Annotated in this window: 49 protein-coding genes, 1 tRNA gene and 4 pseudogenes (2 of these 54 only partly in view); 31 read left to right on the top strand and 23 right to left on the bottom strand. The window is 72.4% G+C overall.

Annotation, left to right across the window (positions count from 1 at the left end):
- A protein-coding gene (locus tag ABGB06_RS18390) for a TIGR03621 family F420-dependent LLM class oxidoreductase (protein WP_347590646.1) crosses the window boundary here: on the top strand, positions 1-228 show its final stretch. The gene continues 726 nt to the left of window position 1, outside the view; the window shows 228 of its 954 coding nt (coding positions 727-954); the start codon falls outside the window, past its left edge; its stop codon occupies positions 226-228.
- 31 nt (positions 229-259) lie between these two features.
- Positions 260-754: a hypothetical protein gene (locus ABGB06_RS18395; RefSeq protein ID WP_347590648.1), complete on the top strand. Its 495-nt coding sequence runs from the start codon at positions 260-262 to the stop codon at positions 752-754.
- A 7-nt stretch (positions 755-761) separates the two neighbouring features.
- On the opposite strand, the gene ABGB06_RS18400 is transcribed toward ABGB06_RS18395, so the two are convergent.
- The 3 genes from ABGB06_RS18400 to ABGB06_RS18410 form a co-directional block, all read right to left on the bottom strand.
- Positions 762-2,543 (bottom strand): serine hydrolase, encoded by a 1,782-nt coding sequence (locus ABGB06_RS18400; protein WP_347590650.1) that lies wholly within the window; start codon positions 2,541-2,543, stop codon positions 762-764.
- 173 nt (positions 2,544-2,716) lie between these two features.
- Entirely contained in the window at positions 2,717-3,988 is a 1,272-nt protein-coding gene (locus tag ABGB06_RS18405) for a DUF1343 domain-containing protein (protein WP_347590652.1), read from the bottom strand.
- A 36-nt stretch (positions 3,989-4,024) separates the two neighbouring features.
- Complete coding sequence (locus ABGB06_RS18410; protein WP_347590654.1) at positions 4,025-5,875, bottom strand: glycoside hydrolase family 3 N-terminal domain-containing protein; 1,851 nt, start codon at positions 5,873-5,875, stop codon at positions 4,025-4,027.
- A gap of 169 nt (positions 5,876-6,044) precedes the next feature.
- On the opposite strand from ABGB06_RS18410, the gene ABGB06_RS18415 reads away from it, so the two are divergent.
- From ABGB06_RS18415 to ABGB06_RS18440, 6 genes are all read left to right on the top strand, one after another.
- Positions 6,045-6,305: a CopG family transcriptional regulator gene (locus ABGB06_RS18415; protein WP_347590656.1), complete on the top strand. Its 261-nt coding sequence runs from the start codon at positions 6,045-6,047 to the stop codon at positions 6,303-6,305.
- A complete protein-coding gene (locus ABGB06_RS18420) occupies positions 6,302-6,745 on the top strand; it encodes a PIN domain-containing protein (protein ID WP_347590658.1) in 444 nt (147 codons plus the stop codon). The genes ABGB06_RS18415 and ABGB06_RS18420 overlap by 4 nt, the downstream gene beginning before the upstream one ends.
- A gap of 351 nt (positions 6,746-7,096) precedes the next feature.
- Positions 7,097-7,846 carry a (5-formylfuran-3-yl)methyl phosphate synthase gene (locus ABGB06_RS18425; RefSeq protein WP_347591068.1) on the top strand — a complete coding sequence of 250 codons (750 nt, stop codon included), beginning with the start codon at positions 7,097-7,099 and terminating at the stop codon, positions 7,844-7,846.
- A gap of 16 nt (positions 7,847-7,862) precedes the next feature.
- Complete coding sequence (locus ABGB06_RS18430) at positions 7,863-9,266, top strand: aldehyde dehydrogenase family protein (protein WP_347590660.1); 1,404 nt, start codon at positions 7,863-7,865, stop codon at positions 9,264-9,266.
- Positions 9,267-9,268: 2 nt separating this feature from the next.
- Positions 9,269-10,360 carry an NAD(P)-dependent alcohol dehydrogenase gene (locus tag ABGB06_RS18435; RefSeq protein ID WP_347590662.1) on the top strand — a complete coding sequence of 364 codons (1,092 nt, stop codon included), beginning with the start codon at positions 9,269-9,271 and terminating at the stop codon, positions 10,358-10,360.
- Positions 10,361-10,388: 28 nt separating this feature from the next.
- Entirely contained in the window at positions 10,389-11,294 is a 906-nt protein-coding gene (locus ABGB06_RS18440; protein ID WP_347590664.1) for a class I SAM-dependent methyltransferase, read from the top strand.
- Positions 11,295-11,362: 68 nt separating this feature from the next.
- On the opposite strand, the gene ABGB06_RS18445 is transcribed toward ABGB06_RS18440, so the two are convergent.
- A complete protein-coding gene (locus tag ABGB06_RS18445) occupies positions 11,363-12,253 on the bottom strand; it encodes an NAD(P)-binding domain-containing protein (protein WP_347590666.1) in 891 nt (296 codons plus the stop codon).
- Between the two features lie 60 nt (positions 12,254-12,313).
- On the opposite strand from ABGB06_RS18445, the gene ABGB06_RS18450 reads away from it, so the two are divergent.
- From ABGB06_RS18450 to ABGB06_RS18470, 5 genes and pseudogenes are all read left to right on the top strand, one after another.
- Positions 12,314-12,718 (top strand): MerR family transcriptional regulator, encoded by a 405-nt coding sequence (locus tag ABGB06_RS18450; RefSeq protein ID WP_347590668.1) that lies wholly within the window; start codon positions 12,314-12,316, stop codon positions 12,716-12,718.
- A gap of 379 nt (positions 12,719-13,097) precedes the next feature.
- Positions 13,098-13,442 carry a hypothetical protein gene (locus ABGB06_RS18455; protein ID WP_347590670.1) on the top strand — a complete coding sequence of 115 codons (345 nt, stop codon included), beginning with the start codon at positions 13,098-13,100 and terminating at the stop codon, positions 13,440-13,442.
- A 6-nt stretch (positions 13,443-13,448) separates the two neighbouring features.
- Positions 13,449-15,518, top strand: coding sequence for a caspase family protein (locus ABGB06_RS18460; RefSeq protein WP_347590672.1), 2,070 nt, complete (start codon positions 13,449-13,451; stop codon positions 15,516-15,518).
- A gap of 181 nt (positions 15,519-15,699) precedes the next feature.
- A pseudogene (locus ABGB06_RS18465) lies at positions 15,700-15,788 on the top strand (addiction module toxin RelE); the annotation flags it as partial.
- 299 nt (positions 15,789-16,087) lie between these two features.
- Complete coding sequence (locus ABGB06_RS18470) at positions 16,088-16,699, top strand: hypothetical protein (protein WP_347590674.1); 612 nt, start codon at positions 16,088-16,090, stop codon at positions 16,697-16,699.
- A gap of 36 nt (positions 16,700-16,735) precedes the next feature.
- On the opposite strand, the gene ABGB06_RS18475 is transcribed toward ABGB06_RS18470, so the two are convergent.
- Together ABGB06_RS18475 and ABGB06_RS18480 are read right to left on the bottom strand one after the other, a co-directional pair.
- Entirely contained in the window at positions 16,736-17,836 is a 1,101-nt protein-coding gene (locus tag ABGB06_RS18475; protein ID WP_347590676.1) for a hypothetical protein, read from the bottom strand.
- 1 nt (position 17,837) lies between these two features.
- The gene (locus ABGB06_RS18480; RefSeq protein WP_347590678.1) at positions 17,838-18,341 is read right to left on the bottom strand and encodes a SigE family RNA polymerase sigma factor; all 504 of its coding nucleotides are present in this window, start codon (positions 18,339-18,341) and stop codon (positions 17,838-17,840) included.
- Positions 18,342-18,688: 347 nt separating this feature from the next.
- Here ABGB06_RS18480 and ABGB06_RS18485 point away from each other — a divergent pair.
- Positions 18,689-18,873 (top strand): annotated as a pseudogene (locus ABGB06_RS18485) (IS5/IS1182 family transposase); the annotation flags it as partial.
- A 292-nt stretch (positions 18,874-19,165) separates the two neighbouring features.
- On the opposite strand, the gene ABGB06_RS18490 reads toward ABGB06_RS18485, so the two are convergent.
- On the bottom strand, positions 19,166-20,290 hold the full coding sequence (locus ABGB06_RS18490; RefSeq protein ID WP_347590680.1) for a hypothetical protein: 1,125 nt from the start codon (positions 20,288-20,290) through the stop codon (positions 19,166-19,168).
- 717 nt (positions 20,291-21,007) lie between these two features.
- Between ABGB06_RS18490 and ABGB06_RS18495 the strand changes: the two genes are divergently transcribed.
- The 3 genes from ABGB06_RS18495 to ABGB06_RS18505 all read left to right on the top strand — a co-directional run bounded on the left by ABGB06_RS18495 (position 21,008) and on the right by ABGB06_RS18505 (position 22,239).
- Positions 21,008-21,157 (top strand): hypothetical protein, encoded by a 150-nt coding sequence (locus ABGB06_RS18495; protein ID WP_347590682.1) that lies wholly within the window; start codon positions 21,008-21,010, stop codon positions 21,155-21,157.
- A 429-nt stretch (positions 21,158-21,586) separates the two neighbouring features.
- Positions 21,587-21,838 carry a type II toxin-antitoxin system prevent-host-death family antitoxin gene (locus tag ABGB06_RS18500; RefSeq protein WP_347590684.1) on the top strand — a complete coding sequence of 84 codons (252 nt, stop codon included), beginning with the start codon at positions 21,587-21,589 and terminating at the stop codon, positions 21,836-21,838.
- On the top strand, positions 21,826-22,239 hold the full coding sequence (locus ABGB06_RS18505) for a PIN domain-containing protein (protein WP_347590686.1): 414 nt from the start codon (positions 21,826-21,828) through the stop codon (positions 22,237-22,239). Before ABGB06_RS18500 ends, ABGB06_RS18505 begins: the two co-directional genes overlap by 13 nt.
- 314 nt (positions 22,240-22,553) lie before the next feature.
- On the opposite strand, the gene ABGB06_RS18510 is transcribed toward ABGB06_RS18505, so the two are convergent.
- Together ABGB06_RS18510 and dcd are read right to left on the bottom strand one after the other, a co-directional pair.
- Positions 22,554-22,627, bottom strand: a tRNA-Gly gene (locus ABGB06_RS18510).
- Between the two features lie 44 nt (positions 22,628-22,671).
- Positions 22,672-23,247, bottom strand: coding sequence for a dCTP deaminase (gene dcd / locus ABGB06_RS18515; protein ID WP_347590688.1), 576 nt, complete (start codon positions 23,245-23,247; stop codon positions 22,672-22,674).
- A gap of 97 nt (positions 23,248-23,344) precedes the next feature.
- On the opposite strand from dcd, the gene ABGB06_RS18520 reads away from it, so the two are divergent.
- Positions 23,345-23,782 carry a DUF3574 domain-containing protein gene (locus ABGB06_RS18520; RefSeq protein WP_347590690.1) on the top strand — a complete coding sequence of 146 codons (438 nt, stop codon included), beginning with the start codon at positions 23,345-23,347 and terminating at the stop codon, positions 23,780-23,782.
- 40 nt (positions 23,783-23,822) lie between these two features.
- Here the strand turns inward: ABGB06_RS18520 and ABGB06_RS18525 are convergent, their stop codons facing one another.
- Positions 23,823-24,572, bottom strand: a complete 750-nt coding sequence (locus ABGB06_RS18525; protein ID WP_347590692.1) for a Yip1 family protein — start codon at positions 24,570-24,572, stop codon at positions 23,823-23,825.
- A 2-nt stretch (positions 24,573-24,574) separates the two neighbouring features.
- The gene (locus ABGB06_RS18530; RefSeq protein WP_347590694.1) at positions 24,575-26,803 is read right to left on the bottom strand and encodes a (Fe-S)-binding protein; all 2,229 of its coding nucleotides are present in this window, start codon (positions 26,801-26,803) and stop codon (positions 24,575-24,577) included.
- Between the two features lie 170 nt (positions 26,804-26,973).
- Between ABGB06_RS18530 and ABGB06_RS18535 the strand changes: the two genes are divergently transcribed.
- The 9 genes from ABGB06_RS18535 (at position 26,974) to ABGB06_RS18575 (ending at position 36,244) form a co-directional block, all read left to right on the top strand.
- Positions 26,974-28,104 carry an LCP family protein gene (locus tag ABGB06_RS18535; protein WP_347590696.1) on the top strand — a complete coding sequence of 377 codons (1,131 nt, stop codon included), beginning with the start codon at positions 26,974-26,976 and terminating at the stop codon, positions 28,102-28,104.
- Positions 28,105-28,142: 38 nt separating this feature from the next.
- Complete coding sequence (locus tag ABGB06_RS18540; protein ID WP_347590698.1) at positions 28,143-28,568, top strand: DUF488 family protein; 426 nt, start codon at positions 28,143-28,145, stop codon at positions 28,566-28,568.
- A 61-nt stretch (positions 28,569-28,629) separates the two neighbouring features.
- Positions 28,630-29,274, top strand: coding sequence for an NAD(P)-binding domain-containing protein (locus ABGB06_RS18545; RefSeq protein ID WP_347590700.1), 645 nt, complete (start codon positions 28,630-28,632; stop codon positions 29,272-29,274).
- Between the two features lie 332 nt (positions 29,275-29,606).
- Positions 29,607-30,560, top strand: coding sequence for an N-acetylmuramoyl-L-alanine amidase (locus tag ABGB06_RS18550; RefSeq protein ID WP_347590702.1), 954 nt, complete (start codon positions 29,607-29,609; stop codon positions 30,558-30,560).
- 6 nt (positions 30,561-30,566) lie between these two features.
- Complete coding sequence (locus ABGB06_RS18555; RefSeq protein ID WP_347590704.1) at positions 30,567-31,703, top strand: PP2C family protein-serine/threonine phosphatase; 1,137 nt, start codon at positions 30,567-30,569, stop codon at positions 31,701-31,703.
- Positions 31,704-31,867: 164 nt separating this feature from the next.
- A complete protein-coding gene (gene dnaK, locus ABGB06_RS18560; protein WP_347590706.1) occupies positions 31,868-33,733 on the top strand; it encodes a molecular chaperone DnaK in 1,866 nt (621 codons plus the stop codon).
- Positions 33,730-34,524: a nucleotide exchange factor GrpE gene (gene grpE, locus ABGB06_RS18565; protein ID WP_347590708.1), complete on the top strand. Its 795-nt coding sequence runs from the start codon at positions 33,730-33,732 to the stop codon at positions 34,522-34,524. Before dnaK ends, grpE begins: the two co-directional genes overlap by 4 nt.
- A 72-nt stretch (positions 34,525-34,596) precedes the next feature.
- Positions 34,597-35,790 (top strand): molecular chaperone DnaJ, encoded by a 1,194-nt coding sequence (gene dnaJ / locus ABGB06_RS18570; protein ID WP_347590710.1) that lies wholly within the window; start codon positions 34,597-34,599, stop codon positions 35,788-35,790.
- A gap of 4 nt (positions 35,791-35,794) precedes the next feature.
- Positions 35,795-36,244 carry a helix-turn-helix domain-containing protein gene (locus tag ABGB06_RS18575; RefSeq protein WP_347590712.1) on the top strand — a complete coding sequence of 150 codons (450 nt, stop codon included), beginning with the start codon at positions 35,795-35,797 and terminating at the stop codon, positions 36,242-36,244.
- Positions 36,245-36,661: 417 nt separating this feature from the next.
- Here the strand turns inward: ABGB06_RS18575 and ABGB06_RS18580 are convergent, their stop codons facing one another.
- From ABGB06_RS18580 to ABGB06_RS18595, 4 genes are all read right to left on the bottom strand, one after another.
- Positions 36,662-38,533 carry a Dyp-type peroxidase gene (locus ABGB06_RS18580; RefSeq protein ID WP_347590714.1) on the bottom strand — a complete coding sequence of 624 codons (1,872 nt, stop codon included), beginning with the start codon at positions 38,531-38,533 and terminating at the stop codon, positions 36,662-36,664.
- A 197-nt stretch (positions 38,534-38,730) separates the two neighbouring features.
- Entirely contained in the window at positions 38,731-41,166 is a 2,436-nt protein-coding gene (locus ABGB06_RS18585) for a sodium-translocating pyrophosphatase (protein WP_347590716.1), read from the bottom strand.
- Between the two features lie 149 nt (positions 41,167-41,315).
- Positions 41,316-41,735 (bottom strand): ATP-binding protein, encoded by a 420-nt coding sequence (locus ABGB06_RS18590; RefSeq protein WP_347590718.1) that lies wholly within the window; start codon positions 41,733-41,735, stop codon positions 41,316-41,318.
- A gap of 184 nt (positions 41,736-41,919) precedes the next feature.
- Positions 41,920-42,261, bottom strand: coding sequence for an STAS domain-containing protein (locus ABGB06_RS18595; RefSeq protein WP_347590720.1), 342 nt, complete (start codon positions 42,259-42,261; stop codon positions 41,920-41,922).
- A 127-nt stretch (positions 42,262-42,388) separates the two neighbouring features.
- Between ABGB06_RS18595 and ABGB06_RS18600 the strand changes: the two are divergent.
- Positions 42,389-44,786, top strand: a pseudogene (locus ABGB06_RS18600) (DEAD/DEAH box helicase).
- 99 nt (positions 44,787-44,885) lie between these two features.
- Here the strand turns inward: ABGB06_RS18600 and ABGB06_RS18605 are convergent.
- The 6 genes and pseudogenes from ABGB06_RS18605 to ssd all read right to left on the bottom strand — a co-directional run.
- Positions 44,886-45,212: pseudogene (locus tag ABGB06_RS18605) on the bottom strand (Rv3654c family TadE-like protein); the annotation flags it as partial.
- Positions 45,196-45,549: a TadE family type IV pilus minor pilin gene (locus ABGB06_RS18610; RefSeq protein WP_347590722.1), complete on the bottom strand. Its 354-nt coding sequence runs from the start codon at positions 45,547-45,549 to the stop codon at positions 45,196-45,198. The gene ABGB06_RS18610 and the pseudogene ABGB06_RS18605, both read right to left, overlap by 17 nt.
- On the bottom strand, positions 45,536-45,769 hold the full coding sequence (locus ABGB06_RS18615) for a DUF4244 domain-containing protein (RefSeq protein WP_347590724.1): 234 nt from the start codon (positions 45,767-45,769) through the stop codon (positions 45,536-45,538). The genes ABGB06_RS18610 and ABGB06_RS18615 overlap by 14 nt, the downstream gene beginning before the upstream one ends.
- 75 nt (positions 45,770-45,844) lie before the next feature.
- On the bottom strand, positions 45,845-47,200 hold the full coding sequence (locus ABGB06_RS18620; RefSeq protein ID WP_347590726.1) for a type II secretion system F family protein: 1,356 nt from the start codon (positions 47,198-47,200) through the stop codon (positions 45,845-45,847).
- 207 nt (positions 47,201-47,407) lie between these two features.
- Positions 47,408-48,781 carry a TadA family conjugal transfer-associated ATPase gene (locus ABGB06_RS18625; protein ID WP_347590728.1) on the bottom strand — a complete coding sequence of 458 codons (1,374 nt, stop codon included), beginning with the start codon at positions 48,779-48,781 and terminating at the stop codon, positions 47,408-47,410.
- Positions 48,778-49,851 (bottom strand): septum site-determining protein Ssd, encoded by a 1,074-nt coding sequence (gene ssd, locus ABGB06_RS18630; protein ID WP_347590730.1) that lies wholly within the window; start codon positions 49,849-49,851, stop codon positions 48,778-48,780. Before ssd ends, ABGB06_RS18625 begins: the two co-directional genes overlap by 4 nt.
- A 381-nt stretch (positions 49,852-50,232) precedes the next feature.
- On the opposite strand from ssd, the gene ABGB06_RS18635 reads away from it, so the two are divergent.
- Complete coding sequence (locus tag ABGB06_RS18635) at positions 50,233-51,084, top strand: HAD family hydrolase (RefSeq protein ID WP_347590732.1); 852 nt, start codon at positions 50,233-50,235, stop codon at positions 51,082-51,084.
- A gap of 331 nt (positions 51,085-51,415) precedes the next feature.
- On the opposite strand, the gene ABGB06_RS18640 is transcribed toward ABGB06_RS18635, so the two are convergent.
- Positions 51,416-52,264, bottom strand: a complete 849-nt coding sequence (locus tag ABGB06_RS18640; protein ID WP_347590734.1) for an oxidoreductase — start codon at positions 52,262-52,264, stop codon at positions 51,416-51,418.
- Positions 52,265-52,375: 111 nt separating this feature from the next.
- Between ABGB06_RS18640 and ABGB06_RS18645 the strand changes: the two genes are divergently transcribed.
- The gene (locus ABGB06_RS18645) at positions 52,376-53,377 is read left to right on the top strand and encodes an ATP-binding protein (RefSeq protein WP_347590735.1); all 1,002 of its coding nucleotides are present in this window, start codon (positions 52,376-52,378) and stop codon (positions 53,375-53,377) included.
- On the opposite strand, the gene ABGB06_RS18650 is transcribed toward ABGB06_RS18645, so the two are convergent.
- Complete coding sequence (locus ABGB06_RS18650; protein ID WP_347590737.1) at positions 53,374-54,741, bottom strand: hypothetical protein; 1,368 nt, start codon at positions 54,739-54,741, stop codon at positions 53,374-53,376. The genes ABGB06_RS18645 and ABGB06_RS18650 overlap by 4 nt on opposite strands.
- Positions 54,742-55,037: 296 nt before the next feature.
- Between ABGB06_RS18650 and ABGB06_RS18655 the strand changes: the two genes are divergently transcribed.
- Positions 55,038-56,804, top strand: partial view of a SulP family inorganic anion transporter gene (locus ABGB06_RS18655; protein ID WP_347590739.1) — the 5' portion only. It continues 657 nt past the right edge of the window; 1,767 of the gene's 2,424 nt are visible here — the first part of the coding sequence; its start codon is at positions 55,038-55,040; its stop codon lies off the right edge, out of view.

Below are 56,804 nucleotides of genomic sequence, written 5' to 3' on the forward strand. Positions count from 1 at the left end.
AGCGACGCCCGGGGCGAGGCGGGTAAGCGGGTCGCCGAGCTCCGCGCGCGCACCGGCGTCGAGCTCACCGTCGAGGAGATCATGCAGTCCCCGCACGTGTTCATCGGTTCCGTCAAGGAACTGACGCAGAAGTTCGTCGACCTCCGCGACCACCTCGGCATCAGCTCCTTCCTCGTCGACGACATGGAGACGATGGCCCCGATCGTCGAGGAACTGGCGGGACGTTGAACGGGGCGTTGAACGGGACGCTGAGCGGGACGTGACAGCCGCAGCAGGCCAGGCGCACCGCCGCTGGCGTGCCCGCGAGGCACCCGACGGTGACTTCGTCCTGTTCGGCGACGGTTCCCTCGTGGTGATGGACCTCCTGCGTCTTCGCCCGCCGAGCGGATCCGAGGAGCCACGGGCCGAGCGGTGGCAGTGGGTCGAGCTCCTGCGGGCGACCGAGTGGAGCGCGGTCAACTGGGTGGACGTCGACGCCGTGCTCGCCTCGCACGCGCACGCCGGAAGCCGTGCCGTGGCGGGCGAGTCGTGCGCGCACGGGAGCATCGGCTACGTCGCCCTGACCCGGGCCGACGACGAGGACGCCCTGGAATGGCTCGCGGTCTCCCGATGGTCCAACCCCTTCTGTGAGGTCGCCGTCGACGAGACCACGGTGACCGCCGTCAGCACCGCGGGCCGCGTCTGGGCCTTCCCTCGGAACGCGCCCCAGCGGGTGGTGATCACCGAGGACCTCGCCAACCCGTGGCGTCTCTGACTCCGACTCAGTTCTCGGAGTCGTGCCAACCCTCGGCGACGATGAGCGCGGCGTCGGAGGGGCGCTCGCTGTCGAACACCAGGGCGTCGTCGCGGAGGACGCGGACGCGGTCGACGTACACGCCCCGCCCGAGGTAGTCGGCGTCGGTGCGGTACGTCCACCTCAGCCGCGTGGTGCCGGGCGGCAGGTCCGCCGTGGCCCGGAGCCAGCGCCGGGCCGCGTAGCCGTGCACGGTGCCGTCGGACTCCCAACGGTGCCCGCCGGTGCGGGTGCGGAGGGCGAGCGGTACGGGGCGGAAGGTCCCGGCGTCGTCCGTGGCGGCCTCGACGGTGACGGTGTCGTTCTCCGGCTCGGTGTCGTACCAGAGGTCGAAGCCGACCGTCGTGCCGGTCGCGGCGGGGACGGTGAGCCGGGCGGCGGTGGCGTCCGTCATCCCCGCGAACCACGCGCTGCGGCGCGGGGCAGAACTCACCGGCAGGGAGCGGGCGAAGGCGCGGGCGGGGCGGCGGCGGTAGACGCTCTCGGTGCCGCGCTCCCGGGTCGGGTGCACGCGGTTGGTGAGGAGGACGAACACCATCCGGGAGACGGGATCCACCGTGACGCTGGTGCCGGTGTAGCCGGTGTGGCCCGCGGTCACCGGGGAGCAGAGGGCGTCCATGAAGAAGCGCTGGTCGACCTGCCAGCCCAGGCCGCGCGGGGACGCCCCGATGTCGGCGTTGTGGTTGGTCAGGACGGCACGGACGGTGTCCTCGGCAAGGACGCGGGTGCCGGCGTAGTGCCCGCCGTTCGCCAGCATCTGGGCGAAGACCGCCATGTCCGAGGCGGTGGAGAAGATGCCGGCGTGGCCCGCGACGCCGCCGAACGCCCAGGCGTTCTCGTCGTGGACGCTGCCTCGGATCATGCCGCGCCCGGTCCACGGCTGGTACTCGGTGGCGGCGATGCGGGAAACCAGGCTGGACGGAGGGTTGAACCGCGTGTCCGTCAGACCCAGCGGGCCGGTGACGCGGTCGGCGACGAGGGCGTCGAGCGGGTCGCCCGTGACGCGTTCGAGCAGCACGCCGAGGGTGATGAGGTTGAGGTCGGAGTACTCGTAGCCGCTGCCGGGTTCGCGCTGGAGGGGCGAGTCGTAGATCGCGGCGAGGCGGGCCTCGTTGTCGGGCAGGTCCGCGTAGAGGTTGAGCCACGAGACCAGCCCCGAGCGGTGGACCAGGAACTGGCGCACCGTGACGGCCGCCTTCGCCGGATCGGTGGCCGCGAACTCCGGCAGGTAGTCGGCCGCCGGCGCGTCGAGGTCGATGACCCGCTGCTCGCTCAGCTGGACGGCGACGGTGGAGGTGAAGAGCTTGGTGACCGACGCCATGTCGAAGAGGGTGTCGGTGGACATCGGCACCCACTCGTCCTCCGGCAACTCGACGGCCGTGGCGGTCTCCTCGTCCCAGGAGGCGTAACGCAGCGCGTGGCCGCGGGCCTCGTGCGCCACGATCACGCCGTCGCGCACCGCGATCAGGGCGAAGCCGGGGATGTCGGGAAGGGCGGCGGCCTCGTCGGCGATCCGGGCCACGTGCTCGGGGAGCAGCCCGGCCTCCTGCGCGGTGCCGGGGCGCAGCGGGCGGGAGTGGGCGGGGAAGCGGATGTCCTCGGGCGTGGTGGTCGGCGGGCCGGCGCGGTGGGCCTCCCCGGCGACCGGTGCGGCCTGGGCGCCGGGGGTGGCGATCCCGGGGAGCGCCGGCCCGACGGTGGCGAGGCCGGTGAGGCCGGGCAGGCCGTAGAGGAACTGTCGCCGTCTCATCGCGTGGTGTCGCCTCTCGTCTCGGCGCCGGTCTCGGCGTGGGGGTCAGCGGTGGGTCTCGGCGCCGGTCTCGGCGTGGGGGCGTCAGCGGTGGGCCTCGTCGGTGGGTCTCGGCAGGAGGTCTCCGCGCCGGAACTCAGCGCCGGAACTGCGCCGGGACGCAGCGCCGGAACTCAGCGGTAGAGGAGGTAGCCGCGGCGCAGCCTGCGGAACGCCGCGAGCTCGTCCTGCCAGATCCGCGGGATGTCGCCGGGATCCGCGCCGTCCTCGACGGCGAGCCGGACGCGCGAGTCGCCGCTCAGCTTGTCCAGCCAGAAGGCGCCGTCGCCGTCCTGGCTGCGCCAGCGGTACTCGGGGAAGAGGCGCCACTGTTCGGTGATCATGGTCAGCGCGGTGAGGATGGGATCGTGGGCGTCGACGTCGGTGACCTGGACCTCCACGCCGCCGCACGTCTCGGCCTGCCACTTCGAGAACGTCGGCGTGAAGTACGCCTCCCGGAAGCGGACGCCGGGCAGCGCGCGGGCGTTGAGCGCCTGCTCCCAGCGATGGTCGATGCCCGGCGCGCCCAGCAGCTGGAAGGGGAGCGTGGTGCCGCGGCCCTCGGAGAGCGCCGACGCCTCGAAGTAGCAGGTGCCGACGTAGAGTTCGGCGGTGCGTGGGGTGGGCATGTTGGGCGACGGCGCGACCCAGGGCAGGCCGGTGTCGGTGAAGCGCTGCGCACGGCGCCAGTTGACCAGCCGCTCGACGTGCAGGTCCGTCCGGCGGCCGCCGGTGGCCTCGGGGACGAACACGTCGTTGAACAGGCGCGCGAGTTCGCCGACGGTCATGCCGTGCTGCTGGGCGATGGGCTTCAGGCCGACGAAGCTGGAGTACTCGGCGTGCAGGACCGGCCCGAAGGCGTCGCGGCCCGAGAGCGGGTTGGGGCGGTCGAGGACGACGAAACGCAGGCCGAGGCGTGCCGCCGCCTCCATCGCCAGGTACAACGTCCAGATGTAGGTGTAGAAGCGGGAGCCGACGTCCTGGATGTCGAAGACGATGGTCGTCAGCCCCAGGTCCGCGAAGTGCGCCTCCATCTCGGCGGAGTCGTTGTAGGCGTCGTAGACGGGCAGGCCGGTCTTCGGGTCGGTGAAGAAGTCCTCGCCCTCGCCGGCCTGTGAGGTGCCGCGGAAGCCGTGCTCGGGACCGAAGACGGCGTGCAGGTCGACGCCGCCGTCCGCGACCATGACGTCCACGATGTGGCCGAGGTCGCGGTCGATGCCGGTGGGGTTGGAGATGATGCCGACGCGTTGTCCGGCGAGCGAGGCGTAGCCGCTGGCGCGCAGGGACTCGAACCCGGTGCGCACCGCGCCGTGATCCGGCCGGGCCCGGTCGCCGGCGTGGACGGGGGAGCTGGCCGCCAGCGGCGCCAGGGCGGCGGACGTGACCAGGAGGTCTCTGCGACGCATCGTTTCTCCACGCGGGTCGGGTGGGGCAGGGGTGGGTCAGGGGTAGGTCAGGCCGTGGCCGAGGGGGAAGAGCGGGGTGTCGGGGTCGTCGGCGACGGGGACCATCACCGGCAGCGAGCCGCCGGGATCCGTCTCGCCGAACAGCACCCGGGTCGCGGCCTCCAGCGCCACCGGCACGGTGGAGTACGTCGCCAGATGGGTGCCGGCGCGGGGGTAGTGGGCGATGTCGTACGGCAGCCCCGTGGCGATGGTGACGACCGGCTTGCCGGTGGCGATCAGGGCGTCGACCAGCGCGGCCTGCCCGGGACGCGCCGCGGCGTCGTTCGTGGTGACGACGATCGTGTCGGCGTCCGCGGCCGCCGCCACCGCGGCGTCGATGGCGGCGGGGTCCGGGTCCGCACCCGCGTGCTGGCTGGTGACGGTCACGTCGCGCTCGCCGATGCGCGCGGACAGGGCCTCGGTGGCGGACCGGCTCGGTCCCGACCCGGCCACCAGCACGTTCTGGCCGCCGGCGGAGAGCGGGAGGACGGCGTCGTCGTTGCGGACGAGGGTGGTGGTGCCGTCGGTTATCTCCTGGGCGGCGCGCTCGTGGTCGGCGTTGCCGACGACCTCGGGGACCCGGTCGGGATCGGCGAAGGGGGCGGCCACGATGCCCTGCTCCCGCTTCAGCGTCAGGATGCGGCGCACGGACTCGTCGATGCGCTCCTCGGTCAGCTCACCGGAGGCGACCGCGTCCAGCACGGCGTGGTACGCCAGGTCGAGGTCGGGCGGCATCAGCAGCAGGTCCACCCCGGCCTGGAGCGCCCGGACGGGCACCTCCGCGTCGGGGTACGCCTGCCGCACGCCCTCCATCAACAGTGAGTCGGTGATCACCACGCCGTCGTAACCCAGCTCCTCGCGCAGCAGGCCGGTGACGATCGGCTCGGAGAGGGTGGCCGGGTCGCCCGACGGGTCGAGCGCGGGGAACTGCAGGTGGCCGGTCATGATGGCGCCCGCGCCCGCCTCGACCGCCGCGCGGAACGGCGGCGCGTCGATCTCCCGCCACTCCTCCAGACTGTGGTCGACGGCGGGCAGCTCGTCGTGGCTGTCCTCGTCGGTGTCGCCGTGCCCGGGGAAGTGCTTGGGGCTGGCGACGACGCCGGCCTCCCCGCCCGCCTCGTGGCCCTCCACCTGCGCCGCCGTCAGCTCGGCGACGGCCTGCGGATCGCCGCCGAAGGAGCGGATGCCGATGACGGGGTTGGCCGCGTTGACGTTCACGTCGGCGTCCGGCGCGTGGTTCATGGTGATGCCGACCGCGCGGAGCTCCTCGGCGGATATGGACGCCGCCTCGCGGGCGTCGGCCGCCGAGCCGGAGGCGCCGAGCGCCATGCTGCCGGGGAACAGGGTGGCCGGTGCGCCGAGGCGGGTGATGGCGCCGTGCTCCTGGTCGGTGGTGACCAGCAGCGGTACCCCGGCGGGCTGGTCGACGGCGGCCCGCTGGAGGCCGTTGGACAGGCCGACGACCTGCTCGGGGTTGTCGAGGTTGTCCGACCAGCCGAAGTAGATGACCCCGCCGAGGTCGTAGCGCTCGACGGCCTCCCGGCCGTTGTCCACCCCGAGCCACTCCTGGTTGGCGGCCACGTCCTCCTCGCGCCGGGTGTCGGCGGTCTCGCCGTAGACGTAGGTGACGAAGAGCTGCCCGACCTTCTCCTCCAACGTCATCGACCGCAGCGTCTCCTCCACCCAGCCGTCCCGCGCGGGCTCGGACTGACTCCGCGGGGTGGTCGACGGAGCGGACGGAGCGGAACACCCGTCACCGGAACAGGCGGTCACCGCCGCCGTCACCAGCGTCAACCCGGCGGTCACCACGACCATGGCGAGGCGTCCGCCGTTTCGGGAAAGGACCATCGCGCACTCCCTGGCATGGCTCGGCGTGGGGGACAGGAGTGAACCACCGCTCCTCGAAGCCTGGCGTAAATCGCCGCCAAATCAAGAGGCCCGCGACGGGAAGTTTCTCCCTGGAGCGATACGAGCGCCCAGACATACACCAGAACGGTACATGGGCTAGCCTTGGTACATGTCCATGAAGCGCACGAACGTGTACGCCGACCCCGAGGACCTGGCGATCATCAAGGAGGCGGCCAGGCGCCGGGGCGTGAGCGAGGCCGAGATCATCCGCCAGGGGATCCACCTCGCGGCCATGGCGAACCGGGTCTGGGACGAGCCGCTGTTCTCGCGCACCTTCGAAGGGCCGGGCCGTACGCCGTCCAGGGTCGAGGTTCGTGACGCGGTCGCCGACGCCGTCCACCGCGAGTCGGACCCCGGAACGGCACCGTGATCATCGTCATCGCCGACACGTCCGGCCTCCTGGCGGCCCTCGACTCGGCCCACCCGGAACACGGGGCGGCGAACGAGGCGATCATGGCCGCGGGACTCCTGATCATGTCCCCGCTCCTGCTGGCCGAGCTCGATCATGTTGCCACGCGCGCACTCGGCCGTGAGGCCGCCCTCAGCGCGGTCGACGACATCCGGCGCTGGATGCGAGGGGGCCGCGTCGTCGTTCCGGAGATCACGGAGGGCCACCTGGGCTCCGCCCAGTCGATCCGGGCCCGCTACCGCGCCCTGGACCTCGACCTCGCTGACGCGGTGACCGTGGCCCTGGCCGCCGACTACGACACCGACGCGATCCTCACCCTCGACCGGCGCGACTTCCGCGCGGTGCGCCCGATGGGCCACCACAAGGCGTTCCGGGTACTGCCCGACGACCTTCCGCTCTGAGCCGGATCCGACGGTCGCCACTCGTACCCCTGTCGGGCATGACATCCGCGAGGGCTCGTTCGACCATCGCGCGAGGTGTCGCTGTCGACCGTGGGCGGCGCCCAGGGCTGGTCGAAGCGTGACGCGACCACCGCGACCGGTGGCGCTTGACGTGGACGATGGCCGCCTCGGGGGCCGAGCTGAGGCCGCCAGTGCGCCGGCGCATTGCACATGGCTACGAGCGCCCCCTGCGGGCGCCGCGCGCTCTACCGGCGCCCCCAGGCGGCGGAAATGATGAGCACACCTCACATGAACCTGGTGGCCCGCACCCCTGCCCTCGGCCAGGCGGACATGCGGCGGAAGGAGCCCATGGTGTTGCTTCTCATCTCCCCGGACAGCGTGGAGGAGGCCCTCGACTGTGCGAAGGCGGCGGACCACCTTGACATCGTCGACGTCAAGAAGCCCGACGAGGGCTCGCTCGGCGCCAACTTCCCCTGGGTCATCAGAGAGATCCGCGAGGCGGTCCCGGCGGACACACCGGTGTCCGCCACCGTGGGAGACGTCCCGTACAAGCCCGGCACGGTGGCTCAGGCCGCGCTCGGCGCGGTCGTCTCCGGCGCCACGTACATCAAGGTCGGCCTCTACGGATGCACGACGCCAGACCAGGGCATCGAGGTCATGCGCGCGGTCGTCCGGGCGGTGAAGGAGCATCGCCCCGAGGCGCTCGTCGTCGCCTCGGGCTACGCCGACGCCCACCGGGTCGGCTGTGTCAACCCGCTCGCCGTGCCCGACATCGCCGCCCGCTCCGGCGCCGACGCGGCCATGCTGGACACCGCCATCAAGGACGGGACGCGGCTGTTCGACCACGCCCCGCCGGACGTCTGTGCCGAGTTCGTCCGGCTGGCCCACGCGTCCGGTCTGCTCGCCGCCCTCGCGGGCAGCGTCAGCAAGACCGATCTCGGTCCGCTGACCCGGATCGGCACGGACATCGTGGGTGTGCGCGGAGCGGTCTGCGAGGGTGGCGACCGCACTGCCGGGAGGATTCAGCCGCGTCTGGTGGCCGCCTTTCGGGCGGAGATGGACCGGCAGGCCCGGGAGCACGCGGCCGGCGTCCCGGCCTGACGTGCCCACCGGAGACATGCCGACCTCTGAGCCCGACCGCGTCCCCGGAGGCCGGGCCGCATGTTTCGCCGTCGTCGACCCGGCCACCGGGGAGACCTTCGACGAGGCCCCCGACCAGCATCCGGACGACTTGGACGCCGTGGTCGGCCGGGCCCACCGGGCCTGGCACGGCTGGCGCGCCGACCCCGCCGCCCGCACCACGGCGTTGCGCGTGGCGGCCGACACCGTGGAGAAGGCCGGCGACGACCTCGCCCGGTTGCTCACCCGGGAACAGGGCAAGCCCCTGGCCGAGTCCTACGCGGAGATCGCCCGTACGGTGGCCCGCCTGCGCTACTTCGCGGACCTGGCCCCGAGAACCCGGCGGATCACCGACGGCCGGCCCGTGCACAGCGAGATCCGCTGGCGATCCCTCGGACCCGTCGCCGCGATCGTGCCGTGGAACTTTCCCCTTCAGCTCGCGGCGGCGAAGTTCGCACCCGCGCTCGCGGCGGGCAACACCGTGGTCCTCAAACCGTCCCCGTTCACCCCCCTCGCCACCCGGCTGCTCTGCTCCCTCCTGGCCACCGTCCTGCCCGAGGACGTGCTGACCGTCGTCACCGGCCACGAACCCCTCGGCGCCCGCCTCGCCTCCCACCCGGGCATTCGCCACGTCACCTTCACCGGTTCGGTGCCTACGGGGCGGTCCGTCGCCGAGGCGGCGGCGGCCCCGCTCGCCCGGGTCACCCTGGAGCTGGGCGGCAACGACGCCGCCGTCCTGCTGGACGACGTCGAGGTGGACCGGATCGCGGACCGGCTGTTCTGGGCCGCGTTCCGCAACTGCGGGCAGGTCTGCATGGCGGTCAAACGCGTCTACGCCCCGGCCCGGCTCCATGCCGAGGTCGTCGAAGCCCTCGCCCAGCGCGCGAGGACCGTCGCCGTCGGGCCCGGCCTCGACCCGGCGACCCGGCTGGGCCCGGTCAACAACGCCCCCCAGCTGGCCCGGGTCGAGCGGCTCACGAAGCAGGCCGCGGCGGACGGCGCCCGGGCGGCGGCCGGCGGCCACCGCATGGACGGCCCCGGCTACTTCTTCGCGCCCACGATCCTCACCGATGTCCCGCCCGGCAGCCCGGTGGTGACCGAGGAACAGTTCGGACCGGTCCTGCCCGTGTTGCCGTACCGAAGCCTCGACGAGGCCGTCGACGCCGCCAACGGCACCGGCTTCGGACTGGGCGGCTCCGTATGGGGCACCGATCTCGACCGGGCCGAGGCGGTCGCCGACCGGCTCGAATGTGGCACGGCCTGGATCAACCACCATGCCGAAACGTCCCTCGCCCAGCCCTTCGCGGGGGCCAGGAACAGCGGTGTCGGCGTCGCGGGCGGACTGTGGGGGCTGTACGGCAACCTCCGGCCGTTCGTCGTCCACCGTCCGCAGGAGCCGTGACGATGAGGTTTCGGGCCGCCGTACTGCGCTCGTACGAGGACCCGTTCGCGGTCGAGGAGGTGACCCTGCGCACGGAACTCGCCGTGGGGGAGATCCTCGTCGAGATCGCGGGTTGCGGGATGTGCCGGACCGATCTCGCGGTCCGGCGATCGGCCGGCCGCAGCCCGCTGCCGGCGGTGCTCGGACACGAGGGGTCCGGGGTGGTGGTGCGGACGGGCGGCGGCCCGGACACCTCGATCGGCGTCGGTGACCACGTCGTGCTGAGCTTCGACTCCTGCGGACACTGCCCGAACTGCCGTGGTGCGGCACCCGCCTACTGCGACTCGTTCGCCACCCTCAACCTCTTCGGGGGGCGCCAGGAGGACGTGCCGCGGCTCACCGACGCGACCGGGGGAGCGCTGGCCCCCCGGTGGTTCGGCCAGTCCTCGTTCGCCGAGTACGCGCTCGTCCCGGCCCGCAACGCCGTCCGAGTGGACCCCGCACTGCCCCTCGAACTGCTCGGGCCGCTCGGCTGCGGCTTCCTCACCGGTGCGGGAGCCGTGCTGAACGCCTTCGGGGTCGGACCCGGCGACACCCTCGCGGTCTTCGGCGCGGGAGCGGTGGGCCTGGCGGCCGTGATGGCGGCCACCGCCGCCGGCGCGCTGACCGTGGCCATCGACAGGCATGCCCAACGACTGGCCCTTGCCGAACGGTTCGGCGCGATCCCGCTGTCCGCCACAACGGCCGGACTGCCCGAGCGAATCCGGCGGCTGACCGACGGCGGCGCGCGGTACGCGCTGGACACCACGGCCTCGTCCCCGCTCATCAACGGGGCGCTCCAGGCGCTCCGCCCCACCGGCAGCCTCGGCCTGGTAGCGCGGCTCCACACCGCGCTGCCGCTCGACCCTGGCACGCTGGACCGAGGCCGCGGCATCCGCCACATCAGCGAAGGGGACGCCGTACCCGGACTGCTGATCCCGCTGCTGACCGGGCTGTGGCAGACGGGGCGCTTCCCCTTCGACGAGTTGATCCGCACCTACCCGCTGGCCGACATCAACGAGGCCGAACGGGACTGTGACGCGGGCCGCGTGGTCAAACCCGTCCTGCTCCCGTAACCCCCTCACCCCCGCCAATGGAGGAAACATGGTCGGCATGGCCCCGCGGCACCCGGACGTGGCAGGCGTGGACCGAGGCGTGGGTCTGACCGCCCTCCTCGTCGCCGCGGCACGGGCGATCGAGACCCACCGCCACGACAGCCTGGCCCAGGACACCTACGCGGAACACTTCGTGCGTGCCGCCCCGGCGTGCGCGGACTGGCCGGTGCGCATCCAGCAGGTCCCGGACGGGGACGACGACCCGCTGTGGGGGCGCTTCGCCCGCTACTTCGGCCTGCGGACTCGGGTCCTCGACGACTTCCTCCTCCGGTCGGTCCGCGCGGGCGCTCGTCAAGTCGTCCTGCTGGGTGCCGGGTTGGATACCCGAGCCTTCCGGCTGGGCTGGTCCTCCGACTGCGTGGTCTTCGAGATCGACCGGCCGGGCGTCTTGGCGTTCAAGCACCAGGTGCTCACCCATCTGCCGGCCACCCCGCGGGTGAGGCGCGTCCCCGTGCCGGCCGACCTGTGCGCCGACTGGACCACCGCGCTGACCACCGCCGGCTTCGACCCGGCCGCGCCGAGCGTCTGGCTGGCCGAGGGACTGCTCTTCTACCTGCCGAGCCCCGCGGAGACGCGGCTCATCGACACGGTGGACCGGCTGGCCACCGCGGGCAGCGCACTGGCCTTCGAGGCCAAGCTGGAGAAGGACCTGCTGCGGTACCGCGACAGCGCGATCTACACGGCGACGCGCGAACAGATCGGCATCGACCTGCTCCATCTCTTCGACAAGGACCCACGACCCGACTCCGCCGGCGCCCTGACGGCCATGGGCTGGTCCATCCGGGTCCACACCCCCTTCGACTTCACCCACCAGCACGGACGCGGCCCTCTCCCCGAGCCGAACGACGCGCTGGAGGGCAACCGGTGGGTGTTCGCACACAGGCCCCGGCCATGACCTCCGCCCAGCGCCGCCATCCGGTACACCGCCCGGACCTTGCCGTGACCGCCGTCGTCACGAACCGGTCAGGGGGTGCGGGGTTTGCCGAACTCCTCGATCAACACGGGATACTGCTCCCCGCCGTGTCCGGCGGCGATCGCGCGGTCGGCCATCGCCTTGATCCACCTCGGCAGTTCGGCGTTCACCCCCACCGCCTCGCTCTCCGCGATCAGGTGATCCATCGCGCGCGCGTCGGTCTCCAAGGCCGACACCTCGGCCGGGAAGGAGCCGCTGTCGATCTGCTCGGCGTATCCAGGCAGCCAGGTGGCCACGACGGTGGCAAGCTGCTGCGCGAACGGCGCATACGTCGCGGCGTCGATCCCGGCCGTCCTGAGCAGGGCGGTGCCCTGAAGCCAGGCGTTCAGGACGCTCCACATCATGGCCAGGCCGGCGACGTCGTACAGGGACGCCAGCCCGTGGTCCGCCCCGAGGTAGGTGAGGGTGCCGAGCGCGTCGAGCGCCGGCTTGTGCGCCTCGAAGTCCGACCGCGGCCCGCTGTGCAGGATCACCGCTTCGGGCGTCCCGATCGCCGGCGGGATGGCCATGACGGCGCCGTCCAGGTAACGGGCACCGCGCCGCTCCGCCCAACGGGCGGCTTCCCTGGCCTGGGCGGAGTCGCCCGAGGTGAGGTTGACCAGCGTGGTGCCGGCCAGCTCGACATCGCTCGCGCCGAGCAACTCGTACACGACCTGGTAGTCGGCGACGCAGATGATCGTCAGGGAACCCGTCCCGAGCGCGTCGCCGACGGTCGGCGCCAGCCGCGCGCCCCGGGCCACCAGCTGGTCGGCCTTGGACGCCGTACGGTTCCACACGGTCGTGGGATGCCCGGCCTTCAGGAACGCGCCGGCGGATGCCTGACCCATCGGTCCGAGTCCGATGACGGTAACGGGTGTATCGGCTCTGTTGTTGTCGTCCATGGCACGATCGTCAACGTTGATGCCGGTGTGAAGGTCAAGCGAAGCTCAAGCGAGGTCTCGATGCGGATCGGGGAACTGAGTCGACGGACGGGCGTCAACGCCCATCAGCTCCGTTACTACGAGGCCCACGGCCTGCTCGAGGCGGGCCGCCGCACGAACGGCTACCGCGAGTACGACGAGAGCGCCGTGCTGCGGGTGAAGCAGATCCGGCACCTGCTGGGTGCCGGTCTGTCCTCCGAGGACATCGCGTACCTTCTGCCCTGCGCGGTCGGAGAGACTCCGGAACTGCTCGGATGCCCCGAACTGCTCGCCGCGATGCGGTCACGGCTGCAGCGACTGGACGATCAGATGAACAGACTCGCTCAGGCCCGCAGCGCCCTCGCCACCTACATCGACGCGGCCGAGCACCTGGGCAAGGAGACCTACCCACCCTGTGCCGATGCCGACCTCAAATCCTCGGCCTGAGCGGCCCGTCGTCCACGAGACCACCGTCGACGCCCTCGGCCTGGCCACGAACCTGGGGGATACGGAGCAGCACGCTGCACCGGGTTGGCAGCGACATCCTCATGCTCCTTGCTGAGGCGGAAAGGTCGGACCGCCTTAGCGTCGGTTCAGGAGCCCCGTCCTGTTGTTCGTGCGCGGTGAGTCCCGTCTGACGGGACTGCACGCGCACGATGTCCCGGTGATCAACGACCACATCCCCAGGACGGCCCGCCATCACCCGGCCAGGCCAAAGGCGGGCCGGCTGAGAGACGGACTGACAGTGGCGCCGACGGCGCCCTCTCTGCACCTCCCACTATCACGCGGCTACGATGCCTCCGGGATGCAACTTTGGGGGCGGTTGATGAGAATTCGTATCAGCATGGACGGGGCGGGCGCGGCCGAAGAGTTGCGCTCGTTGCGTGAATGGCTGAACGACACCCCCGAAGTCAGCCGGAACGCGATCATCTCCTGGGAGGCCTCTCCGCCGAAGGCGGGGCGGATGGGCACCGGGGCGATGGACTGGATCCAACTGGTCACGGGCAACGCCTGGAGCGCGGCCAGTTTCGCGTTGGCCTACGTGGCCTGGCGGCGCAGCCGCCGCGCCACTCCCACGGCGAGGATCGAGCACGACGGTGTCGTCCTGTCCTTGGACGGCGCCGACGACGAGACCATTGTCCGCATCACGCGCGCTCTCACACAGGAATAGCCGGACGTGGTACTCCCCGATCCCGACCGATCACGTGCTGTCCTCATCGGCGTCAGCAAGTACCGACACTTCGGCTCTCTCCCAGCCGTGCACAACAATGTGACGGCACTTAACGGGATGTTGACCTCATCCTTGTCCTGGACGCTGCCACAGAAGCACTGCACGGTCGTCCGCGACCCCAGGACGATCCCCGACGTTGTCGCACCGGTGGCGAAAGCGGCGCAGGAGACGACCGATACGCTCCTGGTCTACTTCGCCGGACACGGCTTCACGGACCCTGACGACGGCACACTCTGCCTGACGCTGGTCGACTCGCGGGCAGGCGAAAGCTACACGACCGTCCCCTACAACGAACTGCGCAAGCAGATTCGTCACGCCGGCACCCGTGCCCGGAGGCGGATCGTCGTCCTCGACTGCTGCTACGCCGCCAGCGCCTTTCCCCGCATGGCAGACCCGCGGACCGGGCTGGCGGATCTGGCCGCTGTCGAGGGCACGTACGTCATCGCGGCGGCCGGAGCCACCCAGGAAGCGCTGGCCGAGGACGGAGAAGGTCATACAGCCTTCACCGGCGCGCTGCTGCGTCTGCTTCGTCAAGGCATTGCTGGGGGCTCCGAGTTCCTGAGCCTGGACACGGTCTTCGTGCACCTGCACGCGGAGATGCTCGGGACGTCCCGTCCGCTGCCGCGCCGGATGGTCAGGGACTCCCCCGGAGACCTGGCGCTGGCCCGGAACCCGGCCGTTTCCCCGCGGGCCGCAGCGGAGCGACCCAACCAGATGACGGAGGATCCCCAGCCGGAGCGCCCGGTCGTTCCGCCAGCCGCGGGACGCACGTCCTTTCATCGCGTCGCCCCTCCCACGCCAAGGGGGTCGGTGCGCCGGTCGCGGTTCCCCTCGGCCAGGTCCATCCCACGTGTCCGACCCGCCCGAGGCCATTCACGAGGCAGGGACACAACGCGGTTCGCCCGCTTCCTCGTGGCCGGACTATCCATGCTCGGGTTACTGGCTCTGGGCCCGGCCACCCCCGCCCCGAATCCGTTCGGTGGTGCGGAACGTCGGGTTCTCTTCACCGATGACGAGAACAATGCCGATTCGGTGAAATTCAGCCCGGACGGCACCAGGATGGCCGTCCTTGACGTCGATGGCAGCACTGATCTGTGGGACCGGCCGGGGCGCCCGCGAACCGTTGCCTTGTCCGGCACGATCCAGCTGTGGGATCCCGTCACCGGTGCGCGCGTCGGCGGACCCATCCGTACCGATCACGCCCTCGATGTGATGTTCAGCGCGGACGGCACCGCACTGCTCAGCCGTGACGACATGGAGGACATGCTCCAGACGTGGAACACCACCAGCGGCGAGCGGATCGGTAATCCCATCATTACGGACGCTACCCCCCAAGGACTCAGCCGCGACGGCACCAAGCTGACCACCTCGAACGTCGATGAGGCGGGTGGCACACTTCAGCTGTGGGATACCGCAAGCGGCGAACAGATCGGCGAGGTCTCCATCGGGCCGGATGCCAGCTGGGTCGTCGGTCCTGACACCATCGTGGCCGTTCGATACCCGAACTCACTGGAGTTGTGGGACCTCGCCACCGGCACACCGGTCGGTGACCCCATCGACACCCAACACGCCCTTGAACTCGAGTTCAGCCAGGACAACTCCCTGGTGGCCGTTGAATACCCGAACTCACTGGAGCTGTGGGACCTCGCCAACGGCGAACAGGCCGACTTTCCCAACGACAGCTACGTCCCGCGCCTCGTGCTCATCCAGGATGGAACCGCGCTGGCCACCCTCGACGACGATGCCCGACTCCAGCTGTGGGACCTCGACACGGGCGGACCGGTCGGCTACCCCGTCGACACCGACGCCCCTGCCGTGGCGTTCAGCCCAAACAACGCCACGTTGGCCACCCTCGACGACGACGCCCGATGCCAGCTCTGGGACCTCGACACCGGCGAGCAGATCGGCGACTCCGTCGAAACCGGGGACGTGGTGTTCACCCAGGACGGCACCATGCTGGCCGCTTCCGCCCGCACCGATGGCACGGTGGAGTTGTGGCAGTGGCCCCCGGGCTAGTGTCCTGACCCAGGGAACCCAGCGGGAACCGGAGTGGAATCCTCCGGCCACCAGGGCGACCACGCGTGAAGTAACCACCTAGCTTAGGAGTGGGTACGGGCGAACGAGAGACCGTGAGCCGGAGCACGGCGGCGGGCCGCCACGAGTCCCTCACACGGCTGAGCGTTCTCGGTCCGTCCGCGAGATCCGCATACTCTTCGTCTTCGCCCCCGTCCGGCGGCGGTGCTCCTGGTCGCGGGCGACAAGGCCGGCAACTGGCGAGGCTGGTACTCGCCGATCTTGGAACCAGGGAGTACGAATGAACGCGGTCAGCTGGGAGGAGACCAAACGCAGAGCACGCGACCGTCGCGAAGCCGCTGGGCCGCCCGTGCGGTCCCCGGAGCAGAAGCGTGAGTCGATGGATCGGCCCGTCGCCGAGGTGCACGGCGGTCCACCCGAGCCGGTCAAGCGATGAGGCCGCATCCGTCCTAGCCGCGGGCCCGGTTGCGGGCCTTGCCGAGGAACCGCACTCCGCCGGTTCGTGGCAGTAGCTTCTTCAGGTGATCGATTCTCTCCCGCCCGGCGGCGCTGTGCTCGACGACGACGAACTGAATGCCCGTTGGGCGGACGCCTGGCGGCCGGAACAGGTCGCGGAGCGTTTGAGTGGCGTCGATGTGCCCTGGTACATCGCGGCGGGGTGGGCGCTGGATCTGTTCCGCGGGGACCAGTCACGGCCGCACGGCGATCTGGAGATCGCGGTTCCTGCGGCGGGGTTCGCGGAGGTCCGGGACCGCTTCCCCGAGTACGTGTTTGACGCGGTGGGCTCGGGGCGGATCTGGGCAGCGGCGGAAGCTGACGCGCTGGCGGTCACGCACCAGACCTGGCTGCGGGATCCCGCGAGCGGTCAGTTCCTGTTCGACGTCTTCCGCGAGCCCCACGAGGGCGGGACCTGGATCTGCCGGCGCGACAAGCGTCTGCGGCTGCCGTACGACACGATCATCGAACGGACGGCGGACGGGATCCCGTACCTGACACCAGAGCTGGTGCTGCTGTTCAAAGCGAAGGCACCGCGCCCCAAGGACCAGACGGACTTCGACGCGACCCTGCCGCTCCTGAGCCGGACGCGCCGGAACACCCTCAGCGGCTGGCTGAGGCGCGTACACCCCGGACACCCCTGGCTGGAGGAACTGACGCCTTCGTGACGCGGGCCGGCTTCCGCTGGTCCGGAGCGGGAACGCTCAGGGGACGTCGATCGCCAGGCACTCCTCCTCGCGGATGCTGCATCGTGCCAGCCCCGTCGGGCTTCCGTCGGTGTGCAACTCGGCGAGCAGCAGGTCATCGTCCTCCCAGGTCATGAGGAGGAGTTGCCGGTTGTCGGGTGGCTTCAGTGTGAGCTGTCGGCTGCCGTCGACCGTCTGCGCCGTGATCTCGGGGATCGTCTGGGACTCGCCGCCCCAGGCACCTCCGTACCCGAGCCAGGTGCCGGACGGATTGACCTCGACGTCTTCGCCCGGCAGCGTCCGCAACCGACTCAGCGTCCCCGAGTTGGTGGCCTCCGCCAGGTATGACGCATCGCGCTCGCCGTCCCTGGTGCTGTCGAACACGATCAGACCGGCGGTGGTGCTGCCCTGCACCCACTGGTCGGGCGCGGTGGTGTCGAGGTCGACAGTCTCGTTGCCCTCGGCCGCCAGCCACATCAGACGCCGGCTGTCACTCTCGAGGAAGACCTTGGTGTCCTCGGTGACCGCGACGACGCCGAGAGCGTTCGGATCGCCCGGCCCGGTCGCATCAATCTGCAGCGTGTTGACCGTCTCACCGGACTGCGTGTCGATGAGCAGCACCTGCCCGCCGTCCTGCGTGGTGCCGACCGCCAGCAGTCTGCCGTCGGGAGAGAGCCGGGGCTGCAAGATCACCGTGCCGGAGATGGCGTGTTCCTCGGCACCGGTGCCCCACCACCAGGTGTCGTCGTCGCGCTGCGCGGCCCAGGCGCCACCGGCCTGGTTCACGGTCCACCAGGTCCCGGGCAGTTGCTCTCCCCCGACGTACAAACGGCCGTCGAACACGTAGGGTACCGTCGGCGCGTCAGCAGTGAGGGGACGGACAGAGGGCCTCTCCGTGGCCGATGTCGCCGGCTGCGGTCTTCCCCCGTCCCGGTACGACAACACCACGGCGACCGCGCTCACGACGACGAGGGTCACGGCGGCGGCGACCAGCAGTGGCCGCCAGAGACGTTGGCTGCGGACCGGCTCCCGCGGCATGGGCGGACGTACCGGAACCCGCAGGTCGGAGGCAACCTCACGGAACTCACGCCTGAGGATCTCTTCGACGTCGACGTTCATGTTAGTTCTCCCTCCCGTCGGTGCGTTCTGAGTAGAGGGCGGCTCGCAACGCCTTGAGTGCGTGATGTGCGGTGGACTTCACGTTGCCGCGGGAGCAGTCGAGGACGTCGGCGATCTCCTGCTCGCTCAGATCCTCGTAGTAGCGCAGCACGATCACCGCGCGCTGGCGCGGCGGCAGTGACTTCACATGCGGCCAGAGCATCAACCGGTCCTCGGGCGCGTGCGGTGGCCGCGCGGCGTCGGGCTCGGGCGGGGTGTCGGTCAACAGCTCCAGCCGCCGCTTCTTCGGGCGGCGGCCCGACAAGAACACGTTGGTGAGCACGCGCCGCAAGTACGCGTCCAGCGAGTCCGACCGGATGACCCGCGACCAGGAGCGATACGCGTTCAACAACGTCTGCTGAGCGATGTCCTCGGCGTCTGCGTGGTTGCCGGTGAGCAGGTACGCGCTGCGGTACAGCGACGGCCAGATGACGCCGGCGTACGCCTCGAACGTCGGTGCGTTCATGCTGCTGGTCTCGGTGTGCATTGTCTTACGCCCCCCTTCATCTGGCCTGACTCCGGAGACGGTCATAAGGTTGGGTCAGCCGCGAGTGGCCCTGAACAGATCGACCCAGGCCAGCAGCGAGCGGACACGCACGGTGAGCGGCCTGGGCGAATCACAGAGAATCGTTGGTTCTGGCCCGCGGCTGTTGACACGCGGCCGGACTGGTCTGCGTGCACGGGGAATGGGCTGGTGGACATGTGCCCCGCACGCGACGGTCGGCCGTCCTGCCGCCGCAGATGCCGGCCGCGACGGTGGTGTTCCGGCACCGGCCGCAGCGGTCCTCGGATCCGGGGCGGATGTCCACCCGAGTCAGGGAGGGCGTGACCGCCACCGGCATCCTGCGCGGAGGCGGCGGCGGGCGCTGGACTCCACGGTGTTCGACGACGCGGTGGCCGCCCAGGACACGGTCACCCAGCTGATCTCGGCAGTCCGCCGGGTGATCCGAGAGGCGCCCGGCGCTGCCGACGTCGCCGCCGCGTACTGCACCGCTCACGACCAGGCCCACCGCCGCAGCTGCGCATGGAGCGGACCTGGCCCTGGGCCTCACCACCAGCTGGAAGCGGATCAATGACCTGACGACCCCGTCCGGCGCCCACACGCACCGAGACGGGGGAGCCCGTACCCCTCGAGCCCGTGGAAACCCGGCGCGGACCGCGGCGGCGGCGAAGGCCCCGCCTCAACCGAAGTGGAACACAACGGGTGAATCGCGGGACCGATCGGCGACCGGACCTCGCTGACGCATCGAGGCTGATGTCCGGCACATCGGTCGGCGGTGCCCCCTCATGTCAGGGAAGTTCCGTGTAGGCGGCGAAGCCGGTGAACACGTCGATGTTTCCGCCGGCCACCCAGAGCCGTCCGGCATCGGCGTCGGCACTGGTCAGCACGACGGCGTTCGTGGTCGGACTCGCGACCTGCACCAGGCGTGGACGCTCGGCGCCGAGCTTGGTCGTGAGCACCAGGGGGGTCGAGGCCCAGTCAGGATCGAGTTCCTCGCCGACGACGACGGGCTGTCCCTCGGCGATCGTCACGTCGTAGACCTGTGCCGAGACGTTCGGCGTCCGCACCTTGCTCCACTCCGTGCCGTCGTAGTGCCAGGCGATCGGCCGGATCGCGCCGTCGGTGGGCTGATGACCCGCCGCCCAGATGTCGGTGCTGTCGACAGCGGCGATGCCGCTCAGGATCTGCGATCCGTCAGCGGGGAACTCGTCGACCATGGTCCAGGAGATGCCGTCGAAGTGTGCCAGGCCGGGGTTGAGCGCCAGCCACGCGTCGTCGGGCGCCAGCACCGTCAGGCTGTTGCCGTTGATCGCGCCCTCGAGACCGTCGGCGTACTCGGTCCACTCGCCGTCGGCGTACTGGTACACGACAGCGGGTTCGGCGGAGCCGATCCGAGCCCAGCCGGTCACCCAGACAGTGCCTTCCGCATCGACGACGACGTCGTCGAACGCGCCGATCTCCGCCGGGCTCGGGATCTCCGCCCACGTCGCGCCGTCCCAGTGCGTCACCAGAGGACTGGTCGTTCCCTCGTCGGAACCGTCCCAGCCGACCGCCCAGACGTCGTCGGCAGCGGCGACGGCCACCCCCACCAGGTTGTCCCCCGAGACGTCCGGCGTCGCGTCGGTCCAGGCGTCGCCGTCACGACGCAGCGCCACCAGCCGCTCGCCGTTCTCGGAGCCGACGGCCCAGGCGGTACCGTCGGCGGCGTCGACGTCCTCGATCATGAGGCCGGGCTGGCCGATCGGCGTCTCGGTCCAGGTGTACGGATCGACGCTCGGCGCTGCCGCGCTCGAAGCTGGTATCCCCAACATCGCAGCCCAGACGAGCGTCAGAGCCGAGGCTCCGATCGCCCACCGCAGGCGTCTAGCCGGCAGACCTCGATCTTCGATCCGCGCTACCGTCACGTTCGACATCCACACTCCACTGATCACAGGCACGTCCGGCGACGGAGCCTTCTGAAGTTATTGATGCGGCCGCAGGGGCTGTCGGTTGTGCGTGGTAGCAAAGGTGTTGGGTCTCCACGTTCGTTCTCGCGCGCCAACGTGCATGTAGAAGTCGTGGTCTGGCGCTCGCCCTTGGCGGGGCCAGCGACCACCAGCCAGTGGACGCCGGGCGCCGGCGTCCGCGTGTGGGGGGTGGCGTGGTCGAGGTGGTCCTGGACGTCCTTGGCGGTGGCGCCGTGGGCGTAGAGGAACATGGCGGAGGCGGCGCGTAGGTCGTGCCAGCGCAGGTCGGGGCGTCGCCCTGCCGCCGCGTGGCGTACGTCCCTGGCGCTGCGTACCGCCGTTTCCCGTGGGTGTAGCGAACCGCCACCGGCCCGACGGCAATCGATCAATCCCACCTCGTGCCCGACGCCGACGCACACTTGCCTCCCGCCTCCGTAGCCCGGCAATCAGCCATGGCTGGTCCATCACCGCAACGGCGGTGCGGGCCGGCTTGTGCTTGGTCTGAGGCAGCTGGGAGGAGACCAAGCGCAGGGCACGCGAGCGTCGCGAAGCCGCTGGGCTGCCCGTGCGGTCCCCGGAGCAGAGGCGTGAGTCGATGGATCGGCTCGTCGCCGAGGTGCGACCCACCGACTTGCCGAGATCCGCCGGGAACAGGCCCTGGCACAGCGAGCGGTTGCCGACGCCATGGGCGTGTCCGCTTCCCGAGTGTCGGCGATCGAACACGGAGACGTCAGCCATACCGCGCTGGCAACGCTCCGCTCCTACGTAGAGGCCCTCGGCGGCCAACTGCGCGTCGTAGCCGACTTCGTCGACGCGGAGTTCACCGTCGCCTGACCTCATCTGGCACGCGGCTCACGAACCGGCCTGGACAACACCACGGCCCAGGTGGGGGATTGGGTCCCTGACCTGGGCCTTCAACGTTGGAGCGGGCGACGGGAATCGAACCCGCGCTCTGAGCTTGGGAATCACCGCGCCCCTCGGTCCTCACAGCCCACCTGGCCTGGCCAAACACCGCCCGGCGAGCACTCCTGGCCCACCCGCGGAGGCCCGTGGTTGACCCCGATTCCCCACCCCATCGGGCACCCATCGGGCACGGTCTCCGGGGGAGGCGGGCGGCTCGCCCGCTGTCTCCACTGCGCTCCAGGCGGCGAGCCTACTCGTCGAGTGAGCTGAGGACGAGCAGGGCTCGGACGGGGTGAGTCGGCGATCGAGACATTGGCTAGTCAGGCTGTTTGACCAGCATGGTTCTGATATTCTGAAGCCATGAGAACGATGAGTGCGAGTGAGGCGTCCAGAAACTTCGCCTCGGTGTTGGACCAGGCGGAGCACGGTGAAACGATCGTGATCACCCGCAATGGCAGGCGTCTGGCGGTCCTCGGCCCTGTGCCGAGTGGGAACGGGGCCGAGCTCGCTGACGTACTGGAGCGGCACGCCACGGACCTGGATAAGGACTTCGCGTCCGACGTGATGGGGACCCGGGAACTGCTGACTCTGGAGGACCCATGGGACGGGTGATTCTCGATACCGGTGTCCTCGCCGCTGCTGATCGCGGTCGAGTGGAGTTGGCTGAGCTGCTGCGCACGCGGGACGACGATGTCTCCATTGCCGCGGTCACCGCGGCCGAGTTGCTTCAGGGCGTGGAACTCGCGGGCGACGAACTCATCGCACGCCGCCGCCAGGCGTTCGTCGACGCGGTGCTCGCCGTGGTCCCCGTGGACGACTACACGTTGGACGTGGCCCGGGCGCACGCCCGCCTGCTGGCTCACGTCCGCAGGTCGGGTAAGCCTCGTGGCGCGCATGATCTGATCATCGCGGCGACCGCCGTCGTCACCAACCGGACGTTGATCACCACCGACGTCAAGGCGAACTTCGACGAACTGCCTGGCATCACCGTGGAGGCGGTCGGCCTCCCTTAGCTCAGGGCAGTGGGCGCTGAAGCATGCGGACTCAACACGACCACTGTCTTCACGCTCCAGACCGATTGCGCGTCTCCCCGACGCCGGGGGATCGTGCGCGGTGAGTCCCGTACGACGGGACTGCGCGCGCACGTCGCTCTCGTGGTCGACAACACCCACGCAGGAGCGAGGCCGCCTCACCAGATCGCGATGTCACCGAGTGACCAACCGCGCGGCGGTACTTCTGACCCCTCACAGGCACGCGACCCTGGATCGGTCCGGACAACACGACGGCCCAGGTTGGGGATTGGGTCCCTGACCTGGGCCTTCAACGTTGGAGCGGGCGACGGGAATCGAACCCGCGCTCTGAGCTTGGGAAGCTCATGTTCTACCATTAAACTACGCCCGCGCGCGCCGGCTGAGCCGGTGGCGTGGGGGTCAGCTTAGCGCATCTCAGACGCGGGTGCGGTGGAAGTTCAGGTAGGACCGGGACGGGGTGGGGCCGCGTTGGTCCTGGTAGCGGGACCCGACGCCGGAGGATCCGTACGGGCGCTCGGCCGGCGTCTCCAGGCGGAACAGGCAGAGTTGGCCGATCTTCATCCCCGGCCAGAGCTTGATCGGCAGCGTCGCCACGTTGGACAGCTCCAGCGTGACGTGTCCGGAGAAGCCCGGGTCGATGAAGCCGGCCGTGGAGTGGGTCAGGAGGCCGAGGCGGCCCAGGGAGCTCTTGCCCTCGAGGCGTGACGCGATGTCGTCGGGCAGCGTGATGACCTCGTAGCTGGAGGCCAGGACGAACTCTCCCGGGTGGAGGATGAACGGCTCCTCGCCCTCCGGCTCGATCATGCGTGTCAGGTGCGGCTGCTCGACCGAGGGGTCGATGTGGGGGTAGCGGTGGTTCTCGAACACCCGGAAGTAGCGGTCCAGCCGCACGTCGATGCTGGACGGCTGGATCATCGTCGGCTCGAACGGTTCGATACGCACCCTGCCCGCGTCGAGCTCGGTTCGGATGCACTTGTCTGACAGAAGCACGCCCCGAGCCTAGTCCAGCGCAACCCCGAGAGGCCGGGAGCCCCGCCGCCACCCATCGGCAGTGTGATCGTTATACGGGTGACGGAGGGAGAAGGACATGTGGTCAGGCAGGGCGGTGGCGGCGTTGGCCGCAGGGGCGTGTGTGGTGGTGGGTGGGGGTGCGACCGGGGCGTACGCGGTGTTGGACGAGCCCGCCCAGGAGGCGGAGCGGTACGCCGAGACGCGGTTGTTGTTCGGGACGGCGCGGCCGGAGGGTGGGGAGCCGGTGAGTGAGGCGGAGTTCCGGCGGTTCGTGGACGAGGTGGTCACGCCGCGCTTTCCCGAGGGGCTGACCGTGCAGCAGGGGTACGGGCAGTGGCGGGACGCCCACGGGGTGGTCGAGGAGGAGGCGTCGTACGAGCTGACGCTCCTCTACCCGGTCGCGGACGCGGAGGCCAGCGACCGGGAGATCGAGGAGGTCAGGGACGCGTATGTGAGGGGGTTCGGGCAGGAGGCCGTCGCGAGGGTCGATGACACCGTCCTCGTCGACTTCTGAGCACCCGGAACGCCCGGAACACCCGGAACGTTCGGAGCGCTCAGAGCGTGCCGAGCTTGACCAGCGCGAGTATCGCCAGGAGTTGGATCGAGGAGGCCGCGAGCGCGCGCGGCCAGGCGATCTCGTGGGATCGGCTGACCATCATGGTGAAGAGCAGGCCCGCGCCCAGCCAGGTGGCCCAGCCGATCACCTGCACCACGGGGTCGGCGCCGCCGAGGAAGAGGGCGACGGCGAGCCGGGGCACGTCGGTCAGCGTCATGATCAGCATGGCCAGGCCCGCGGTCGGCGCCCACAGGCCGTTGCCGCCGAACTGCCGGGCCAGGTTGTGCGTGACCGTGCCGAGCAGCAGCGCGCCGCCCATCATGACGGCGCCCGTGACCAGCAGGTACGGCGCCAGGGTCGAGGTCGTCGTGTCGAGGACCGACTCCCGCGCGCTGTCGAGGCCGAAGACGGCGACCAGGCCGTAGAGGAACGTGACGATGAGCGCGGGCCACCACATGCTGTAGTCCCGCATGCGCCAGAAGGTGGCGCTGGGACGGAACACGATGCCGCTCAGCAGCTCCTTCCAGTGCAGCGGGGGCGGCGGAGGAGCGGGCGGCGGAGCCTGCGGATCGGGGCCCGGCTCGTCGTAGTACCCGGGCCCGGCGGGGCCAGGGCTGCCGTACGGAGCCTGCTGCTGGTACGACGGGTCGCCGCCGCCGTACGGATACGGCTGCGGGGGCTGCTGGGGATGCTGCTGCGGGTACTGCTGCCCGTACGGATCGTCGGGCTGCCTTCGGAAACGGGCCACGCTTACGAACGTACCTTCTCCGGCTCGTCGGCGTCCTTCGTCTTGACCGAGTCCAGCAGCAACTGCGCCACATCGACGACCCGTACGCGCTCGGCCTGCTCCCCACGGGCGTTGACGGAGTCGCTCAGCATCACGAGGCAGAAGGGGCAGGCGGTGGAGACGATGTCGGGGTTGAGGGAGAGGGCCTCGTCGACCCGTTCGTCGTTCACCCGCTTGCCGATCCGCTCCTCCATCCACATCCGGGCGCCGCCGGCGCCGCAGCAGAAGCCGCGCTCCTTGTGCCGGTGCATCTCCTCGTTGCGCAGGCCCGGCACGCGGCCGATGATCTCGCGCGGCGGGGTGTAGACGTTGTTGTGGCGGCCGAGGTAGCACGGGTCGTGGTACGTGACCAGGCCGTCGACGGGGGTGACCGGCACGAGCTTGCCGGCGTCCACCAGGTGCTGCAGCAGCTGCGTGTGGTGGATCACCTCGTAGACGCCGCCGAGCTGCGGGTACTCGTTGGCGATGGTGTTGAAGCAGTGCGGGCAGGTGGTGACGATCTTCTTCGTGGCGGACTCGCCGAACGCCTCGTTGAGCGTCTCCACGTTCTGCTGGCCGAGCTGCTGGAAGAGGAACTCGTTGCCGAGGCGCCGGGCCGAGTCGCCGGTGCAGGTCTCCTCGCCGCCCATGATCGCGAAACGGGTGCCGGCGATGTGCAGCAGCTCGGCGAACGCCTTGGTGGTCTTCTTCGCGCGGTCCTCCAGGGCGCCGGCGCAGCCGACCCAGTAGAGGTAGTCGACCTCGGTGAGGTCCTCGACGTCCTGGCCGAGCACGGGGACGTCGAACGACACCTCCTTGGTCCACTCCAGGCGCTTCTTCTTCGCCAGGCCCCAGGGGTTGCCCTTGCGCTCCAGGTTCTTCAGCATCGTGCCGGCCTCGGACGGGAAGGACGACTCGATCATCACCTGGTAGCGGCGCATGTCCACGATGTGGTCGACGTGCTCGATGTCCACCGGGCACTGCTCGACGCAGGCGCCGCAGGTGGTGCAGGACCACAGCACGTCGGGGTCGATGACGCCGTTCTCCTCCGCGGTGCCGACCAGCGGCCGGTCCAGCACGCCGGCGCCGTCGCCGGTCGCGCCGGCCACGCCCGGGTCGGAGCCGGCGCCGGCGCCGCCGGCCGCGGCGCCCGCGAGCAGGTACGGCGCGGTGGCGTGCGCGTGGTCGCGCAGCGACATCACCAGCAGCTTCGGGGAGAGCGGCTTGCCGGTGTTCCAGGCCGGGCACTGCGACTGGCAGCGGCCGCACTCCGTGCAGGTGGAGAAGTCGAGCAGGCCCTTCCAGGAGAAGTGTTCGATCTTCGAGACGCCGAACTGGGTCTCCTCGCCGTCTTCCTCCTCGTCCTCGAACACCGTCTCGAAGTCGATCGGCTTGCCGCCCGAGGTCATCGGCTGGAGCGGGCCGAGCGCGGGGGCGCCGTCCGCGTTCCGCTTGAACCAGATGTTGGGGAACGCCAGGAAGCGGTGCCAGGCGACGCCCATGTCGGTGCGCAGGCCGAGGGTGATGGCCCAGATCGCGGTGGTGGCGAGCTTGATCATCGCCACCAGGTAGACCAGGTTCTGCAGGGTGCCGGTGGAGAGGCCGTCGAACGCGACGGCCAGCGGGTACGAGACGAGGTACCCGGCCTCGTAGCCTCCGTCGGGCCCGGCCACCCCGTGCAGCGTGCCCTCCAGGGCCCGCAGCACCAGGATGCAGAGGCCGATGATCACGATGACGTACTCGACGAAGTACGCCTGCCAGGCCGTGGAGCCGGTGAAACGGGACTTGCGGCCGGCCCGGGACGGCAGGCTCAGCAGCCGGATGGTGATCAGGGTGAGGATGCCGAGCACGGTCAGCGCCGAGATCAGCTCGACGTAGACCTCGTACGGCGCGAAGCCGCCGAGCACCGGAAGGGTCCAGTCGGCCTCGAAGAGCTGGCCGATCGCCTGGACGATGGTCAGCGCCAGGGTGAGGAAGCCGATCGCCACGAACCAGTGGGCGACGCCGACGACGCCCCAGCGGTTCATCCGGGTGTGGCCGAGGAACTCGCGGGCCAGGGTGAGCGTGCGCCGCCCCGGCTCGTCGGCGCGGGTGCCGGCGGGGACCGGCTGGCCCAGCCGTAGCGAGCGGACGATGTGCGCGACGGCCCGGCCGAACAGTGCCACGGCGACCGCGCCGAGCACCAGCGTGACGACGATGGCGACGAGCTGCATGGCGACTCCTCGAACCTCCGGACGGACGCGAGCTTGCACGATAGCTCAGCTGCGAAGATCTTACTAGTCGGTAACTTAACGGGTCCAGTCGAGGGGTGCGCATGCGCCGATCGCGGGGAAACATGCGCAAATCATCACGAATGTCTTATAGCCGCCCTACGGTTGCCTGGATGAACGGCCAGAGAGCGGATGGCGCCGAGGCGGGCCCGGACCCCGGCGCGGACGCGGCGGCGGGCGATGGTGACGGCGCGACACGCGAACTGACGCGCGGCGGACTCACGCGCACCGGCGTGCTGCGCACGGGGATGCCGCGCGTCGGAATGACGCGGGGTCAGAAGGTGCTGTGGTGGACGCTGCTGGCGTTCGGCGTGCTGCTGGCGATCGCCGCCGGCACCGCGCTGTGGGCGTACCAGCGGCTCGACGACAACATCCGCACCGACCACGCCGCGGCCGAGGCCCTCGACCGGCACGCGGCCGACCGGCCGGCGGCCGGGGCCAACGACGGGCGCAACATCCTGATCATCGGCTCGGACTGGGGCTCGGCCCCGGGCAGCGCGCGGTCGGACACGGTGCTGCTGCTGCACCTGTCTGCGGACGGTGAGCGCGCCGAGATGGTGAGCATGCCGCGCGACGTGGTGGTGGACATCCCCGCCTGCCAGGCGTGGAACGGCGAGCAGCACGAGGCGGCGCGTGCGCAGTTCAACTGGGCCTACCAGTTCGGCGGCGCCGGGTGCACGATCCGCGCCTTCGAGGGGTTCTCCGACGTCCGCATCGACCACCATCTGGTGCTGGGCTTCGAGGGGTTCGTGGACGCGGTCGACGCGGTGGGCGGGATCGAGATCGTGCTGGACGAGGCCGAGCACGACCCGAACGTGGGACACGACCAGCCGGCGGGGCGTCAACTGCTCGACGGGGAGGAGGCGCTGGCGTACGTCAGGGCCCGGGTCTACGTCGGCGACGGCAGCGACCTGAACCGGCTGGCGCGGCAGCAGGAGTTCCTCCACCTGCTCTACGAGAAGGCGCTGAACGACGGCCTGGTCGCCAACCCCACCCGGCTGTACCCGCTGCTGGACGCGATGACGTCGGCCGTGACCGCCGATCCGGGACTCGACTCGCTGCCGCAGTTGTACGGGCTGGCCGAGGACGTCCGCGAGGTGCCGGAGGGCGGGCTGTCCTTCCACACGGTGCCGACGGTGCCGCATCCGAGCCAGGACAGCCGTCTGCTGCTCGACCAGCCGGCCGCGGACCGGCTCTTCGACGCGCTGCGCGCGGACCAACCACTGACGGGCCTGGCCGACTGAGCGCCTGGCCGAACGAGGCCCTGGCAGACTGAGGCGCGATGGCCCGAGGAACGAGCGATTCACGTGAAACCCGGGAGCCCCGCGTCCGGCTGCGCCGGGCGTACGACCCGCCGGAGCGGGCGGACGGCCTGCGGGTGCTGGTCGACCGGCTGTGGCCGCGCGGGCTGGCCAGGGCCGAGGCGCACGTCGACGAGTGGCCGAAGGAGATCACCCCGTCCGCGGAGCTCCGCCGCTGGTATCACGCGGCCGCGGACCGGCAGCGGGCCTGGGCCGAGTTCCGCGAACGGTACCGGGTCGAGCTGGCCGGGTCGGACGCGGCCGGCGAGGCCCTGGAGCGGCTGCGCGAACGGGTGCGCTCCGGCCAGGTGACGCTGCTGACCGCGGTCCGCGACCCGGAGTACGGCCACGCCGCCGTGCTCGCCGAACTCCTCACCGAGCCGGGCGCCCGCCGGGCGACCTCCTGAGCGGCCTACCCGCGGCATGCGTTGAGATGCGGGCCCCGAGGCCGCGTGCTCGCATGGAGAAATGATCGTCAGCATCATTGGCGCCGGCCGCATGGCCCGCGGCCTCGCGACCCGCGCCCTCTCCGGGGGGCACACCGTCCGGCTGATCGACCGCAGTCACAAGAAGGCGGCCGATCTCGCCGACGAACTGCGCGGCATGCTCCTCGGGGCCGACGTCCACGCCTCGGACGCCATCGGCGTGGAGGACGCCGACGTCGTGGTGCTGGCGCTGCCGTACCCGGCCGGCCGTGACGTGGTCGCCGACTACGGGACCGCGCTCACCGGCTCCGTTCTCGTCGATATCTGCAATCCGGTGGACTTCTCCACGCTCGACTCGCTGGTGGTGCCGCCCGGCACCTCGGCCGCCGAGCAGATCGCGGCCGAGGCGGCGCCGGGCGCCCCGGTGGTGAAGGCGTTCAACACCACCCTCGCCAGCACCCTGGTGTCGGGCCAGACCATGGGCCGGCCGCTGGACGTGCTGATCGCCGGAGACGAGCCGGAGGCCAAGCTGACCGTCGCCGAGCTGGCCTCCTCCGGCGGGATGCGCCCGCTGGACATGGGGCCGCTGCGCCGGGCCAGGGAGCTGGAGGGCCTCGGCCTGCTCCACATCTCCGTCCAGGAACCGCTCGGCCTGAACTGGTCGAGCGCCATCAAGATCCTTCCCTGAGAGCAGAGGGGCGGGTGCCCTGAATGCGGTACACCGATGTGCGGTTCGTGACAGAAACAACCAGATTGGGTGCCATGTCTGGTCCAGGGTCAGCGGCGGGGTCGGGGGCGGAGTCGGGGTCCGGGGCGGAGTCGGGGGCGGAGGCGGGATCAGAGCCGACGCCCGGGTCGTCCGGTGGGCCCGCGAGCGGTCCGGCGAGGGGTCCGGCGATGGGGGCACCTCCCAGGCCCTCAGGGCCTGGGGGAGGGTCGGGAGCCGGGTCCGGGCCGGGGTCGGCGGGGCCGTCCCGGCGGCGCCGGCCGGGGCCTCGCCGGGGCGCGGTCTGGACCGCGATGCTGGCCGTGCTGCCGCTGGCCCTGCTGGCGACCTGGGTGGTGCCCACGGTCTCCGGGCCGCCGATATCCGTGGAGAAGAAACGCCCGCGGGCGGCCGAGCGCCGGCCCACTGCGCCGCGCCCGATGATCATCAGCCGGGCCGAATGGGGCGCGGACGACAGCCTGCGCACCGAGCCCGTGACGTACACGGGCGCGCCGCAGGCGGCGTTCGTCCACCACACCGGGCATCCGGACGACTACGACTGCGCGGACGTGCCGGCCATGCTGCGCGCGATGCAGGTCGACCACGTGCTGGGGCAGGGCTGGGACGACCTCGGCTACAACTTCGTCGTCGACAAGTGCGGGACCATATACGAGGGGCGCGCCGGCGGCATCGACCGTTTCGTGCTCGGCGCCCACACCACCGGCTTCAACCACGACAGCGTCGGCATAGCGGCGCTCGGCGACTTCAGCTACGTGGAGACCCTGCCCGAGCCGCTGCTGGCCTCCATAGCGAGCATCGCGGCGTGGAAGCTGAGCTCGGAGAGCGACCCGCTGGGGCAGGTGCGGCTGGTGTCCACGAACGACGCCAGCCGGTACGCCGAGGGCACGGCGGCCGTGGTCGACGTGATAGCCGGGCACCGCGACATCTTCTACACGCACTGCCCCGGCGACCCGCTCTACGCGGCGCTCCCCGACATCCGCGACCGCGTCGTGGCGCTGCGTGCCGAGGCGGCGGCCGCGGCGGACCGGTCGGGCGACTCCCCGGCCTCGGCGGAAGGCGCCGAACCGGACCGGACCACCCAACCTGACGACCCCACGGAGTCCGCCGAGTCCTACGGGTCCGCCGAGCCCGCCGAGCCCGAGGGGTCCGACCAGACCGCCGGGCCCGTCGACCCCGACGACCCCGCCGGGCCGGCCCGGCCCGACGATCCGGCGCAGCCCGCCCGTCTGTCCACGGGCGTCCCGTAAGTGCAGGTGCGTCCGCAGGGCCGCCCGCTGCCCGAGCCGCTGCCGCCCGGCCCGGTCGGCAGCGGCGGCCAGCTGCTTCCGCGCTGGCTCCGGGTCCTGCCGCTGGTGCTCTTCGTGGTGCTCGCCGTGCTGGAGCCGGTCACGCCGACCTGGGCGCAGCTGAGCACCCTCCTCGCCGCCCTGCCGCCGCTCGCCGGGCTGATCTACGGGCCGCGCCGGACCGCGCTGCTCGGCGCCGGGGTGGTGCTGGTGCTGGTGCTGCCGAAGACCCGGGCGCCGCACATCAGCAGCGGCGACCTGGCGGCGGTCACCGCGGTCGCCGTGTTCAGCGTGCTGGTCGCCTGGGTGCGGTCGCGGTACACCCGAAACCTGGTGGTGTTCCGCAGCGTCGCCGAGGCCGCCCAGCGCGCGGTGCTGCCGCCGCTGCCGCCCAGGGTCGGCCCGGTGCGGTGCGCCGGCCTCTACCGGCCGGCGCTGCGCGCCACGCTGGTCGGCGGCGATCTCTACGACGTGCGCGCCGGCCCGTTCGGCGTGCGGGCGTTGGTCGGCGACGTGCGGGGGCACGGGCTGGCCGCGGTCGGCACGGTCGCGGCGGTGCTCGGGGCCTTCCGGGAGGCCGTGCTGGACGAGCCCGACCTGCGCCGGGTGGCGGCGCGGCTCGACCGGCGGCTGACGGTGGACGCGGCGGCGGTCGGGGACACCGAGCTGTTCGCCACGGCGCTGCTGCTGGAGCTGGCGCTGGACGACGGCGAGGTGCGCATGGTGAGCTTGGGGCATCCCCCCGCGCTGCTGCTCCGCGACGGCGGCCTGCGGGAGCTGGGGGTGGAGCCGGCGCCGCCGCTGGGCGCCGCCGGCAGGACGGAGTTCCGGGTGACCGCGACGCCGCTGCGGGCGGGGGACGTGGTGCTCGGATACACCGACGGGGTGATCGAGGCCCGGGACGCGCGAGGCGCGTTCTACCCGTTCACCGAGCGGCTCGCCGCCCGGCTCGCGGAGCGGGGCGTGCCCGCGCCGGAGGAGCTGGTGGGCAGCGTCTGGCGGGACCTGGTGGCGTGCGTGGGCGTCATCACGGACGACGTCGCGCTGCTGGCGCTGCGACCCGAGTCCACTTCCGCCGACACCGGCGGCGCACGCGCCGCGTGACCAGCGGTTTCGCCGGGGTGAGCACGGCAGGTGGAAAAGAGTTGAGCCTGGTGCGCTCAGGCTATTTGACGCGCCCCGGTGACCTGATGCACTCTTGAGCCTGTCCCACTCAAGCACCCGAGCAAGCCGCGATCGACGCGAGCGAGCAGCTGGAGGAAATCGACATGGCACGTGCGGTCGGCATCGACCTGGGCACGACGAACTCCGTCGTCAGTGTTCTCGAAGGCGGTGAGCCCACCGTCATCACCAACGCCGAGGGCGCCAGGACCACGCCGTCCGTTGTGGCCTTCGCGAAGAACGGCGAGGTGCTGGTCGGCGAGGTCGCCAAGCGCCAGGCCGTCACCAACGTCGAGCGGACGATCCGTTCGGTCAAGCGCCACATGGGCACCGACTGGCGGATCAAGATCGACGACAAGGACTTCAATCCGCAGCAGATCAGCGCGTTCATCCTGCAGAAGCTGAAGCGGGACGCCGAGGCGTACCTGGGCGAGAAGGTCGCGGACGCGGTCATCACCGTCCCGGCGTACTTCAACGACCACGAGCGGCAGGCCACCAAGGAGGCCGGCGAGATCGCCGGTCTGAACGTGCTGCGCATCGTCAACGAGCCGACCGCCGCCGCCCTGGCGTACGGGCTGGAGAAGGAGGACCAGACGATCCTGGTCTTCGACCTCGGCGGCGGCACCTTCGACGTCTCGCTGCTGGAGATCGGCGACGGCGTGGTCGAGGTGAAGGCGACCAACGGTGACAACCACCTCGGTGGTGACGACTGGGACCAGCGCGTCGTCGACTACCTGGTCAAGCAGTTCCAGTCGGCGCACGGCGTGGACCTGGGCAAGGACAAGATGGCGCTCCAGCGGCTCCGGGAGTCGGCGGAGAAGGCCAAGATCGAGCTGTCCTCGTCCACCGAGACGACGATCAACCTGCCCTACATCACGGCCTCGGCCGAGGGCCCGCTGCACATGGACGAGAAGCTCACCCGGGCGCAGTTCCAGCAGCTGACCTCCGACCTGCTGGAGCGCTGCAAGACCCCGTTCCACAACGTGATCAAGGACGCCGGCATCCAGCTGTCCGAGATCGACCACGTGGTCCTGGTGGGCGGCTCGACCCGGATGCCCGCCGTCGCCGACCTGGTGAAGAACCTGACCGGCGGCAAGGAGGCCAACAAGGGCGTCAACCCGGACGAGGTCGTGGCCATCGGCGCCAGCCTCCAGGCCGGCGTGCTCAAGGGCGAGGTCAAGGACGTCCTGCTGCTCGACGTCACCCCGCTGTCCCTCGGCATCGAGACCAAGGGCGGCATCATGACCAAGCTCATCGAGCGCAACACCACGATCCCGACCAAGCGCTCGGAGATCTTCACCACGGCCGAGGACAACCAGCCGTCGGTGCAGATCCAGGTGTACCAGGGCGAGCGCGAGATCGCCGCGTACAACAAGAAGCTGGGCATGTTCGAGCTGACCGGGCTGCCCCCGGCGCCGCGCGGCGTCCCGCAGATCGAGGTCACCTTCGACATCGACGCCAACGGCATCATGCACGTCTCCGCCAAGGACCTCGGCACCGGCAAGGAGCAGCGGATGACCGTCACCGGCGGCTCCGCGCTGCCGAAGGACGACATCGAGCGGATGATGCGCGACGCCGAGCAGTACGCGGAGGAGGACAAGCGCCGCCGCGAGGCCGCCGAGACGCGGAACCAGGCGGAGCAGCTCGTCTACACCACGGAGAACTTCCTCAAGGAGAACTCCGAGAAGGTGCCGGCCGAGGTGAAGACCGAGGTCGAGACGGCCATCTCCGACCTGAAGGAGAAGCTGAAGGGCGAGGACACCGGCGCCATCCGCGAGGCGTCCGAGACGCTCGCCGCCACCAGCCAGAAGCTGGGCCAGGCGATGTACGCCGACGCGCAGGCGGCGCAGTCCGCCGGTGCCGGCGGCGGCGCGGCCGGCGGCCCGGGTGCCGGCGGCCAGGCGGGCGGCGACGAGGACGTCGTGGACGCGGAGATCGTGGACGACGAGAAGCCGAAGGGTGGTGCCGCGTGACTCAGGACCCGCAGGGCTTCGACAAGGAGCCCGAGGTCCCCGACGCCGAGGCGGCCAGCCCCGACGCGCCGGCCGAGTCCGTCGGGGATTCCCCGGCCCACGAAAGCCCGACCACCGGCACCGGTAACGGCGGCGGCAAGGGCGGGGAGGCGTCGGCCGGGGACTCCCCGGCCGGGGCCGGCCCCCGCTCCGAGTCGCACGGCGCCGACGTCCAGCAGGTCGCCCTCACCGCCCAGCTGGACCAGACCCGCACGGCGCTGAATGAGCGCACCAAGGACCTGCAGCGGCTCCAGGCGGAGTTCCAGAACTACCGCCGCCGGGTCGAGCGGGACCGGATCGCGGTGCGCGAGATGGCCGTGGCCAACCTGCTCACCGAGCTGCTGCCGGTGCTCGACGACATCGGTCGTGCCCGGGACCACGGCGAGCTGGTCGGCGGCTTCAAGCAGGTCGCCGAGGCGCTGGAGACCGTGGCGGCGAAGATGGGCCTCATGCAGTTCGGCAAGGAGGGCGAGCCCTTCGACCCGACCGTGCACGAGGCGTTGATGCACAGCTATTCGCCGGACGTCACCGAGACCACGTGCGTGCAGATCCTCCAGCCGGGGTATCGCATCGGCGAGCGGACGATCCGACCGGCCCGCGTCGGGGTCGCGGAGCCGCAGCCGGGCGTGCAGCGCGCCGAGGGCGACTCCAAGGAGGAGCGCGCCGAGGACGAGGACGCGGCGGACGGCGAGCGGTCCGAGCCGGAGAGCGAGCCGGAGCTGAAGGAGAACGGTGGCCCGGACAAGGGCTGAGGCCGCGGCTGAGGCGACGGTGCCCGCCGACGAGCGGGTCGGCGGGCGTGTGGGGAAGGAGGGACGCCGGGGATGAGCACGAAGGACTTCATCGAGAAGGACTACTACAAGGTCCTCGGCGTCCCGAAGGACGCCACCGAGGCGGAGATCAAGAAGGCGTACCGCAAGCTCGCCCGCGAGTACCACCCGGACGCCAACAAGGGCGACGCCCGGGCGGAGGAGCGCTTCAAGAACGTCTCCGAGGCCTACGACGTGCTCGGCGACGCCAAGCGCCGCAAGGAGTACGACGAGGCGCGCGCCCTCTTCGGGAGCGGCGGGTTCCGTCCGGGTCCCGGCGGGGGCGGTCAGTTCAACTTCGACCTCGGCGACCTCTTCGGCGGGCCGACGGGCGGTCCCGGTCCCGGCCCGGGTGGCGGCGCCGCCGGCGGCTTCGGCGGTGGCGGCATCGGCGACGTGTTCGGCGGGCTGTTCAACCGCGGCGGGCCGGGCACCCGGACCTCGCCGCGCCGCGGCCAGGACATCGAGTCCGAGGTGACGCTGAGCTTCACCGAGGCCGTGTCCGGGGCCACGGTGCCGCTGCGGATGTCGTCCTCGGCCGCCTGCAAGACGTGCTCAGGTACCGGCGACAAGAACGGCACGCCGCGCGTGTGCCCGACCTGTGTCGGCACCGGGCAGGTCAGCCGCGGCGGGGGCGGCGGGTTCTCGCTCACCGACCCGTGCGTGGACTGCCGGGGCCGCGGGCTGATCGCCCAGGACCCGTGCACGGTCTGCCGCGGCAGCGGCCGGGCCACCAGCTCCCGCACCATGCAGGTCCGCATCCCGGCGGGCGTCTCCGACGGGCAGCGGATCCGGCTGCGCGGCAAGGGCGCGCCGGGCGAGCGCGGCGGGCCGAACGGCGACCTCTACGTCGTGGTGCACGTCGACAAGCACCCCGTCTTCGGACGCCGTGGTGACAATCTGACCATCACCGTGCCGGTGACCTTCCCCGAAGCGGCGCTCGGTGGTGAGATCAAGGTGCCGACCCTGGGTGGCGGCCCGGTCACCCTCAAGCTGCCGCCCGGGACGCCGGGTGGCCGCACGATGCGGGCGCGCGGCAAGGGCGCGGTGCGCAAGGACGGCACCAGGGGCGACCTGCTGGTGACCATAGAGGTGGTCGTCCCGCGCGAGCTGGACGACCGTGCGCGGAAGACCCTGCAGAGCTACCGCGACGCGGCCGGCGACGAGGACCCTCGGACCGCGCTGTTCGAGGCCGCGAAGGGAGAGTAGCGAGATGGACGGCCGGAACGGACCCGGAAACCCCTACGAACTGACCGACGACACTCCGGTCTACGTCATCTCGGTCGCGGCCCAGCTCTCCGGGCTGCACCCGCAGACGTTGCGCCAGTACGACCGGCTGGGTCTGGTCTCCCCCGACCGGACCCCCGGCCGTGGCCGGCGGTACTCGGCCCGGGACATCCAGCTGCTGCGCGAGGTGCAGCGGCTGTCCCAGGACGCGGGGATCAACCTGGCCGGCATCAAGCGGATCATCGAGCTGGAGAACCAGGTGGCGGCGCTCCAGGCCAAGGTGGCCGAGCTCCAGCAGGCGCTGGAGGGCGCGGCGGTGGCGATGCGCCAGCGCGAGGCCCAGGTGCACGCCTCCTACCGCCGCGACCTCGTCCCGTACCAGGACGTCCGGCACTCCTCCGCCATCGTCGTCTGGCGCCCGGACCGCCGCCGCTGATCGCTTGCCGCGGACCGGGCCGTGTCGCGGCGCCGTGCGGCGCGGCGGACGCACGGGCCCGCGCCCGCGCGCGCTCCCCGCTCCCCGCACGTCGGACGCACCGGTGACGCCGCGCCCTCCACCCACCCGCGCGGTGGACCAGGGCCAGCCCTGCCCATGTGACTCGGTCCGTGCGGCGTTGCCCCTGTGCCTGGTGCCCGGCGCGCTGGTCGGTGGCGGTGTGCACCACCACCGACCGGTCCCGGGCGTCACGATCCGCCGTCCGGCGTCTGCGGCCCGGCGTACCGCCTCGGGGGCGGCGCGGTCCGCGGTCCGGGGTGCGTCCCGTCCGGCCCACCCCGGGGCATGGGCCGAACGCCGGCCCATGCCCCGGGGCGGCACGGGCCGGGCGTCCGGGGCCCCTCGTCCGGCAAGGACCTAGTGGGCGGTGTCCGTGTGCCAGAGCACGGTGCCGTCCGTCGCCCGGATCGACACGTCGCCGTCGACGCCGACCACCAGCGTGGCGCCCGGGTTCCCCGCGGTGCCGCTGGACCACAGGACGTGCCCGAGGAAGTGGAGCACCACCAGGTCACCGTCCTCGAGGAACGCGCCCTCGAGGCCGCCCAGGCCCGCCGTTCCCGACGACCACATGAGCTCCTCGTTCTCGTCCCGGACCGTCAGCTCGCCGGTGCCCTCGTACCGGAACCTGGCCTTCCCCGAGCTGATCACCTCGTCGATCCGCAGCTCCTGCGGCGCCGTCAGCACCCGGTCCTCCGACGGGCCGCCGCCGACCGGGATCTCCCCGTCGGCGAGCATCCGCAGCGCCGTCAGGGACGGCGCGAAGGCGTAGACCGCGCCCTCGGTGCGGACGAACCGCTGGACGCCGATCTGCACGCATTCGGTCGGGCCGATCCGCTCCGCCGGGAAGGCGACCGTGCTGGCCTGGCCGATCACGGTGTCCCGGCCGACCACCTGCTCCCGCTGCGGGAAGTCGTCGCCGTTCACCCAGTTCTTCTGCACGAACTCGAACTGCTGGACCAGGTCTCCCTGATAGGACACGAAGAGCAGCCCGCGCGGGTCCTCCTCGAGGCCCGCCCGGCCGGCCTCCATCAGCCCGTCGCCCAGGTCCAGCGGCGGCCCGTACGGGATGCCGCGGCGCATGATCCGGTGGCCGTCCAGCATGCCCTGCTGGGTCACCGTGCCGTCGACCTCCTCCCGAGCCTTGAGGCCGTCGCGGGGGTTCGTCTTGCGCAGGTGGCAGAAGAGCGGCGTGGTCCGCCCCTCCTGGTCCTCGAAGAAGCTGATGTCGTTCTCGGCCTCAGGGGGCAGCGGCTCCTCCGGCTCCCCGTCGGGGTACACCGCGACGGGCGCGCCCGAGCGCCAGCGGCCCACCAGCCGGGACGCCAGCCAGTGGTCGTCGGCCTCGTCGGGCACCGCGGCCTGCTCCTGGAGCGTCTTGAGCTGGTCGGTGGCCTGCTGCCAGAAGCCGGGCACGTCCTGGGCCAGCCGCCGCACCACCTGGAACGAGCCGTCGGTCATCCAGTCCGGCAGGTAGGGCAGCTTCCGGTGGTCCAGCGCGTAGCCGATGACGAACTCGCCGGCCGGGATCAGCCGGGTGCCCGGCTTGCCCAGCACCTCCACGGGATTGTCCGGATCGGGCTCGTCGAAGCCCTGCACGCCCGGCTGGCTGATGGCGTCCTTGAAGCCGAAGTGCTCCTGGCCGCGGCGCAGGTCCGGCAGGGTGGCGCCCTCCTGTTCGAAGACGACGGTCAGGCCGTGGCAGGCGATCTCCTGCCGCTCCTGGCTCAGTGCCGCGCGCAGTTCCTCCGGCCGGTCGGCGGCGACGGTGAGGACCGCGTGCACCGGGTCGTTGTGCTCCGCGCCGAACAGCCAGTGCTCCGGGTCGCTCTCGTCGAGGTCGCCCAGCACGTCCTTCCGGGAGGCGATGCCCTGGACGAACGCCTGCTGGGTGGTGCCGTCGGGCACGTCGGCGATGGGGCTGCCGCCGACGAGCGTGACGAGGCCGTCGTGGGTGAAGCTGACGCTGCGCCACACGATGGCCAGATCGCTCGGGTCCTGGCCCTGCAGCCGGGTCTTGGCCATCCGGAAGTCCACGTTGAACGCGGCCACGTCCCGGGTAGTGGAGATGCGGCCGTGCAACTGCTTCAGCCACATCCGGGCGTGCCATCGGTCGTCGAATCTGAGGAAGAGCAGCCGGGCGTGGTCCTTCCGGAAGCCCGCGATGATGTCGCCCTGGATCTCGGTGCTCTCGCGCAGCGGTAGGGACGGAGTGTCGGGGGTGATGGTCATGGGCTCTCCAGCGAGACGGGTAAGCCCATCAAGCCGGGCGAACGTGACGGTCCGTCCGAGCCCCGGCGGATATGCGCCCGCAGAACCACTCGTTCGGGCGAGCGACGCACGAACGGGCCGTCCCCCGGGTGGGGGACGGCCCGTTCGTTGCCTGCCGACGCCCGGAGCGCTCCGGACGGTGGCTCAGGGCGTGCGGCTCAGGGCGTGGGTGTCCGCTCGGCCGTGCCGCTCGGCGCGGCGTCGCCGACGCCCGCCACCGCCTCGTCCGGTTCGTCGTCCACCGTGATGCCGCGCCGCTTGGAGACGTAGACCGCGGTGACGATGATCAGCATGGCCGCGGCCGCGATCAGCGCCCGGGCCGGCGCGCTGGCGTCGTCGCCGTAGCTCAGCGTGATCACGGCGGGCGCGATCAGCAGCGCCACCAGGTTCATCACCTTCAGCAGCGGGTTGATCGCCGGGCCCGCGGTGTCTTTGAACGGGTCGCCGACCGTGTCGCCGATGACCGTCGCCGCGTGCGCCTCGCTGCCCTTGCCGCCGTGGTGGCCGTCCTCGACGAGCTTCTTGGCGTTGTCCCAGGCGCCGCCCGAGTTGGCCAGGAACACGGCCATCAGGATGCCGGACCCGATGGCGCCGGCCAGGAACGAGCCGAGCGCCCCGATGCCGAGACTGAAGCCCACGGCGATGGGTGCCATCACCGCGAGCAGCCCCGGTGTGGCCAGCTCGCGCAGCGCGTCCCTGGTGCAGATGTCCACGACCTTGCCGTACTCCGGCTTCTCGCTGTAGTCCATGATCCCGGGGTGCTCGCGGAACTGCCGGCGCACCTCGTAGACCACCGCGCCGGCGGAGCGGGAGACCGCGTTGACCGCCAGGCCCGAGAAGAGGAACACCACGGCGGCGCCGATGATGAGTCCGACCAGGTTGTTGGGCTGCGAGATGACCAGACTCAGGGTCTCCGCGTCCGCCACTTCCGCGGTCGTCATGCCCACGTCGTTGACGGCCTCGGCGATCGCGTCCTGGTAGGAGCCGAACAGCGCGGCCGCCGCGAGCACCGCCGTGGCGATCGCGATGCCCTTGGTGACCGCCTTGGTGGTGTTGCCGACCGCGTCCAGGTCGGTGAGGACCTGGGCGCCGTCGCCCTCCACGTCGCCGGACATCTCGGCGATGCCCTGGGCGTTGTCCGCCACCGGACCGAAGGTGTCCATGGCGACGATCACGCCCACCGTGGTCAGCAGGCCGGTGCCGGCCAGCGCGACGGCGAACAGCGCCAGCATGATCACGCCGCCGGCCAGCATGTACGCGGCCTGGACCGACAGCGCGACCAGCAGCGCCGTGTACACGGCGGACTCCAGGCCGAGCGAGAAGCCGGCCAGCACCACGGTGGCGGGGCCGGTGCGGGAGGTCTTGCCGATGTCCCGCACCGGGCGCCGGCTGGTCTCGGTGAAGTAGCCGGTGAGCTGCTGGATCACCGCGGCCAGCACGATGCCGATGGCCACCGCGACCAGCGCGAACAGCCGCGGGTCGGCGTCGTGCGCCAGGATCTCCTGGTCGGTGACCCCGTCGAGGTCGGCGAAGCTGTCCGGCAGGTAGATGAACGCGGCGATCGCGACCAGCACCAGGGAGATCACCGCGGAGATGAAGAAGCCGCGGTTGATCGCGGTCATGCTGGTGCGGTCGGAGCGCCGTGGCGAGACCAGGAAGATGCCGGCCATCGCGGTCAGCACGCCGATGGCGGGGACCAGCAACGGGAACGCCAGGCCGGCGTCGCCGAACGCCACGGTGCCCAGGATCAGCGCGGCGACCAGGGTGACCGCGTAGGACTCGAAGAGGTCGGCGGCCATCCCGGCGCAGTCGCCGACGTTGTCGCCCACGTTGTCGGCGATGGTGGCGGCGTTGCGCGGGTCGTCCTCGGGGATGCCCTGCTCGACCTTGCCGACCAGGTCGGCGCCGACGTCGGCGGCCTTGGTGAAGATGCCACCGCCGACCCTCATGAACATGGCGATCAGGGCGGCGCCCAGGCCGAAGCCCTCCAGCACCCGGGGCGCGTCGGCCGCGTAGACCATCACCACGCAGGCGGCGCCGAGCAGGCCGAGGCCGACCGTACACATGCCGACCACGCCGCCGGTGCGGAACGCCAGCCGCATGGCCTGGTGCCGCACCGGGATGATCTGGTCGGTGCCCTCCGACTCGTTGGCCTGGCGGGCCGCCGCGGCGACCCGGACGTTGCTCCGCACCGCCAGCCACATGCCGAGATAGCCGGTCGCGGCGGAGAAGGCCGCGCCGATCACGAAGAACAACGAGCGGCCGACCCGTTGATTCCAGTCGTCGGCCGGTAGGAGCAACAGGAGGAAGACCACGACGGCCGCGAAGATCCCGAGGGTCCGCAGCTGGCGTGCCAGATAGGCATTGGCGCCCTCCTGCACCGCCGCGGCGATCTTCTTCATGTTGTCCGTGCCCTCGTCGGCGTCGAGCACCTGCCGCACCAGCACGACAGCGACCGCCAACGCGGCGATCGCGATCAACGCGATGATCACGATCAGCCCGCGATTACCGCCGGTTAGCTCGACGTCGTCGGCGGCCAGACTGACTTCGGCCGCCCTCCCGAGATACGGATGATGCTGCAGTGGGCCCGCCATTCGTCCTCCTCGACGCTCCGGCGCTGAACAGACGTGCCCGGAGTGTAGAGAGGTGACTTCGATCAAAACAGAGGGCCGGATGCGAAATTACGGCAGCCGGTGGATAAACGATCTCCATGGCTGAAGATCGACAACGAGAATTCCGCTGATCAGGGGATGGAAGCGGTGGCGGTGGGCCAACTCATTTTGATCTTGCCACCGCGCGCGTCGGAAATGACCTCGACGTCGTCCACGAGCCCGCTGATCACCGCCAGGCCCAGCTGGTCGGTGTCCTCCGAGGTCTCGGCGCCGACCTGGTCGCGTGGCGCGGGAACGGTGCTCGGGGCGTCGTCGCCGACCTCGATGGAGAAGGACTTCTCACCCTCCGTCAGCACCACCCGGACCGGCGTGGCGAGCTGATGGACCGCGTGCAGCCCGACGGCGCGGCTGCACGCCTCGCCCACGGCGAGCCGGAGCTCGTCGAGCACCGACTCATGCACTCCGGCCCGTCGGGCCACCGCCGCGGCGACCAGCCGCGCGGTTCGCACGTGCTCGGGAGACGCGCTGAAGCGGAGTTCGACGGTGGCCATACGACACCCCTCGGTCGTGCCTTGATCGTGCGGAAGCGCCGCCCCGGGAGAAGCGCGGGCCGGCGACGCCGGCACCGCCCGGGGCGGTCGCGGTGATGAACGTGACGCTCTTCACTTCGTGACGGACACGGGGACCCGCCGGGGTCGACCTGGTAGTCGCCCACCCCGGCCGGCGGTGCCCCGCTCAGTCGGTCGCCGAGACGGCCTCGTCGACGGACTCGTGGATCGGGAAGACCTTCGTCAGGCCCGTGATCCGGAAGATCTTCAGGATGCGCTCCTGGTTGCAGACCAGGCGCAACGAGCCCTCCTGGGCCCGTACCCGCTTCAGGCCCCCGACCAGCACGCCGAGCCCCGTCGAGTCCAGGAAGTCCACGCGCTCCATGTCCACCACGAGGTGGTGGTTGCCGTCGTTGACCAGCTCGACGAGCTGTTCGCGCAGCTTGGGCGCGGTGTATACGTCAATCTCGCCACCCACCTCGACGACCGTGCGGTCGCCAACGGTCCGGGTAGACAGGGACAGGTCCACGGATCCTCCAGCACCTTGCTAACGGGCGGTCGCCTCCTGGGTATCCCCGCCGACGGCAGGGGACGGATCGGCAACCGCCAAGGCATTCAACCACTTACCGCCTGCCCAGGACGACGTCTTACAGCCATTGTCCGTCGGACCAGTGACAGACGCGGGTGTCAGACTCGGTGGTGATGTCCCAGGAGTATCTCCCGCAGGCCGCGGGCTCAGCCGAGACGCGCCGCCCGTCGCCCCGGGCGGTGCTCGATCGCCTGGCCAACCGGTCCGATCGGGCCACCCGTGTCACGCACACGGAGCATCTGCCCGCCCGGCCGGGCCGCCACGCGGCCTGGCCAGACGGGATACGCCAGGAGGTCGTCGAGGCGGTGCGGGCCGCCGGCATCGACCGGCCCTGGGCGCACCAGGCGACCGCCGTCGCCCACGCGGTGGCCGGCGCGTCGGTGGTCGTGGCGACCGGTACGGCGTCCGGCAAGTCGCTGGCCTATCAGGTGCCGGTGTTCAGCGCGCTGCTGGACGGCAGGGACGCCGGCCGGCGGGGAGCGACCGCCCTCTATCTGGCACCCACCAAGGCGCTGGCCGCCGACCAGCTCCGCGCGATCCGGCGGCTGGCCGCACCGCTGGGCACCGACGTGCGCGCCGCCGGATACGACGGCGACACCGGCCCCGAGGAGCGGGCCTGGGCGAGGGAGCACGCCAACCTGCTGCTCACCAACCCCGACATGCTGCACCGCGGGCTGCTGCCGGGCCACCGCCGGTGGTCCTCCTTCCTGCGCGCGCTGCGCTACGTGGTGGTCGACGAGTGCCACGTCTACCGCGGTGTGTTCGGCTCGCATGTGGCCCAGGTGCTGCGCCGGCTGCGGCGGCTGGCCGAGCACTACGGGGCCAGCCCGGTCTTCCTGCTCGCCTCGGCCACCACGGCCGAGCCCGCCGCCGCGGCGACCCGGCTGACCGGGCTGCCGGTCGTCGAGGTCACCGAGGACTCCTCGCCACGCGGCGATCTGGTCTTCGCGCTGTGGGAGCCGCCGCTGACCGAGGCGCGGGGCGAGCGCGGCGCGCCGGTCCGCCGCACCGCGACCGCCGAGACCGCGGACCTGCTGAGCGACCTGGTCGCCGACCGGGTGCGGACGGTCGCCTTCGTGCGGTCGCGGCGCGGCGCCGAACTGGTCGCACTGATCGCCCAGGAGCGGTTGGTCGGCGCCGACCGGGCCGCGGTGGCCGCCTATCGCGGCGGCTATCTCCCGGAGGAGCGGCGGGCCCTGGAGCGGGCCCTGCACTCCGGTGAGCTGCTCGGCCTGGCCGCCACCAGCGCCCTGGAGCTCGGGGTGGACATCGCCGGGCTCGACGCCGTGCTGCTCGCCGGCTATCCCGGCACCAGGGCCTCGCTGTGGCAGCAGGCCGGCCGCGCCGGGCGGCAGCGGCAGGGTGCGATGGCCGTGCTGGTCGCCCGGGACGATCCGCTGGACACCTATCTGGTGCACCATCCCGACGCGCTCTTCCGGCGGCCGGTGGAGAGCACCGTCCTGGACCCGGGCAACCCCTACGTGCTGGCTCCGCATCTCTGCGCCGCCGCGGCCGAGTTGCCCCTCACCGACGCCGATCTCGCCGCCGACCGCTTCGCCACGACCGCCGCCGAACTGCTGCCGAAGCTCCAGTCCCGCGGCCTGCTGCGGCGCCGGGACACCGGCTGGTACTGGACGCGCCGCGAGCGGCCGGCCGACATGGTGGACATCAGGGGCCAGGGCGGGGAGCCGGTCCGGGTGGTGGAGGAGGAGACCGGGCGGCTGCTCGGCACGGTGGACGCCGCCGCGGCGCACACCACCGTGCACGACGGCGCGGTCCACCTGCACCAGGGGCACACCTACGTCGTCAGGGAGCTGGACCTGGCCGGTTCGGTCGCGCTGGTCACGGCCGGGGACCCGCCCTGGACCACCTCCGCCCGGGACCTGACCGAGCTGTCGGTGCTGGAGACCGACACCGAGCTCCCCTGGGGCGACGCCCGGCTCTGCTTCGGCTCCGTCGAGGTCACCCACCAGGTCGTCTCCTACCTGCGACGGCGGATCGTCACCGGCGAGGTGCTCGGCGAGACCCGCCTCGACCTGCCGCCCCGCACCCTGCGCACCCGGGCGGTCTGGTGGACGATGACCGAGGACCAGGTGGCCGAGGCCGGCGTGGACGCGGAGATCCTGCCGGGCTCGCTGCACGCCGCCGAGCACGCCGCGATCGGCATGCTGCCGCTCTTCGCCACCTGCGACCGCTGGGACATCGGCGGCGTCTCCACGGCCCTGCACCCGGACACCCTGCTGCCCACGATCTTCGTCCACGACGGCCACCCGGGCGGCGCCGGCTTCGCCGAGCGGGCCTTCCACACGGCCCGGCAGTGGCTGACCGCCACCCGCGACGCGATCGCCGCCTGCGAGTGCGAGACCGGCTGCCCGTCCTGCATCCAGTCCCCGAAGTGCGGTAACGGCAACGATCCCCTGCACAAGGGAGGAGCCGTCCGCCTCCTGACCCGGCTGCTGCGCTGAGCTTCCCCCGGGCCCGGGAGGCACCACCCCGGAGACGTGATCGGCGCTCGCCGGGGTCGGGACGAGCCCCGGCGTGGCCGCCGAGGCCGGGCCGGCGCGGGCCCGCGCGGTGGTGGTGTACGGCCCGGCGCTGGCCTCGGCGGTCAGATCGGCGATCTCGCCGACCAGGTCGCAGCGCACCAGCCGGGCGTCCTGGGCCTCGGCCACCTCGCGGGCCGCGGCACACGCCCGCCCCGGCGCGGTGAGGGCCAGCTCGGCGGCGGCGAGCGCCGCCAGATCGGCCGCCTGCGCGGCGCGCTGCCGCGCCCCCGCGACCTGGCCCAGCGCGAGCAGCGCGGCGAAGGCCAGGCACATCAGGGTGGCGCCGAACGTCGCCCACACCGTCGCCGAACCGCGGTCCCCGGCGGCCTCACTCCGCCTCGGCACGGGCCACCGCCTCCCTGGCCACGAGCACCGCCAGCGGCCCCGGGCCCGGCGTGTGGGCCTCGACCCGGACCCGGTGGAGCGGGCCGTCCCGCACCACCCGCACGACCGCCCCCTCGGGCGCCGCCGCCTCGGCCACCTCGCGGACGGTCGCGACGGCCTCGCCGCGCGCCGCGGCCCGCGCCCCGGCCCGGGCCGCGTCGGCGCAGCGCAGCTGCGCTCCCACCGCGCCCAGGCCCCACAGCAGCATGCCGAACAGCAGCACCAGGGCGGGCACGGCCAGCGCCGCCTCGACCGTGACGTAGCCCCGGTCGTTCCCCCGCGGGTCACGGCTCGGCACTGAGGGCTCGCTCGATCAGGCTCTCCAGGGCTCCGGAGACGGCGCCCGAGGTGAGCACCTCGTACAGCAGGGCGGCCAGGGCCGCGGCCGCGAGGGTGCCCACCGCGTACTCGGCCGTGCTCATTCCGGCGTCGGACCTGACCCGGCCCCGCAACCGGCGGACGACGCGGGCGAGGCGGGCGATATGGGTGACGCAGGTGACGAGGATCAGGCACATCATCGGCTCCTCAGAGCTACTCGCTGGGTTCGGTCGGGTCGGTGGTCGGTGGTCGGTGGTCGGTTGGTTCGGGTGTGGTCACAGCAGCCGCCTGGCCAGGCCGAGGACGACCGGGGCGACCCCGGTCACGAGGAAGGCGGGCAGGAAGCAGAGGCCGAGCGGGCCGGTCACGTACACCGCGGCCCGGCGGGCCCGGGTCTGCGCGAGGCGCAGTCGCCTGCCCCGGCACTCGGCGGCCTCCGCCGCCACCACCCGGGCCACCGGTGCGCCGCTGCCGTGCGCCAACTCCAGTCGCCTGGCCAGGCCATCCGCCCCGGGAAGTTGGCCGAATCTGCCCCATGCGATGGCTGGTTCGCCGCCGAGCCGCAGCTCGGCCGCGGCGCGCCGGAGCGCCGTGCCCACCGGCCCGTCGAAGGCGGAGCCCACGGCCGCGGCCGCCTCGCCCGGCGCGGCCCCGGCGGCGAGGCACGCGGCCAGCAGCTCCGTCGCGAGCGGCAGCCGGTCGTCCTCCGCCGCCCGGCCCCGCCGCGGCAGGCCGCGGCCCGGGCGGGTGCCGCGGGATCCCGGCACGAGGCCGCCGGGGTCGCAGAGCCGGGCGGCCCGGATCCGTCCTCTGGAGTGCCCGCGGGCGGCCAGCCTGGCCAGGCGCCGCGCCCGCCGCAGCACACCGAGGGCGGCCCTCGGGGGCCGTGTGGGGGTGCGTCGGATGGCGTTGTCGAGCGATGTCCCGGCCGGGGCCGCCCGCCCGCCGCCACGCCGGTCACGGGCGGGCGTCCGCTCCGCGGACCGGATGATCGCCGCGGTCCAGGCCAGTCCCGCCCACTCCAGTAGCGCCCCGACGGCCAGGCAGCCGAGCCCGGCGGGGGTGTGCAGCAGCTCCCGCAGCGGCTGTGCGCCCATCGCCGCGCCGAGGAGCAGTCCGAACACCGGCAGCGTCGCCAGCGTCAGCACCGTCGCCCGCGGCCCGGCCAGCTGCGCCCGCAGCTCCTCCCGCTGGTCCCGCTCGGCCCGCAGCGCCGCGGCGACCCGCTCCAGCCCCGCGGCCAGCGAGGCGCCGCCGTCCACGGCCACCTGCCAGCAGGCGGCCACACCGCGCAGGCCCTCCGCGCCCGGCTGCTCCGCGCCGGCCCGCAGCGCGGCCGGGACGTCGCCCCCGTACCGCGCCGCCGCCGGGACACCGGCGGCCGGCTCGCCCAGCGGCGCCCAGTCGGCGGCGGCCAGGGCCGCGACGGGTGCCAGGCCCGCGCGGACCTCACCGGCCAGGGATCCGCACAGCTCGATGACGGCGTCCCGCCGCCCGTCGGCGGCCCGGCCACGCCGCCAGCGCCGCCAGCGGGCGGCGGCGAGCGGGGCCAGCCCGCCGGCGACCAGCAGCGGCAGCGGGGAGCCGCCCCACAGCGCCACCAGGCCCCCGCCGGCCAGGCAGCCCAGCACGACACGGGCGACGCCCTCCCCCGCCCGGGCCGCGCCCGTCCCGTCCTGGCACCAGGACCGCGGCCGGGGCGGGAACGCGGTGCGCGGCCCGCCCGGCCGGCAGCAGCCCGGTCCGGCGCCACCACGGGTCGCCGTCGGTCAGCAGCCAGGCCCCGGCGCCCACGCACAGGGCCGCCAGGCACTGGGCGGCCTGCGTGCCCTGCCCGGTCACAGCCGCTCACCGCCCCGGGCGCACAACTCGGCGAGACGCGGCCAGCCACGCTCCCTGGAGAACCCGCCGAGGGACCAGCGGGCGGCCGGCACGGTCCGCACCAGGCCGGCGTCGTCCCGCTCCAGGACGTGCACCTCGGCGATCCGGCGCAGGCCGGTGTCCCGGTCCCTGGCCAGATGAAGCACCACGGACACGGCCGCGGCGAGCTGGCTGTGCAGCGCCGCGCGAGGGAGTCCGGCGGCGATGCCCAGCGCCTCCAGCCGCGCGGGCAGGTCCGAGGCGGCGTTGGCGTGCACGGTGCAGCAGCCGCCCTCGTGGCCCGTGTTGAGGGCGCCGAGGAGAACCGCGGCCTCGGCGCCTCTGACCTCGCCGACCACCAGCCGGTCCGGGCGCATGCGCAGCGCCTGGCGCACGAGGTCGCCGAGCTCGATCCGGCCGGCTCCCTCCTGGTTGGCCGGCCGGGTCTCCAGCCGCACCACGTGTGGGTGGTCGGGCCGCAGCTCGGCCGAGTCCTCGACCAGCACGATCCGCTCGTCGGGCGGCACGTGGCCGAGCAGCGTGGCCAGCAGGGTGCTCTTGCCCGTGCCGGTGCCGCCGGTGACCAGGAAGGACAGCCGGGCGTCGAGCACGGCCCGCAGCAGTCGCTCGCCGCCCGGTGGCACCGTGCCGGCCGCGGTCAGCTCGGACAGGGCGAACGCCCGGTGCCTGACCACCCGCAGCGAGAGGCAGGGCGAGCCGACGGCCACCGGGGGCAGCACGGCGTGCAGCCGCGTGCCATCCGGCAGCCGGGCGTCGACCCAGGGTCTGGCGTCGTCCAGGCGGCGGCCGGCCGCCGCGGCCAGTCGCTGGGCGAGCCGGCGCACCGCCGGCACGTCGGGGAAGCGGACGCCGGCCGGCTCCAGCCCGCGGCCGCGGTCCATCCACACCTCGTCGGGCCGGTTCACCAGGACGTCGGTGACCTCGGGATCGGCCAGCAGCGGCTGCAGCGGCCCGGCGCCGACCAGTTCGGAGCGCAGGGCGCGGACCACGGCCAGCACCGCGCTGTCCCCGAGCAGCCGGCCCTGGTCGCGCAGCGCCGCCGCCACCCGGCCGGGCGTGGGCTCCGCGCCCTCCTCGGCGAGCCGCAGCCGCACCGCCTCCAGCAGCTCGGGGAGATCGGGCAGGCGGGAGGGCTCGGGCGCGCCCGGCAGCGGCCGGCGGGCCGGCCGGATCGACCGGGTCGCGGGCCCCGGCCAGGCCGGAGGGCGGTGGAACGGAGCCGACGCGGGCGGCGCGGACGGGAGGCGGGAGCCGGCCGCGGGGCCGGCAGGAGCCGAGGGTGGGTGAGGGAGTGGGGGCGGCACCGGCTCCAGGCCGGATGCCCGGCTCATGCGGCGGCCTCCGGGGTGGGCAGGGCGCGCTCCAGCAGCGCGTCGCAGAAGCGGGCCAGCACGCCGCCCGAGTCCCGGCCCGGCGGATCGCCGCGTTCGGCGGCGGCCGGCAGGCCCGGCTCCTCCGGCAGCTCCCCGGCGAGCGGCAGGCCGAGCAGCCGGGCGAGCTCCGCGCCGGCCAGGCCCCGGCCGCCCGGCATGCGGGTCACCACCCGCAGGTCCCGCACCTGCGAACCGGCCGCGCCGACGACCTGGCGCGCCGCCGCCAGGGGCCGCAACTCGCCCGGCACCACCAGCAGGCCGAGGTCCAGCCAGGCGAGGGCCTCGGACACCGCGTCGTCGGCCGCCCGCGGCAGGTCGAGCACGACCACGCCGCCGCCGCGTCGCGCGGCGGTCAGCACCGAGCGCATCGCGTCGGCCGGCAGCCGCACCAGCCCGGATCGGTCCCAGCTGAGCAGGCTCACGCCGTGTGGTCGGGGGAGCGACTCGTCCAACGCGGCGGCCGACAGCCGCCCCTGGGCGCAGGCGAACGCGGGCCAGCGCGGTCCCGGCTCCCGCTCGCCGCCCAACAGCACGTCCAGGCCGCCGCCGAGCGGGTCGGCGTCGATCAGCGTGGTGCGTCGTCCCTGCCGGGCCGCGCGGACCGCCAGGGCGCAGGCCAGGGTGGAGGCCCCGGCACCGCCGCAGCCGCCCAGCACCCCCACGGTGAGCGCCGGCCGCTCGGGGCCCTCGACCGCGTCCGCGATGCGGTCCGCGAGCCAGGGCTCGTCGTCCGGCAGGTGGATCACCTGCTCGACGCCGAGCGCCACGCCCCGCTCCCAGACGGTGTGGTCGTCCAGGTCGCGCCCCACCAGCAGCACGCCGGGGCGGCGGCCCGGCCACTGCCCGGGCGCCGGCCGGGCCGCCGCCCGGTCGTCGCCCACCAGCACCAGCGGGGCGCGCGCCCATCGCTCGGCGTCCGGCGGGGCGCCCGGCAGCACCTCCGCCTCGGCCCCGGCCGCGGCGCACAGGCGCAGCAGGTCGTCGAGGAGCGCCTCGTCCTCCGTGAGAATCAGAATGGACCGTGACACGTGCACGTCCCCCTTCGCGGTCCGCATCCGGTCGATCACCGAACGCATCGGGTTGGACGCGTTCCACGGTGACGCCGCGAGTGGGCGAACGGGGGCCTCGGACCGAATCTGTGGATAACCCCGGGGCTGTGGAAAGATCGGTCACTCGACGTGATGACCGCAGCTGGGGGTGGGTGTCGGCACATATGCCGGAGACATGCGACGACCCCCGCCGGGGGGGAGAGCGGGGGTCGTCTTCCTCGGCCGACTCGGGGGGGAGGAGTCGGACCGGGTTAGCACGGTCGCGAACGATCCGTGACTTCCATGGTGTACCCGAGAGGCTCCTCAGGCAAACCCACGCGCCCCAGCGTACGCCGAATGGCTGGCCCGTATGCTCGGCTCGTGGAAATTCCGCCCCAGTCGCCGGTCCCACCGCGCACGGCCGCCTTCTTCGACCTGGACAAAACGGTCATCGCCAGGTCAAGTGCGCTGACCTTCAGCCGGTCGTTCTACCAGGGCGGGCTGATCAACCGCCGGGCCGTCCTGCGCACGGCCTACGCGCAGTTCGTCTATCTGCTGGGCGGGGCGGACCACGAGCAGACGGAGCGGATGCGGGAGTTCCTCTCCGCCCTCTGCCGGGGGTGGAACGTGAGCCAGGTGAAGGAGATCGTGGCGGAGACCCTGCACCAGGTGGTCAATCCGATCATCTATGACGAGGCCGCCTCGCTGATCGAACGGCACCACGCCGAGGGCCGGGACGTGGTGATCGTCAGCTCCTCCGGCGCCGAGGTGGTCGAGCCCATCGGCGAACTGCTCGGCGCCGACCGGGTGGTGGCCACCCGCATGGTGGTCGCCGAGGGCTGCTACACGGGCGAGGTGGACTACTACGCCTACGGCCCCACCAAGGCGGAGGCGATAGCCGGACTGGCCCGGACCGAGGGCTACGACCTGGACCGCTGCTACGCCTACAGCGACTCGATCACGGACGTGCCGATGCTGGCGGCCGTCGGCCACCCGCACGCGGTCAACCCGGACCGGGCGCTGCGCCGCGAGGCGGTGGCGCGTGGCTGGCCCGTGCTCGCCTTCGAGCGGCCGGTGCGGCTGCGGCAGCGGATCCCCGCCTTCTCCCTTCCCCCGCGACCGGCGCTCGCCGCGGGGGCCGCGATCGTCGCCGCGGTCGGCGCCGCGGGCCTGGTGTGGTTCGCCAGCCGCCGCAGGGCCGCCCGGCCGGTGGCCGGGCAGCTGAGTGTTTGACGGTGCAAGTAAAATGTGCTGTTCCCCCGGCCGCTGCACTTTCGCCTGCCGTCCGGGAGGAGTACAAAGGAGTCAACGGCCCGCGAGACCAGCGGCATCCGAGAGGATCCCGCCCTCACCACGGCCCCACGGACCGGACGCATGAATACCGGGCACCCACGCGTAGCCGACCCGCCAACCGGGCCAGCCGCACCAGGAGACGGGCAGTAGTCCCGGCCTGATCGGCTCATCTCGTGCACGCCTGATCACCCGGTGAACATGCAACGCGGCGGCACCCCAGCGGTGCCGCCGCATTTGTGTCCGGAGCAGTGGTGTCGGCCGGGTTCGCCCGTCAGGCCGCGCCGCGTTGCAACGCCTCGCAGACGGCCGTCGACTCCCGCGCGCCGAGCGCCACCGCCGCCGCGCAGTGCTCGATCCACGCCGCCACGCCCGCCGGGGTGCCCGAGGCATAGCCCGCGAGGGCCCGACCGTACGCGGACGCCCCGCGTTCCGCGTGCCCGACCTCGGCGGGGGCGACCGCCTTGGGGTCGAGCCCGCCGGAGACCAGGGCGACGCGTTCGGCCGCCCGCGCCACCAGCGCGTTGTGCGCGCCGAACGGACGCAGCGTCAGCAGCTCGCCGTGCACCACCGCGGCCGTCACCAGCGCGGGCGCGGACGAGCCGCCCACGACCAGCCGGGCCAGCGCGTCGAGCCGGGCCGCCACCTCGCCGGCGTCCGGGACCGCGCCGAGCTCGGCCGGCAGCCCCTCCTCGGTCACGGGCTCGCCGGCCCGCCGCGGCCGGCCCACCGGGTCCGCCGCCGTCCCGCCGGCGGCGAGCAGGTGCAGCCGGGCCAGGACCCGCAGCGGCGAGCCGCGCCACACGCCGACCAACTCCCCGGTCTCGGCGGTCATCCGCAACGCCGCGCCCACGGTGCGGGCCGCCGGGTCGCCGCCGAAGTCGCTCCGCCGCCGGACCTCCTCGAGTCCCCAGTCGGCACCGGCGAGCGCGGCCGAGGCGCGGGCGCCGCGCAACGCCGCCTCGGCGGCCACCTCGGGGTGCCTGCGACGCATCATCCGGTGCCGGTAGAGGCGGTCCACGGTGGTCCGCGCGGCGTCGATCGCCGCGGGGACGCCGGGAAGTTCGGCCAGCGGCGTCAGCGGATCGGCGTCCGAGCCGGGGGGTCGGGCGGGGACGGTCATGTCGGAAGCCTAGGCGGGTCGGCCTTCCGGCCGGCGGTCGCCTCCACGTTCGAGTGGATTCTCGAACGGCACGCGCACATCTGCTCATCCGACGCCACTACGCTATTGAACATGAAGATCGCTTTCGTAGGGAAGGGTGGCAGCGGCAAGACCACGCTGTCCTCGTTGTTCGTTCGTCATCTCGTCGCCTCGGGCGCCCCGGTGACCGCCGTGGACGCCGACATCAACCAGCACCTCGGGGTCGCGCTGGGCCTCGCCGAGGAGGATGCCGCCGCGCTCCCGCCGCTCGGCGCCCGGCTGCCGCTGCTCAAGGACTACCTGCGTGGCGACAATCCGCGGATCTCCTCGGCGGACGCGATGATCAAGACCACGCCGCCGGGCGCCGGCTCGCGCCTGGTGCGGCTTTCAGAAGACAATCCGATCTTCGACGCGTGCGCGCGTCCGGTTCCGCTGGACGGTGGCGCCGCGCGGCTGCTGGTCACCGGCCCCTTCACGGAGGCCGACCTCGGGGTGGCGTGCTACCACTCGAAGACCGGCGCCGTGGAGTTGCTGCTGAATCACCTGGTCGACGGGCGGGACGAGTTCGTCGTGGTCGACATGACGGCCGGCAGCGACTCCTTCGCCTCCGGCCTGTTCACCCGTTTCGACATGACCTTCCTGGTCGCCGAGCCGACCAGGAAGGGCGTATCGGTCTACCGCCAGTACCGCGAGTACGCGGAGGACTTCGGCGTCGCCCTGCGGGTGGTGGGGAACAAGGTGCAGGGGCCGGAGGACGTGGCGTTCCTGCGCGACCGGGTGGGCGACGACCTGCTGGTGACGCTCGGCCAGTCGGACTGGGTGCGGGCGCTGGAGCGCGGCGCCCAGCGGCCGTTCGAGGAGCTGGAGCAGCCGGTGCGGCGGGCGCTGGACACGGTGCGCCAGGCCGCCGTGGCGACGTACCCGCTGCGCGACTGGGAGCGGTACACCCGGCAGATGGTGCACTTCCACCTGAAGAACGCCACGAGCTGGGGGAACGAGCGGACCGGCGAGGACCTGGCGGCCCAGGTGGACCCCGGCTTCGTGCTCCGCGAGCCGGCCACCCGGGCCGCCGAGGCGAGCCCGCAGCCGGCTTAGGGCGCCGGGGGAGCGAGGGGCGCGGCCCACTGGCCGGTCGCGCCCTGGGCGGGGGCCGGCTCCGGGGCCGGCGCTCCCGCCGTCCCCGAACCGTCCGCCGCGCCACCGGCCTCGGGCGTGGCGGGCGCACCCTCGCGCAGGAAGGTGTCCCAGCCGCCGGGGGGCGGCTCGCCGACGCCCAGGGTGCGCAGCCGTTCCAACACCTCGGGGTCCTGGGCGTCCAGCCAGTCCACCAGCTGCCGGAACGACACGCACTGCACGTCCTCGCGCGGGCACAGCTCCTTGATCACGGACTCGACGGCGTCCATGTAGATCCCGCCGTTCCACGCGTTGAAGTGGTTTCCGACGACCAGCGGTGCGCGGTTGCCGTGGTAGGCGCGGTCGAAGGCAGCCAGCAGCCCGTCGCGCATCTGGGCTTCCCAGTAGGGGTACATCGCGGGGTCGCCGTTGGCGGTGCCCGACTGGTTGACCATGAAGTTGTAGTCCATGGAGAGCGTCTCGAACTCCCGGCCCGGCATGGGCACCGACTGCAGCGGGATGTCCCAGACGCCGTGCCGCTTGCCGGGCCAGACCTGGAGGCCGTTGCCGCTGGAGTCGTAGCGCAGGCCCATGTCCGCGGCGGCGGCGAGCAGGTTGTCCTGGCCCTCCAGGCAGGGCGCGCGCCCGCCGACCAACTCCTGGTCGTAGTCGAACGGGAGCGGCGGCAGGTCGGCGAAGCCGGTGGTGGTCTTCCAGTTCTCGACGATCCAGGTGGCCTGTTCCGTCTCCGACTTCCAGTCCTCGGGGGACCAGCTGGCCACGCCGGTCGGCCCGCAGAAGTGGCCGTTGAAGTGGGTTCCGATCTCGTTGCCCTCCAGCCAGGCCAGGCGCAGCTGTTCCAGGGTGTCCGCGATGTGCTCGTCGCTGAGGTAGCCGATGTCGGAGGAGCCGGGGGGATGTCCCGGCGGCTGGTACCGCGCGCGTTCGTCCTCGGGGAGCAGGTAGACGCCGGAGAGGAAGTAGGTCATGTCCGCGTCGTACTCGCGGCCGAGCTCCCGGAACCGGGCGAAGAGTTCGGAGCCGTCCTCGCCCGCCCCGTCCCAGGAGAAGACGACGAACTGCGGCGGTTCCTCGCCGGGCGCGAGCTGGCTCGCCTCGGGGTGCTCCTGGCCCGGTTGGGCGCCGGTGTAGGCCGTCGACCCGTCGCCGATCAGCCGCGGCAGCGCCTGTTCGGGGGCCTCCTGGGGTTCCGCGCCCACGGGGGGTTCGGGCGCGGGGACGTCCGAGGCGCCGGGGCCGGCACAGGAGGTGCTGACCAGGCCCAGCGCGGTCAGGGCGGCGAACGCCCCCCATCCCGCCACGGACCGTCTGCGTGCGACCGCCATCGGTCCTCCTTCTCTCTCGCTCGTCGGGGTATCCGGACAAAACTCCGATATGAGAAGCAAAGAGAGAAGTAAGACAAGCTGTTTAAATGATTAATTCACTCAATCGGTGGACTTCTGTTGGTTAGAGGGACTTGGGTCTAGAGCTGGGCTTTACGTGGCATTACTCTTCATTTACCGGCACTTGAGAGTAGTCATAGCGTTACGTACAGTGATCATCGCGCAGTGATCTCCGCAGGGACCTTCCTGTCTGGGCCCTCCCCCCACGACTCCCCACGACTCCAAGGACGGAGCCGACCATGTCTCGCCGCGCCGACCTGTCCGCTTCCATCACGGTCTTCCTCATCGCCCTCCCCCTGTCCCTGGGCATCGCCCTGGCCACCGGCGCCCCGCTCCAGGCGGGACTCGTGGCCGCCGCGGTCGGCGGGCTCGTCGCCGGCTCGCTGGGCGGCGCGCCGCTGCTGGTCAGCGGTCCCGCCGCCGGCCTCACCGTGGTCACGGCCGAGCTGATCCACCAGTACGGATGGCGCACGACGTGCGCCATCACGGCCCTGGCCGGCCTCGCACAACTGGCGCTCAGCGTGCTCCGGGTGGCGCGGTCCGCGCTCGCCGTCAGCCCGGCCATCGTGCACGGCATGCTGGCCGGCATCGGGGCGACCATCGCGCTCGCCCAGGCCCACATCGTGCTCGGCGGCAGCGCGGAGAGCTCGGCGCTGGACAATCTCGCGCGGTTGCCCGAGCGACTGGCCGATATCCACCCGGGCGGCCTGGCCGTCGCCGGCCTGACCATCGCGGTGCTGCTGCTCTGGCCCCGGCTGCCCGGGTGGATACCGGCCGGCGCCGTCGTACGCCGGACGGCGCCCGCCGCGCTCGTCGCCGTGGCACTGGCCACCGCCCTCGCCACGGCGCTCGGCTCGTTCGCCGGCGTGCGCCTGCCCGGCGTGGACCTGCCGTCCTGGTCCAGCCACGCGCTGCCCGACCTGCCGGACGGACCGGTGCTGGGGCTGCTCGCCGCCGTCCTCACCATCACGCTGGTGGCCAGCGTCGAGTCGCTGCTCTCCGCCGTCGCCGTGGACAAGCTGGCCACGCTGCGGCAGCGGGCCGGCGGCCCTCGGGTGCCGCGCGCGGATCTCGACCGGGAGCTGCGCGGCCAGGGCGCGGCCAACGTGGTCTCCGGACTGCTCGGCGGCCTGCCGATCACCGGCGTCGCGGTGCGCAGCTCGGCGAACGTGGCGGCCGGCGCCGTCACCCGCGGCTCCACCCTGCTGCACGGCCTGTGGGTGCTGCTCGCCGCCGGTCTGCTGGTCGGTCTGCTGGAGCTGATCCCGTTGGCCGCGCTCGCCGCCCTGGTGATGGTCGTCGGCATCCAGATGGTCAGCCTGACGCATATCCGCACCGTCACCCGTCACCGCGAGGTGCTGGTGTACGCGGCCACGGCGCTGGGCACCGCGCTGCTCGGCGTGTTGGAGGGGGTGGCGATCGGCATCGCCGTGGCCGTCGCCGTCGCGATGCACCGGCTCGGCCACACCCGGATCCGACACGCACGGCTCCCCGACGGCACGCACCAGGTCAGGGTCGAGGGACAGCTGACCTTCCTGGCGGTGCCCCGGCTGAGCCGGGCGCTGACCGAGGTGCCCGAGGGCGCGCCTGCGGTGGTCGAGCTGCACGGCACCTTCACCGACCACGCCGCCTTCGAGACGCTGCACGACTGGCGCGCGGCGCACTCGGCACACGGGGCGCCGGTGGAGATCACCGACCGGACGGGCCGCGGGGCCGCCTCCCCTGCCCCGTGGGCCTGGGAGGCGGCGGGCGAGCCGGACACCGCGCACCGCTGCCGCCCCTGGCAGCCGTGGCGCGACCACCACTGCACCGCGCCGGTCTCCGCCGCCCTCGCACCGCCGGCGTCCGGCACCGCGACGGACGTTCCGCCGCAGGGCGGCGCCCCCGACACCCGTCACGACCAGCTGCTCGGCGGCGTGCGGAACTTCCAGCGGACCACCGCGCCGCTGGTGCGCGGTGAGCTGGCGCGGCTGGCGGAGGAGGGGCAGCGTCCCGGGCAGCTGTTC

The organism is Streptomyces sp. B6B3, assembly GCF_039871525.1.
GTDB lineage: Bacteria > Actinomycetota > Actinomycetes > Streptomycetales > Streptomycetaceae > Streptomyces.

Bases quoted from the DNA above. Each gene is read 5' to 3' on its own strand.
- ABGB06_RS18400 (WP_347590650.1), bottom strand. From the start codon at position 2,543: ATGAGACGGCGACAGTTCCTCTACGGCCTGCCCGGCCTCACCGGCCTC.
- ABGB06_RS18405 (WP_347590652.1), bottom strand. From the start codon at position 3,988: ATGCGTCGCAGAGACCTCCTGGTCACGTCCGCCGCCCTGGCGCCGCTG.
- ABGB06_RS18410 (WP_347590654.1), bottom strand. From the start codon at position 5,875: ATGGTCCTTTCCCGAAACGGCGGACGCCTCGCCATGGTCGTGGTGACC.
- ABGB06_RS18415 (WP_347590656.1), top strand. From the start codon at position 6,045: ATGTCCATGAAGCGCACGAACGTGTACGCCGACCCCGAGGACCTGGCG.
- ABGB06_RS18430 (WP_347590660.1), top strand. From the start codon at position 7,863: ATGCCGACCTCTGAGCCCGACCGCGTCCCCGGAGGCCGGGCCGCATGT.
- ABGB06_RS18435 (WP_347590662.1), top strand. From the start codon at position 9,269: ATGAGGTTTCGGGCCGCCGTACTGCGCTCGTACGAGGACCCGTTCGCG.
- ABGB06_RS18440 (WP_347590664.1), top strand. From the start codon at position 10,389: ATGGTCGGCATGGCCCCGCGGCACCCGGACGTGGCAGGCGTGGACCGA.
- ABGB06_RS18445 (WP_347590666.1), bottom strand. From the start codon at position 12,253: ATGGACGACAACAACAGAGCCGATACACCCGTTACCGTCATCGGACTC.
- ABGB06_RS18450 (WP_347590668.1), top strand. From the start codon at position 12,314: ATGCGGATCGGGGAACTGAGTCGACGGACGGGCGTCAACGCCCATCAG.
- ABGB06_RS18455 (WP_347590670.1), top strand. From the start codon at position 13,098: ATGAGAATTCGTATCAGCATGGACGGGGCGGGCGCGGCCGAAGAGTTG.
- ABGB06_RS18475 (WP_347590676.1), bottom strand. From the start codon at position 17,836: ATGAACGTCGACGTCGAAGAGATCCTCAGGCGTGAGTTCCGTGAGGTT.
- ABGB06_RS18480 (WP_347590678.1), bottom strand. From the start codon at position 18,341: ATGAACGCACCGACGTTCGAGGCGTACGCCGGCGTCATCTGGCCGTCG.
- ABGB06_RS18490 (WP_347590680.1), bottom strand. From the start codon at position 20,290: ATGTCGAACGTGACGGTAGCGCGGATCGAAGATCGAGGTCTGCCGGCT.
- ABGB06_RS18495 (WP_347590682.1), top strand. From the start codon at position 21,008: ATGGGCGTGTCCGCTTCCCGAGTGTCGGCGATCGAACACGGAGACGTC.
- ABGB06_RS18500 (WP_347590684.1), top strand. From the start codon at position 21,587: ATGAGAACGATGAGTGCGAGTGAGGCGTCCAGAAACTTCGCCTCGGTG.
- ABGB06_RS18505 (WP_347590686.1), top strand. From the start codon at position 21,826: ATGGGACGGGTGATTCTCGATACCGGTGTCCTCGCCGCTGCTGATCGC.
- ABGB06_RS18520 (WP_347590690.1), top strand. From the start codon at position 23,345: ATGTGGTCAGGCAGGGCGGTGGCGGCGTTGGCCGCAGGGGCGTGTGTG.
- ABGB06_RS18530 (WP_347590694.1), bottom strand. From the start codon at position 26,803: ATGCAGCTCGTCGCCATCGTCGTCACGCTGGTGCTCGGCGCGGTCGCC.
- ABGB06_RS18535 (WP_347590696.1), top strand. From the start codon at position 26,974: ATGAACGGCCAGAGAGCGGATGGCGCCGAGGCGGGCCCGGACCCCGGC.
- ABGB06_RS18540 (WP_347590698.1), top strand. From the start codon at position 28,143: ATGGCCCGAGGAACGAGCGATTCACGTGAAACCCGGGAGCCCCGCGTC.
- ABGB06_RS18545 (WP_347590700.1), top strand. From the start codon at position 28,630: ATGATCGTCAGCATCATTGGCGCCGGCCGCATGGCCCGCGGCCTCGCG.
- ABGB06_RS18550 (WP_347590702.1), top strand. From the start codon at position 29,607: ATGCTGGCCGTGCTGCCGCTGGCCCTGCTGGCGACCTGGGTGGTGCCC.
- dnaK (WP_347590706.1), top strand. From the start codon at position 31,868: ATGGCACGTGCGGTCGGCATCGACCTGGGCACGACGAACTCCGTCGTC.
- dnaJ (WP_347590710.1), top strand. From the start codon at position 34,597: ATGAGCACGAAGGACTTCATCGAGAAGGACTACTACAAGGTCCTCGGC.
- ABGB06_RS18575 (WP_347590712.1), top strand. From the start codon at position 35,795: ATGGACGGCCGGAACGGACCCGGAAACCCCTACGAACTGACCGACGAC.
- ABGB06_RS18580 (WP_347590714.1), bottom strand. From the start codon at position 38,533: ATGACCATCACCCCCGACACTCCGTCCCTACCGCTGCGCGAGAGCACC.
- ABGB06_RS18585 (WP_347590716.1), bottom strand. From the start codon at position 41,166: ATGGCGGGCCCACTGCAGCATCATCCGTATCTCGGGAGGGCGGCCGAA.
- ABGB06_RS18590 (WP_347590718.1), bottom strand. From the start codon at position 41,735: ATGGCCACCGTCGAACTCCGCTTCAGCGCGTCTCCCGAGCACGTGCGA.
- ABGB06_RS18615 (WP_347590724.1), bottom strand. From the start codon at position 45,769: ATGATGTGCCTGATCCTCGTCACCTGCGTCACCCATATCGCCCGCCTC.
- ABGB06_RS18625 (WP_347590728.1), bottom strand. From the start codon at position 48,781: ATGAGCCGGGCATCCGGCCTGGAGCCGGTGCCGCCCCCACTCCCTCAC.
- ABGB06_RS18640 (WP_347590734.1), bottom strand. From the start codon at position 52,264: ATGACCGTCCCCGCCCGACCCCCCGGCTCGGACGCCGATCCGCTGACG.
- ABGB06_RS18645 (WP_347590735.1), top strand. From the start codon at position 52,376: ATGAAGATCGCTTTCGTAGGGAAGGGTGGCAGCGGCAAGACCACGCTG.
- ABGB06_RS18650 (WP_347590737.1), bottom strand. From the start codon at position 54,741: ATGGCGGTCGCACGCAGACGGTCCGTGGCGGGATGGGGGGCGTTCGCC.